General features: G+C 72.0%; 54 protein-coding genes and 1 pseudogene (2 of these 55 only partly in view). 23 read left to right on the top strand and 32 right to left on the bottom strand.

Translation table 11 applies throughout. The annotated features are described in order from the left end of the window. The 5 genes from JYK17_RS01510 to pdxR all read right to left on the bottom strand — a co-directional run. Window positions 1-1224: the 5' portion of a GNAT family N-acetyltransferase gene (locus JYK17_RS01510; protein ID WP_372464887.1), read on the bottom strand. Its footprint begins 105 nt before the window's first position; 1224 of the gene's 1329 nt are visible here — the first part of the coding sequence; it begins with the start codon at window positions 1222-1224; its stop codon lies beyond the left edge, outside the window. Between the two features lie 162 nt (window positions 1225-1386). Further along, window positions 1387-4047 carry a DUF7824 domain-containing protein gene (locus JYK17_RS01505; RefSeq protein ID WP_222809590.1) on the bottom strand — a complete coding sequence of 887 codons (2661 nt, stop codon included), beginning with the start codon at window positions 4045-4047 and terminating at the stop codon, window positions 1387-1389. Continuing rightward, entirely contained in the window at window positions 4044-5450 is a 1407-nt protein-coding gene (locus JYK17_RS01500; protein ID WP_222809589.1) for an SWIM zinc finger family protein, read from the bottom strand. Before JYK17_RS01500 ends, JYK17_RS01505 begins: the two co-directional genes overlap by 4 nt. A 161-nt stretch (window positions 5451-5611) precedes the next feature. Continuing rightward, entirely contained in the window at window positions 5612-7195 is a 1584-nt protein-coding gene (locus JYK17_RS01495) for an alkaline phosphatase D family protein (RefSeq protein WP_222809588.1), read from the bottom strand. A gap of 185 nt (window positions 7196-7380) precedes the next feature. After that, complete coding sequence (pdxR, locus tag JYK17_RS01490) at window positions 7381-8895, bottom strand: MocR-like pyridoxine biosynthesis transcription factor PdxR (RefSeq protein WP_234547501.1); 1515 nt, start codon at window positions 8893-8895, stop codon at window positions 7381-7383. On the opposite strand from pdxR, the pseudogene JYK17_RS01485 reads away from it, so the two are divergent. After that, window positions 8886-9779: pseudogene (locus JYK17_RS01485) on the top strand (EamA family transporter); the annotation flags it as partial. The gene pdxR and the pseudogene JYK17_RS01485 overlap by 10 nt on opposite strands. A 45-nt stretch (window positions 9780-9824) precedes the next feature. On the opposite strand, the gene JYK17_RS01480 reads toward JYK17_RS01485, so the two are convergent. Then, a complete protein-coding gene (locus JYK17_RS01480; RefSeq protein WP_222809587.1) occupies window positions 9825-10673 on the bottom strand; it encodes an alpha/beta fold hydrolase in 849 nt (282 codons plus the stop codon). 92 nt (window positions 10674-10765) lie between these two features. Then, on the bottom strand, window positions 10766-11419 hold the full coding sequence (locus JYK17_RS01475; protein ID WP_222809586.1) for an NADPH-dependent F420 reductase: 654 nt from the start codon (window positions 11417-11419) through the stop codon (window positions 10766-10768). A gap of 111 nt (window positions 11420-11530) precedes the next feature. On the opposite strand from JYK17_RS01475, the gene JYK17_RS01470 reads away from it, so the two are divergent. Together JYK17_RS01470 and JYK17_RS01465 are read left to right on the top strand one after the other, a co-directional pair. Continuing rightward, a complete protein-coding gene (locus JYK17_RS01470) occupies window positions 11531-12415 on the top strand; it encodes an RNA polymerase sigma-70 factor (protein WP_128803758.1) in 885 nt (294 codons plus the stop codon). A gap of 191 nt (window positions 12416-12606) precedes the next feature. Further along, window positions 12607-13368: a GntR family transcriptional regulator gene (locus JYK17_RS01465; RefSeq protein WP_128803759.1), complete on the top strand. Its 762-nt coding sequence runs from the start codon at window positions 12607-12609 to the stop codon at window positions 13366-13368. Window positions 13369-13567: 199 nt separating this feature from the next. On the opposite strand, the gene JYK17_RS01460 is transcribed toward JYK17_RS01465, so the two are convergent. Continuing rightward, window positions 13568-14725: an ROK family protein gene (locus JYK17_RS01460; RefSeq protein WP_108009921.1), complete on the bottom strand. Its 1158-nt coding sequence runs from the start codon at window positions 14723-14725 to the stop codon at window positions 13568-13570. Between the two features lie 261 nt (window positions 14726-14986). Between JYK17_RS01460 and JYK17_RS01455 the strand changes: the two genes are divergently transcribed. Beyond that, on the top strand, window positions 14987-15427 hold the full coding sequence (locus JYK17_RS01455; protein WP_108009919.1) for a hypothetical protein: 441 nt from the start codon (window positions 14987-14989) through the stop codon (window positions 15425-15427). A gap of 46 nt (window positions 15428-15473) precedes the next feature. Here JYK17_RS01455 and mug read toward each other — a convergent pair whose 3' ends face one another. The 10 genes from mug to JYK17_RS01405 all read right to left on the bottom strand — a co-directional run bounded on the left by mug (window position 15474) and on the right by JYK17_RS01405 (window position 26275). Further along, window positions 15474-16019, bottom strand: coding sequence for a G/U mismatch-specific DNA glycosylase (gene mug / locus JYK17_RS01450; protein WP_108010178.1), 546 nt, complete (start codon window positions 16017-16019; stop codon window positions 15474-15476). Beyond that, window positions 16016-17458: an adenylosuccinate lyase gene (gene purB / locus JYK17_RS01445; RefSeq protein WP_128803761.1), complete on the bottom strand. Its 1443-nt coding sequence runs from the start codon at window positions 17456-17458 to the stop codon at window positions 16016-16018. The genes mug and purB overlap by 4 nt, the downstream gene beginning before the upstream one ends. 107 nt (window positions 17459-17565) lie before the next feature. Continuing rightward, complete coding sequence (locus JYK17_RS01440; RefSeq protein WP_108009915.1) at window positions 17566-17910, bottom strand: DUF4326 domain-containing protein; 345 nt, start codon at window positions 17908-17910, stop codon at window positions 17566-17568. A gap of 9 nt (window positions 17911-17919) precedes the next feature. Continuing rightward, entirely contained in the window at window positions 17920-18702 is a 783-nt protein-coding gene (locus JYK17_RS01435; RefSeq protein WP_108009913.1) for an SGNH/GDSL hydrolase family protein, read from the bottom strand. Window positions 18703-18793: 91 nt separating this feature from the next. Then, window positions 18794-19807, bottom strand: coding sequence for a hemolysin family protein (locus JYK17_RS01430; protein WP_108009911.1), 1014 nt, complete (start codon window positions 19805-19807; stop codon window positions 18794-18796). Further along, complete coding sequence (locus JYK17_RS01425) at window positions 19804-21147, bottom strand: hemolysin family protein (protein ID WP_222809585.1); 1344 nt, start codon at window positions 21145-21147, stop codon at window positions 19804-19806. The genes JYK17_RS01430 and JYK17_RS01425 overlap by 4 nt, the downstream gene beginning before the upstream one ends. 195 nt (window positions 21148-21342) lie before the next feature. Further along, window positions 21343-21768 (bottom strand): GNAT family N-acetyltransferase, encoded by a 426-nt coding sequence (locus JYK17_RS01420; protein WP_108010176.1) that lies wholly within the window; start codon window positions 21766-21768, stop codon window positions 21343-21345. A gap of 126 nt (window positions 21769-21894) precedes the next feature. Continuing rightward, window positions 21895-22782 (bottom strand): LLM class F420-dependent oxidoreductase, encoded by an 888-nt coding sequence (locus JYK17_RS01415; RefSeq protein ID WP_128803766.1) that lies wholly within the window; start codon window positions 22780-22782, stop codon window positions 21895-21897. A 45-nt stretch (window positions 22783-22827) separates the two neighbouring features. Beyond that, window positions 22828-25395: an ABC transporter permease gene (locus tag JYK17_RS01410; RefSeq protein WP_222809584.1), complete on the bottom strand. Its 2568-nt coding sequence runs from the start codon at window positions 25393-25395 to the stop codon at window positions 22828-22830. Window positions 25396-25399: 4 nt separating this feature from the next. Next, window positions 25400-26275: an ABC transporter ATP-binding protein gene (locus JYK17_RS01405; RefSeq protein ID WP_222809583.1), complete on the bottom strand. Its 876-nt coding sequence runs from the start codon at window positions 26273-26275 to the stop codon at window positions 25400-25402. A gap of 219 nt (window positions 26276-26494) precedes the next feature. Between JYK17_RS01405 and JYK17_RS01400 the strand changes: the two genes are divergently transcribed. After that, window positions 26495-26737, top strand: a complete 243-nt coding sequence (locus tag JYK17_RS01400; protein WP_108009901.1) for a toxin-antitoxin system HicB family antitoxin — start codon at window positions 26495-26497, stop codon at window positions 26735-26737. A 4-nt stretch (window positions 26738-26741) separates the two neighbouring features. After that, window positions 26742-27119, top strand: coding sequence for a hypothetical protein (locus tag JYK17_RS01395; RefSeq protein WP_037782108.1), 378 nt, complete (start codon window positions 26742-26744; stop codon window positions 27117-27119). A 33-nt stretch (window positions 27120-27152) separates the two neighbouring features. Here JYK17_RS01395 and JYK17_RS01390 read toward each other — a convergent pair whose 3' ends face one another. Continuing rightward, a complete protein-coding gene (locus tag JYK17_RS01390; RefSeq protein WP_128803769.1) occupies window positions 27153-27872 on the bottom strand; it encodes a class I SAM-dependent methyltransferase in 720 nt (239 codons plus the stop codon). A gap of 190 nt (window positions 27873-28062) precedes the next feature. Between JYK17_RS01390 and JYK17_RS01385 the strand changes: the two genes are divergently transcribed. The 6 genes from JYK17_RS01385 to pqqE are packed head-to-tail and all read left to right on the top strand — an operon-like array spanning window position 28063 to window position 32459. Next, window positions 28063-29190 (top strand): PQQ-dependent sugar dehydrogenase, encoded by a 1128-nt coding sequence (locus JYK17_RS01385; RefSeq protein WP_222809582.1) that lies wholly within the window; start codon window positions 28063-28065, stop codon window positions 29188-29190. A gap of 33 nt (window positions 29191-29223) precedes the next feature. Continuing rightward, window positions 29224-29388 carry a pyrroloquinoline quinone precursor peptide PqqA gene (gene pqqA / locus JYK17_RS01380; protein WP_128803770.1) on the top strand — a complete coding sequence of 55 codons (165 nt, stop codon included), beginning with the start codon at window positions 29224-29226 and terminating at the stop codon, window positions 29386-29388. An 8-nt stretch (window positions 29389-29396) separates the two neighbouring features. Then, window positions 29397-30296: a pyrroloquinoline quinone biosynthesis protein PqqB gene (gene pqqB, locus JYK17_RS01375; RefSeq protein ID WP_222809581.1), complete on the top strand. Its 900-nt coding sequence runs from the start codon at window positions 29397-29399 to the stop codon at window positions 30294-30296. Then, window positions 30293-31051 carry a pyrroloquinoline-quinone synthase PqqC gene (gene pqqC / locus JYK17_RS01370; protein WP_222809580.1) on the top strand — a complete coding sequence of 253 codons (759 nt, stop codon included), beginning with the start codon at window positions 30293-30295 and terminating at the stop codon, window positions 31049-31051. The genes pqqB and pqqC overlap by 4 nt, the downstream gene beginning before the upstream one ends. An 11-nt stretch (window positions 31052-31062) precedes the next feature. Continuing rightward, window positions 31063-31320: a pyrroloquinoline quinone biosynthesis peptide chaperone PqqD gene (pqqD, locus tag JYK17_RS01365; protein ID WP_128804585.1), complete on the top strand. Its 258-nt coding sequence runs from the start codon at window positions 31063-31065 to the stop codon at window positions 31318-31320. Then, on the top strand, window positions 31317-32459 hold the full coding sequence (gene pqqE, locus JYK17_RS01360) for a pyrroloquinoline quinone biosynthesis protein PqqE (protein WP_222809579.1): 1143 nt from the start codon (window positions 31317-31319) through the stop codon (window positions 32457-32459). The genes pqqD and pqqE overlap by 4 nt, the downstream gene beginning before the upstream one ends. Before the next feature lie 475 nt (window positions 32460-32934). On the opposite strand, the gene bioD is transcribed toward pqqE, so the two are convergent. From bioD to bioB, 3 genes are read right to left on the bottom strand one after another with little or no spacing between them, the layout of a single operon-like run. Further along, window positions 32935-33651, bottom strand: a complete 717-nt coding sequence (bioD, locus tag JYK17_RS01355; RefSeq protein WP_222809578.1) for a dethiobiotin synthase — start codon at window positions 33649-33651, stop codon at window positions 32935-32937. Window positions 33652-33653: 2 nt separating this feature from the next. Next, window positions 33654-34934 carry an adenosylmethionine--8-amino-7-oxononanoate transaminase gene (locus tag JYK17_RS01350; RefSeq protein ID WP_108009887.1) on the bottom strand — a complete coding sequence of 427 codons (1281 nt, stop codon included), beginning with the start codon at window positions 34932-34934 and terminating at the stop codon, window positions 33654-33656. Then, entirely contained in the window at window positions 34927-36138 is a 1212-nt protein-coding gene (gene bioB, locus JYK17_RS01345) for a biotin synthase BioB (protein WP_222809577.1), read from the bottom strand. The genes JYK17_RS01350 and bioB overlap by 8 nt, the downstream gene beginning before the upstream one ends. 147 nt (window positions 36139-36285) lie before the next feature. Between bioB and JYK17_RS01340 the strand changes: the two genes are divergently transcribed. Beyond that, window positions 36286-37413 (top strand): 8-amino-7-oxononanoate synthase, encoded by a 1128-nt coding sequence (locus JYK17_RS01340; protein ID WP_108009883.1) that lies wholly within the window; start codon window positions 36286-36288, stop codon window positions 37411-37413. A 41-nt stretch (window positions 37414-37454) separates the two neighbouring features. Here JYK17_RS01340 and JYK17_RS01335 read toward each other — a convergent pair whose 3' ends face one another. Continuing rightward, complete coding sequence (locus tag JYK17_RS01335; RefSeq protein ID WP_108009881.1) at window positions 37455-37682, bottom strand: DUF397 domain-containing protein; 228 nt, start codon at window positions 37680-37682, stop codon at window positions 37455-37457. Window positions 37683-37692: 10 nt separating this feature from the next. After that, window positions 37693-38553 carry a helix-turn-helix domain-containing protein gene (locus tag JYK17_RS01330; RefSeq protein ID WP_108009879.1) on the bottom strand — a complete coding sequence of 287 codons (861 nt, stop codon included), beginning with the start codon at window positions 38551-38553 and terminating at the stop codon, window positions 37693-37695. Between the two features lie 213 nt (window positions 38554-38766). Here JYK17_RS01330 and JYK17_RS01325 point away from each other — a divergent pair, with 213 nt between their 5' ends. Further along, complete coding sequence (locus JYK17_RS01325) at window positions 38767-39225, top strand: ATP-binding protein (RefSeq protein ID WP_108009877.1); 459 nt, start codon at window positions 38767-38769, stop codon at window positions 39223-39225. Between the two features lie 105 nt (window positions 39226-39330). Here JYK17_RS01325 and JYK17_RS01320 read toward each other — a convergent pair whose 3' ends face one another. From JYK17_RS01320 to JYK17_RS01310, 3 genes are all read right to left on the bottom strand, one after another. After that, window positions 39331-39804: a C40 family peptidase gene (locus JYK17_RS01320; protein WP_108009875.1), complete on the bottom strand. Its 474-nt coding sequence runs from the start codon at window positions 39802-39804 to the stop codon at window positions 39331-39333. A 553-nt stretch (window positions 39805-40357) separates the two neighbouring features. Beyond that, complete coding sequence (locus tag JYK17_RS01315) at window positions 40358-40666, bottom strand: hypothetical protein (protein WP_108009873.1); 309 nt, start codon at window positions 40664-40666, stop codon at window positions 40358-40360. A gap of 7 nt (window positions 40667-40673) precedes the next feature. Continuing rightward, window positions 40674-41309: an ATP-dependent Clp protease proteolytic subunit gene (locus tag JYK17_RS01310; protein ID WP_108009871.1), complete on the bottom strand. Its 636-nt coding sequence runs from the start codon at window positions 41307-41309 to the stop codon at window positions 40674-40676. Window positions 41310-41394: 85 nt separating this feature from the next. Here JYK17_RS01310 and JYK17_RS01305 point away from each other — a divergent pair, with 85 nt between their 5' ends. After that, a complete protein-coding gene (locus JYK17_RS01305; protein WP_108009869.1) occupies window positions 41395-41682 on the top strand; it encodes a type II toxin-antitoxin system Phd/YefM family antitoxin in 288 nt (95 codons plus the stop codon). 355 nt (window positions 41683-42037) lie between these two features. On the opposite strand, the gene JYK17_RS01300 is transcribed toward JYK17_RS01305, so the two are convergent. Further along, entirely contained in the window at window positions 42038-43051 is a 1014-nt protein-coding gene (locus tag JYK17_RS01300) for a hypothetical protein (protein ID WP_108009867.1), read from the bottom strand. 139 nt (window positions 43052-43190) lie between these two features. On the opposite strand from JYK17_RS01300, the gene JYK17_RS01295 reads away from it, so the two are divergent. The 8 genes from JYK17_RS01295 to JYK17_RS01260 all read left to right on the top strand — a co-directional run bounded on the left by JYK17_RS01295 (window position 43191) and on the right by JYK17_RS01260 (window position 50312). Continuing rightward, a complete protein-coding gene (locus JYK17_RS01295; protein WP_222809576.1) occupies window positions 43191-43829 on the top strand; it encodes a TetR/AcrR family transcriptional regulator in 639 nt (212 codons plus the stop codon). A gap of 110 nt (window positions 43830-43939) precedes the next feature. Next, a complete protein-coding gene (locus tag JYK17_RS01290) occupies window positions 43940-44242 on the top strand; it encodes an urease subunit gamma (protein ID WP_037782101.1) in 303 nt (100 codons plus the stop codon). Between the two features lie 9 nt (window positions 44243-44251). Beyond that, on the top strand, window positions 44252-44563 hold the full coding sequence (locus JYK17_RS01285) for an urease subunit beta (RefSeq protein WP_108009863.1): 312 nt from the start codon (window positions 44252-44254) through the stop codon (window positions 44561-44563). Next, window positions 44556-46277 carry an urease subunit alpha gene (locus JYK17_RS01280; RefSeq protein ID WP_108009861.1) on the top strand — a complete coding sequence of 574 codons (1722 nt, stop codon included), beginning with the start codon at window positions 44556-44558 and terminating at the stop codon, window positions 46275-46277. Before JYK17_RS01285 ends, JYK17_RS01280 begins: the two co-directional genes overlap by 8 nt. A gap of 31 nt (window positions 46278-46308) precedes the next feature. Further along, window positions 46309-46983, top strand: a complete 675-nt coding sequence (locus JYK17_RS01275; protein WP_222809575.1) for an urease accessory protein UreF — start codon at window positions 46309-46311, stop codon at window positions 46981-46983. Window positions 46984-47137: 154 nt separating this feature from the next. Beyond that, a complete protein-coding gene (gene ureG / locus JYK17_RS01270; RefSeq protein WP_108009857.1) occupies window positions 47138-47815 on the top strand; it encodes an urease accessory protein UreG in 678 nt (225 codons plus the stop codon). A gap of 4 nt (window positions 47816-47819) precedes the next feature. Next, entirely contained in the window at window positions 47820-48578 is a 759-nt protein-coding gene (locus JYK17_RS01265; protein WP_222809574.1) for an urease accessory protein UreD, read from the top strand. A 129-nt stretch (window positions 48579-48707) separates the two neighbouring features. Beyond that, window positions 48708-50312, top strand: coding sequence for an alpha/beta hydrolase (locus JYK17_RS01260; protein WP_222809573.1), 1605 nt, complete (start codon window positions 48708-48710; stop codon window positions 50310-50312). A gap of 70 nt (window positions 50313-50382) precedes the next feature. On the opposite strand, the gene JYK17_RS01255 is transcribed toward JYK17_RS01260, so the two are convergent. From JYK17_RS01255 to rocD, 4 genes are all read right to left on the bottom strand, one after another. Continuing rightward, window positions 50383-51114: a lysophospholipid acyltransferase family protein gene (locus JYK17_RS01255; protein ID WP_108009851.1), complete on the bottom strand. Its 732-nt coding sequence runs from the start codon at window positions 51112-51114 to the stop codon at window positions 50383-50385. A gap of 153 nt (window positions 51115-51267) precedes the next feature. Beyond that, window positions 51268-52497, bottom strand: coding sequence for a PP2C family protein-serine/threonine phosphatase (locus JYK17_RS01250; RefSeq protein WP_108009849.1), 1230 nt, complete (start codon window positions 52495-52497; stop codon window positions 51268-51270). A gap of 67 nt (window positions 52498-52564) precedes the next feature. Further along, on the bottom strand, window positions 52565-55015 hold the full coding sequence (locus JYK17_RS01245; protein ID WP_108009847.1) for a SpoIIE family protein phosphatase: 2451 nt from the start codon (window positions 55013-55015) through the stop codon (window positions 52565-52567). Window positions 55016-55210: 195 nt separating this feature from the next. Next, window positions 55211-55725, bottom strand: the end of a protein-coding gene (rocD, locus tag JYK17_RS01240; RefSeq protein ID WP_222809572.1) for an ornithine--oxo-acid transaminase. The gene runs 706 nt beyond the window's last position; the window shows 515 of its 1221 coding nt (coding positions 707-1221); the start codon falls outside the window, past its right edge — the gene reads right to left on this strand; it ends in the stop codon at window positions 55211-55213.

Below are 55725 nucleotides of genomic sequence, written 5' to 3'. Positions count from 1 at the left end.
GGTCCCCTCCTCGACCTGATAGTCGAGGGGGAGCCCCAGGCCCCGCATCGCGGCGACCATCCCGGTGTTGGACGCCTGCGTCACGGCGTACACGCTCGCGCACCCCGCCTCGACGGCCATCCCGACCAGCCGCTCCAGCAGTTCGGAGCCGATGCCGCGCCGCTGCCACTTGTCCTCGACCAGCAGCGCGACCTCCGTCTCGTCCCCGTCCCACAGGAGGTGGCCGAGGCCGACGACGCGCCCCGAGGCGGTCTGCACGGCCAGGGTGCGGCCGAAGCGGGGGCTGAGCAGGTGGTTGAGGTAGCGGTCCGCGTCGCCGACCGGCCCGTGATAGCGCCTGCCGAGCGTGGCCGCCGAGCACCGCTCGTGCATGGCCCTCGCGGCCTCCAGGTCGCGTTCGTCGGCCCGGCGCACGGTGATCTCGTTGCCCTCGGGCAGCGTCAGCACGTCCTGGCTGCGCGGCAGGCGCGGTCCGAGCAGGCCGTCCAGCTCCACCAGGGCCCGTGCACGGGCGAACTCGGTCGGGGTGAACGGCAGATACGGCCGCTCCACGGCGATCACTCCGCCCTCGGGCGCCCGCAGGCGCATCACGGTGTCCTCAAGAACCCCTTCGACGGGGACTCCCATGACGGGGGTCCCATCGACGGGGACGCCCTCCGCCGCCCGGCCGCCGCCACCGCCGACCGGCGCGGCAGGCCGCTGACGGATCGTGCACCGGCCGAGCAACTGCCGCAGCGCGAGCGGCAGTTCCGCCGCGTCCAGCGCCGTGCGCGCGGCCAGGCCCAAGACCCGGGTCGGCGCGTCCACCAGGTCATGGGCGTCGGCTCGCTCCATCCAGGTGTCGGCGCCCCCGGCCCGCGAGATCACCCGGTCGAGGTCGGTCGCCATCAGCTCACCGGGGGCGCGCAGCAGGAACTCGTCCACCGTCCCCTCGGCCAGCGGATGCGTCTGCAGGCTCAGGATGTCGACCCGTCGCTCGGCGAGCGCCGTGCACAGCACGGCCAGCGAGCCAGGTTCGTCCTGCACCGTCGTCCGCATCCGCCACAGCGCGCTGTCCGCGCGCGGCCCGGTCCGCGGCGCCGGCGGCAGCGACCGGGCGCCGGTATCGCCCGTCGGCGGTGCATGACCGTGGCGGCGTGTCCACCACGTGTGGAACCCCTCGGCGGCGGCGCGGACGACCGCCCGCACGGTCCGGGCCTGCTGTGCATGCGTCACTTCAGACATGTCTCGACTCATGCAACTACTGTGAAGGAAGGGTGTTGCGTGATCACGAACGCTCTGTGACCGATGGGTAAAGCGTCCCTATGCTCCTTTTGTCAAACTTTTGACTGTTGCTCCCGCTGCCCTGTTCCTTCCGCGCTCCCGTCGCTCGCGTGCCGCACACCATCAGGCCGCCCGCTCCGGCGCGAGCGCGGTTCGCAGGCGGCGGGCCTGGGACACCAGCCGGGACGAGCCGCGGCGCTGTGCCGCCTGCGCCAGGTGCGGCAGTTCGCCCCGCGCCCCGCAACGCTCGGCGCACTCCGCTGCCACCGCCAGCAGATCACCGAGCCCGCGGGCCGACGCGCTCATGCCGCCCACCGCGATTTCGGCCAGCAGCACGGGCAGGGTGTGCCGCAGCATGCCCCAGATCGTGGCGTTGGCGCCCGTGGCCGCCGCAGTCCGCGCCGACTCCGCGAGCCGCAGCGGCTTGACGGCCCCGCGGCGTATCAACTGCCCCAGATCCGCGCCCAGTCGGGCCGCGTCGAGTTGTCCGCGCGCTGCCAGTGTCAGCAGCGCGTCCACCGCGGCGAGCCGGTCCTCGGGGTGCCGGGCACCGAGACCGTACGCCAGGCACAGATGCACGGCCTCGCCCGCCGCACCTCCCGACTCGGCCAGCAGCGGCAGGAACGCGGCGGCTCCCCGTATGTCGTCGGCGGCCGCGGTGGACACGTCGCGCAGCAGCCGCACGGCCACCAGCTCGCGCCGCTCGGGCAGCAGCGCCAGCCAGTGGCGGCGTAGGTCCTCGGCCCAGTGGTAGCAGTACCAGCGCTGCCCGTAGACGCTCACCGGCCGGCCGAGCGGGCGGAACTCCGCCGGGAAGTCCTCCTGCAGCTCAGGGAGTTCACCGCATTCGAGCAGGATGCGGTCGCCCGAGATCCGCCGCCTGGCAACCGGAAGTTCCGGGCCCTGATGGGTGAGCCGGCGGGCGAGACGCGTGCCCTCTGCCGTGCCGAGCGCCGCCGCACGCCCGGCGGCCGCCTCGGTCGCGGCCCCGTCCTCGCGCCGCACCCGCAGCAGCGCCTGCGCGAAGTCCGCCGAGCCGACACGGGCGCCCAGGCGGCCGTACTCGGCGAGGCGGTCCACCAGTTCGTCCGGCTCCAGCAGGCCCGTGCCCCAGGTGGGCGTCGACAGCAGGAACGGCAGCGGGTCGGTCCGCAGCCGGTAGGCCACCTCCCACAGGCGGGCTTCGAAGGCCCGGGAGAGCGGGCTGTGCACACAGGCCTCGGCCGCCGTGCCCCGCTGGACCGACCTCAGAAGCGTCGCGGTGTGCACACGTCCATGGAGGGCGGCGAGAAGGAGATCGAGCCCGTCGGCGGCGCTGTGCACGCGGTTGCCACGGCCGAAGTGGTCGTCGGCGCGCATGACATGTCCGGGATCAGTGCTGTTCCACCAGCGGCGGGTGACCACGGGCGTGAGCGCTTCGCGGAGAGCGTCACGGTCCCGGTGGGCATGGCGCACGAGGCCGTCCAGTGCCCGCTCGAACGCGGCCACGTCCCCCTCCGATGCCATCAGCGCCCCCACCTCCTCGGTGAGTTCCGCCGCCGACTCCGGGGCGGGCGCGAGCCGGACCGGCTCCGGTGCCGGCGGCAGCATCTCCTCGTAGGCGAAAGGTTCGGGCCCGGCCTGCTCGGCCCCCAGCGTCCGCACCGCCCGGATGCGGAGGGCGGGGATCAACTGGTCGGCAGCCGACGTCAGTTGGGCCCGTACCTCCGCCGACTCGGCCTTCTTCAGATGGCGTTCCACCAGCTTCAGCGCCCGCTCCTGCACCTCGGAGTCCTCGTGACCGAAGGCCTGCGCGACGGCGGGCAGCAGCTCCTCGGCGGTGGAGGCGTCGCGGGTGAGGATCTTCCCGAGCAGGATGAGCTGGGCGCGCACCAGCTTCTTCTCGGGGCGGAACAGCACCGCGTCGGACATCTCCGCCAGCTGCCGCGGCGTCGGCCCGCCGTCCAGGGCGAGGCCGCCCAACACCGACTGGGCGTACGAGGCGACCGGCGAAACCGCGTCGGAGGCGAGGGCCAGCCAGTCGGCGATCCGTGCCCGCTGCTCCTCGGGCGTGAGGGAGAGATCCTTCAACAGGCGCAGAAACGCCCGCTGATCGGCGGCCGAGCCGCCCCGCAGCAGCCGGGCCACGCAGGCGTCGATCATCGCCCCGCGGTCGAGGGTGCCCTCGGCGGCGAGCTGGGTGAGCGCGCCGTACCAGCTGTTGGGGCCGTCGCCCGCCAGCCACCCGAAGAAGCCGCCGATGTCGTCGGTCTCGAAGAGCGCGGCCACGAGCTGCGGCAGATACGGGTCCTGCCGCAGCCGGTTCAGCACCGTCTCCTCGCGCTGCCAGGTCGCGCCGACGTGGCCCAGCCAGCCCCGCACATAGGCATCGGTGGTCGGCACCGGGCAGCCCGACAGCCGCACCAGGCCCGCCATCAGTTCGTACGGCACATCGGCGCTCGCCGGCCGCTCGGCCAGCCGGTGGGTGACGTCGGCGAGCCACTTCGGATCACGGTCGCCCAGGATGCGCAGCAGCAGTGCCGGTGCAATGCCGGACCAGCGCATGTCGGCGGCGGCGATCCAGGCCGCCACGGCCGCCGCGCCCGTCTGGCACGCCACCCCGGCCACATACAGCGGCGGATACGCGCGCCGCGAGGCGGCATCCCAGGGAGCCGCCCGCAGCTCCTTGCGCAGCGCCTTCAACTGCCCGAAGACCGCGCGCCGTTCGGCATCCGTCATCTCGTCGAGCAGGCTCACCGCCTCGGCCGTCCGCCCCGCCCGTACCGCATCCATCAGCGCATTCATCGCACACCCCCGTCGACCCGTGTCCTGCCCTGCTCCACCGCGGTGCCGCCGCGCCGCACCATCCGCACCGCCAGCGCGTGCTTGCACGGCCCCCGGCCGCCGCGGTACTTCGCCCACCACAGGCAGCTGCAGCTGAGCACCCCCGACTCGTCCCGCACCCGGTGCACATGACCGTCCTCCGCCGTCACCGTCCCGAGGGAGCCGTCCAGCGTGACCGCGCCCGCGGCCACCAGCGCCCGGGCCGAACGCAGTCTCGGGTTGTGCCGCTCCACCCGCTCGGCGTCGTAGGGCAGTTCACGGTGGAAGTAGGCCGCCTCCGCCGTGTCGTAGCCCACCCGGCCCGAGGTGCCCAGACGGATCAGGGCGGCGCGGACCCGCTCGGCCGTGAGGCCGGAGGAGGCGGCCAGATCGGACACGTCGATACGCGGCTCCCAGGCGAGCAGCACCGAGATCAGCTCCGCGTCCTCGGCGGCCTCGTCGGTGGCGAGCGCGTCGAGGACACCGCCCTCCCCGGAGAACCCGCGCGAGGCGTCCGGCGACAGCGTGAGCGTCAACCGCATCCCGGGCAGGACGGCCTCCCACGCGCTCGCCGCGGAGGCGGTGCCCGCGGCCGCGGGACCGTAGACCCGCAGCGCCGTCGCGTGCCGCAGGACGCGCTGGAGCGCGATCAGCCGCTCCGGGCCGGGCAGGCACACCGCGCCGGGTACCGGCCGGGTGGTCGGGCGCAGGGTGCCGCCCGCCGGCACCACCCACCGCGGGCCCGTTGCGGCGCCCCGCCCGCCGCCGCGCGGCAGCGAACGCAGGAACCGCACGGCCTCGGCCGCGGGCAGCTCGGCCCGCAGATCGAAGCCGCCCGCGATTACCTGGGCCTCCGCGAACCCCCGCAGCCACCGGTCCGGCAGCGGCACCTTCTTCTCCACGACCGGGCCGTCCAGCGTCGTCACGGCCAACTCCTCGGGCCCGACCCGCAGATGCAGCGGATCGTCGGAGCCGATCCGGGAGAGGGCCTCGCGCAGTGGGTTGTTGACGTCGACGTTCGTCGTGCCGTGGCCCACCTGGCTGCCGTCCAGGCCTGGCTCCAGCACGTCCAGCCGGGCGTACACCCCGCAGCAGCCCGAGAAGGACTCGAAGCGCAGCCGGTCGCCGTTGCCCGTCACCACCGGGTCGAGCGAGGCGCTCAGCTGCCGCTGGTAGTAGCGCGCGGCGGCCACGTCCGCCACGGCGAGCAGTCCCGCGGCGGCCACCTGAGGGGACGTCAGGAAGCCCGCGAAGAAACGGGGATGGTCTTCGGCCCCGCGGGGTGTGGCACCCTGCGAGGTCTCCAGTCCCAGGCGTCGTTCGCCCGCCGAGGACTCCAGCACGGAGGGTCGTCGATAGGCCACGGCCTGCAAAGATCGCGTCATGGAAAAACCGTAGGGCCGACCACTGACAATCCGTTCCGACCTGCAAGAACAGTCGTGCCGGGACGAGTTCGCGGCTCCGGCTCAGACGGGCCGCCGGACGCGCGAAGGCCGCGCACCGGGGGATGACGCCGGTACGCGGCCCACCGGAAAGGGTACGGGAGCTACTGGCCTACGCGGCCCGGCTGCAGCGATTTGGTGAACAGCACCGTGCCGTCGTACTCGCGCAGCCGCACCGTCAGCTCTCCGCTGCCGCCGTCGATGTCGACCTCGCCGAAGAACTGGTAACCCTCGGCCGGCGAGACGTTCGAAGCGGTCGGCGCCTTGACGAACACCCGGTCCGGGCCGAAGGTGCCGTCCAGCGCGTTGGCCGGGAACGAGCCCGCGTTCAGCGGCCCGGACACGAACTCCCAGAACGGCTCGAAGTCCTTGAACGCGGCGCGCGAGGGGTCGTAGTGCTGGGCCGAGGTGTAGTGAACGTCCGCGGTCAGCCACACCGTGCCGGTGATGCGGCGGTGCTTGATGTACCGCAGGAGCTCCGCGATCTGCAGTTCGCGGCCCAGCGGCGCGCCCGGGTCGCCCTGGGCGACGGCCTCGATGTTGGCCTTGCCCTCGTTCGTGTCGGGCACGACGAGGCCGAGCGGCATGTCGGCGGCGATGACCTTCCACACCGCCCGCGACCGCGACAGCTCGCGCTTGAGCCATTCCAGCTGCTCGGCGCCGAGAATGCCCTGCGGGTCGACTGTCTGGTCGTCGGACGAGTTGGCGTTGCGGTACGTGCGCATGTCGAGCACGAAGACGTCGAGCAGCGGGCCGTGGTGGTGGACGCGGTAGATCCGGCCGTCCGGGCGGCCGCTGATGGTCGAGATGGGGAAGTACTCGGAGAAGGCCCGCCGGGAACGCACGGCCAGGTCGTCGAGGCGGGTGCCGGCCGGGTAGGGGGTGCCGGTGGCGATGACCTCGCCCGGGTACCAGTTGTTGCGGACCTCGTGGTCGTCCCACTGGATGACGCCTGGCACCTGCGCGTTGAACCGGCGCAGCGCCTGGTCCAGCAGGTTGTAGCGGAAGTTCCCGCGGAAGTCGTCGAGGGTGACCGCGACGTGCGACTTCGCCTCTGTGGTGACATTGCGGTACAGGCTGCCGTCGGGCAGCGCCTGGGTCGCCGAAAGGGCGCCGTCGGCATAGATGTTGTCGCCGCTGCACAGGAAGAAGTCCGGGTCCGTGCGCGCCATGGCGTCGAAGATCCGGTAGCCGCCGATGGACTCGTTGATGCCCCAGCCCTGGCCCGCCAGGTCGCCGGACCACACGAACTTGACGCCGTCGCGCCGTCTCGCGGGCGCCGTGCGGAACGTGCCGGTCACCGGCTCGCCGGTGCGGCGCGGGTCGTCAGGGTCGGCGAGCAGCACGCGGTAGTGGATCTGCTCGCCCGAGGGCAGACCGTGCAGCCGGGTCGTGCCGGTGAAGTCCGAGTCCGCACCGAGCAGCGGGCCGTGCCAGCGGTGCGGTGCGCGGAACGACTCCGTCGCGGACGTCTCGACGATCATCCGGGCCGGGCGGTCGGAGCGCACCCACACCAGGCCCGAGTCGGCGGTCACGTCTCCTGCCTGCACGCCCCAGTCTGCCTTGGGGCGTCCCGAGAGGGCGAAGGCGGGTGCCGCGCCGAGGGCGGTGGGCACGGTCAGCGCCGCCGAAGCGGCGAGGGTGCCGCGCAGCACGCTGCGGCGGCCCGGGAACAGACGGTGTGACATGGATGCGCCTCCAGGGACGGGATCCGGCCAGTGTGCGATGCCACAACTACTGGTGCGCCGCAGCGCGCACGGAAACCCCAAGTGAACAACTGACCCCGGAGGCAACGGAACCGGCATGCCGGGGAGGGGGCTTCGAAGCGGAAGGAACAAGCCGTACGGCCGCTCCGGCACGGCTCCGGTACCGGTCAGGCCGCCTCCGCGGCACCCGCCATCAGCCGCACGCCCGCCCGGATCCGTGCGGGTGAGAGATGCGCGTACACGAGGACGAGCCGTACGTCCCCGTCGTCGTCGTGTCCGGCACGCGCGTGCGTGTAGTCCGTCAACGGGCGTACGGCGATTCCGGCCGCGGCCATGCGAGCCAGGAAGACGTCCTGCGGGCCGTACCGGCGCGGGAACGCGGCGATGACGTGCAGCCCCGCCGCGATGCCGGCGACCTGCGAGCCCGGGAAGTGCTCCTCCAGGGCGGCCACCAGCGTGTCGCGCCGTTCGCGGTACGCGCGCTGGCAGCGGCGCAGTTGCCGGTCGTAGTCGCCGTGCTCGACGAAGCGGGCGAACAGCGCCTGGTCGAGGGTGGGATGGCCCAGATCCATGGTGCGCTTGCGCTCGATCACCTCGTCGGCCAGCGACTCCGGTATGAGCAGCCAGCCCAGCCTCAGACCCGGCGCGAGCGACTTGCTGACCGAACCGGCGTAGGCCACGTGCTCCGGGTCGAGGCCCTGCAGCGCGCCCACGGGGGCGCGGTCGTAGCGGAAGTCGCCGTCGTAGTCGTCCTCCAGGACCATGCCGTCCACGGAGCGCGCCCACTGGAGCAGTTCAGTGCGGCGGCGCGCGGAGTAGGCGATTCCGGTGGGGAACTGGTGGGAGGGCGTCGTCACCACGGCCCGCACGCCCGACTCCCGGAGCGGTCCTACGACGACTCCCTCGCCGTCCAGCGGCAGCGGCACGGTGGTGACGCCGGCCGAGGCGTACAGGGCGTCGTGCTGAGGGCTTCCGGGATCCTCGACGCCGATGGTGCGCACCCCGCGCGCGTGGAGCACGAATCCGAGCAGGGCCGTCGCCTGCGCCACCCCGGAGACGACGACGATCCGCTCCGGGTCCGCGACCACGCCCCGGCGGCGCGCCAACAGTTCCGCCAGCGCGGTACGCAGCCGTGGCAGCCCGCGCGGATCGGGATACCCGAGGTCGTGGTGGGGCAGCTCCGTCAGGACGGCGCGCTGTGCCGCGGCCCAGGCGGAGCGCGGGAACAGCGACAGGTCCGGCGTGCCCGCCACGAAGTCGGCGCGCGTACCGGGGGAGCGCGGAGCGAGGTCACGCGCGCGTGGCGGCGCGGCGCGCACGGCACCCCCGACCCAGGTGCCCGCGCCTCGCCCGCTGCGCAGATAGCCCTCCGCCGTCAACTGCTCGTACGCCTCGGTGATCAGCCCCCGTGACACCCCGAGGTCGGCGGCGAGGTCGCGGCTCGACGGCAGCCGTGTGCCCGGCGCCAGCCTCCCCGTGCGCACCGCCTCGCGCAGCGCCGCCTGCAGTGACCGTCCACGCGTGCGTGCCGGAGCGGAGACGGCGGGCAGCAACAGCTCCCAGGCGGGGGAGCCGCCCGGCGCATCCGTGCTCCCGGCCGGGTCGGGCGCCCCAGCCCCGTCGTCGGCCCCGTCACGAGCCGCGCCCCGAGCCTCGTGCCGATTGGTCTCCGATGGCGTCATGGAAATGGACCTTAAACCGGACCGCCGCGCTGCCTAGCGTCGCCGCCATGAACGCCACCACCGCGCGCGGGGCCCTGCTCGCCGCGCTCGCCTGTGTCCTCGTCGGCGGGTCCTTCACCGCGAACAGCGTCCTCGGCCACTACCCGTACGCGGGCGGCCAGTTCCTGCGCTACGGCCTGGCCTGTGTGCTGCTCCTGCCCCTGGCCCGGGCAGGTGCGGCCGCCCGGTTGCGGGCGTTCGCGCCCCGCCAGTGGCTGCGCCTCGCGCTGCTCGCCGCCGTCGGCATGGTCGGCTTCAACCTGGCGGTGATCGCGGCCGAGCGCTCCGCCGAACCGGCCGTGCCCGGCGTCTTCGTGGGCTGCGCGCCCGTGGTCGTGGGGGTCGTCGTCCCGCTCCTCGACAGCCGCAGGCCCCAACGCACCGTGCTGTGCGGGGCGTTGCTGGTCGCCTGCGGTGCCTTCACCGTCCAGGGGTGGGGCCGTACGGACGGCACCGGAATCGCCTGGTCCGCCTGCGCGCTGGTCGGCGAGGTCGGCTTCGCCGTGCTCGCCGTGCCCGTCCTGCGGCCACTGGGGCCCCGGCTGCTGTCCGCCACGGTGTGCGGCATCGCGGCGGTCGAGTCCGCGGCGGCCGGGCTGCTCGCAGACGGCTCGGCGTGGCTGCGGCGCCCCGACGCCACCGAGACCGCCGCGCTGCTGTGGCAGGCGGTGGTCGTCACCGTCGTCGGCTTCGTGTGCTGGTACATGGGCATGCAGCGGCTCGGCGCCGAGCGCGCGACGCTCTTCTCCGGCCTCATCCCGGTCGCCGCCGCCTGCACGGCCCCGCTCGCCGGAACGGGCTCCTACGGGGCCGCCCAGGCCCTCGGCAGCGCACTCGTCGGCGCCGGAGTCGCCCTCGGATCCGGTGCGTTGACCCGCGGGCGCGCGTCCTCAGCGGCGCGCGGCGGGGACCCGGCTGCCGTCCAGGATGACGCGGGCGACCAGCGCCGGGTCGTCGTTCATCGGGACGTGCCCGCAGCCGGGCAGCCGCACCAGCCGGGCCCGGGGGATCATCTGCTTGGCGCGTATCCCCTGACGGCGCACGAGCAGCATGTCCCGGGTGCCCCAGGCCACGGTGACCGGGAGGCCGGGGAGGTCGTCGGTGAACTGGACGGTCGTCCCGGCCCGCAGGGTCGCGTCGAAGCCCGTCGCCTGCGCGATGGCCAGCGTCTCGGCGACCACGGCCTCGGGTGAACGGCGGCCGGGGCGGGCGTAGATCGTGCTCGTCAGCATCGTCCGGCCTGCCGCCGAGCGCGACAGCCGCTGCACCAGGGGCAGTGGCAGCCGGCGGGCGATCTGCCGCATCCCGGTCAGCATGCCGAAGGCGTAGCGCCGCTCGGCCTGCGACCAGAACCCGGCCGGGGACAGCGCGGTCACGGACCGTACGAGCTTCTCGCGGCCGAGCTCCAGGGCGATCAGACCGCCGAGCGAGTTGCCCGCCACATGCGGACGCTCCAGCTCCAGCGCCTCGCAGAACGCGCCGAACAGGGCCGTCGTCGTGGGCAGGTCGTAGTCGAGCCCGTCGGGCAGAGCGGGGGAGACCCCGAAGCCGGGCAGGTCCACGGCGATCACGTCGCGTTCGGTCGCCAGGATGTCCACCACCGGGTCCCAGGCCTGCCGGTGATGACCGATGCCGTGCAGCAGGAGCAGCGGTTCGCCGCTGCCCACGCGCGCGTAGGACACGGTCACGGGCTGCGGGCCGCGTGGGGAGGGGACCTTGAAGGAGACGGTGGCGGACATGGGTTGCTCCTCGTGGGGGGCTCGCTGACGGACGCCGTGTAGACAGCTTGTCAGCAATTGCTACCCACGGGTAGCCCCGAGGTGCGCCGACATCAATTCCCGGTGTGGAACTCCAGGTTGAAATGCGTCTTGCCCAGAGTGCGCATGAGGTCCAGCCACAGCGGCAGGAACATCTCGACGCCGCGCGACGAGGCGATGCCGCCCAGGTCGAGCACCCGGTGCGCGGGCCAGCCGAACTCGCCGAGCATGCCGGTGACCTGCTCCTTGGCTCCCGCGTCCTCCCCGCACACGAAGATCTGGTGCTCGCCCGGCACCAGGGAGGGAGCCACCATCACCTCGCAGTTGACGGTGTTGAGCGTCTTCACCACGCGCGCGTGCGGATATGCGCGCTGGATCTGCTCGCCCGTGCTGTCCGACCCGACGGGGTCGAGCCGCACCTGTCCGTCCTCGAACCCGAGGGGGTTGGAGACATCGACGAGGACCTTCCCGTCGAGGTTCGCCGCCCCGGCCGCCTCCAGCGCGGCCAGCGCCACCCGCCCGCCGACCGCAACGACGACGACCTCCGCGGTGGAGGCCGCGTCCTCGAAGGTGCCGGCCCGCGCCCCGGCACCGGCCTCGCGCGCCCACTGCAGGGCCCCCGGATTGTCCTTGGCGCGTGAGCCGAGCGTCACCTCGTGGCCGAGTTCGACCAGCTTGGTGCCGAGCGTCCGGCCCACCACGCCCGTGCCCAGAACCGCGTACCGCATGGCTGCCTCCCGCGTCCGGACCGCCGCCCACCGGCGGATCGTGGGCCATTCTGCACCGGGACACGAGGATTTCTCCTGGACACAACCAGACACATCCCCTGGGATGGACCCGTGACGACCGAAACCGAGACCGACGTATTCGAAGAGCACCGCCCCGTACTGATGGGGGTCGCCTACCGCATGCTCGGGCGGGTGGCCGACGCGGAGGACGTGGTGCAGGAGGCCTGGCTGCGCTGGTCCGGCGGCGACCGCGGCGACGTGCGCGAACCGCGCGCCTATCTGGTGCGCATCACCACCCGCCTCGCCATCGACCGGCTGCGCCAGGTCAAGGCGCGCAACGAGGCCTACGTCGGCCCCTGGCTGCCCGAGCCCTATGCGACCGACTTCGGCGACACCGTCCCGGACGCCGCCGAGCGTGCCGTACTCGCCGACTCCGTCTCACTGGCCGTCATGGTCGTCCTGGAGTCGCTCTCGCCCCTGGAGCGCGCGGTGTTCGTCCTGCGGGAGGCCTTCGGCTACCCGTACGCCGACATCGCCGCCATGCTCGAACGCGGCGAGGCTGCGGTGCGCCAGCTCGCCGGCCGGGCCCGCAAGCACGTCGACGAGCGGCGGTCGCGCTACGAGGTCGATCCCGCACGGCGCCGCGAGCTGACCGAGCGGTTCCTCGCCGCCGCCGGGGAGGGCGACCTGGAAGGGCTCCTGGAACTGCTCGCACCCGACGTGCGGCTCGTGGGCGACAGCGGCGGCAAGTCCAGGGCGCCGCTGCGGGTCCTGGAGAGCGCCGACAAGGTGGGCCGCTTCCTCATCGGGGCCGCGGAGAAGGGTGTGCCGGACCCGACCGTCCGCCTCCTGGAGCTCAACGGAGGCATCGCGATCCTGGTCCTGTCGGCGGGCAAGCCGGACAGCGTCTTCCAGGTGGATGTCTACGAGGGCCGCATCCAGTCGGTCTACATCATGCGCAACCCGGACAAGCTGCAGTCCCTGGCCGCCTCCTAGGTTGCGGCCGTCCCGGCCGCACGAACGCCGTGTGAACGCTGTGCTGCGAGCGCCTCACGGTGTGCGAACAGGTTCCAGGATTGGTCTTGACCAAGGGTTTGGGCCGCCCTATGGTCGCAGATAAGTGCAACAACCTTTAATAAACAAGGGCGCTAAAACGCCGCCGGAACACGGCGATTGCGGAGGACAGGGTGGGGACCACGCAGTTGGAAACAGTGCCGGAACCGAAGTACTGGCACCTCAAGACCGTGCTCAGTGAGGCACTGGACTCCGAGTTCGCCGTGGGCGAGATCCTGCCCAACGAGCGCGACCTCGCCGCCCGCTTCGGCGTCGCCCGCGCCACGCTCCGCCAAGCGCTGGAGCAGCTGGAGCTGGAGGGCAGGCTGCAGCGCAGGCGCGGAGTCGGCACGACTGTCGCCCCGCCGCGCGTGGGTGTCGCCGTCGGCACCGAGCAGCACGCCTGGCCGGGTGTCTCCGGCGACGTCTGGCAGCCCGCGGACTGCGAGCTCACGGCACCGCCCGCCGCGGTCGCCGCGGCGCTGGAGACCGCTCCGGACGAGGCCGTGCACACGGTGCGGCGCTCCCGCGTCTCCCACGGCCAGCCCGTGGCCGCGGAGCTGCTCTACGTCCCGGCGTCGTCGGTGCCCGACCTGTCCGCCATAGACGCGCCGTCCGGACCGGCACGCGCGCGTGCCGTCCTGCGCGAGCTGCACCGCCTGGAGCTGGAGGGCCGCGACAGCGCGGTGGAGCTGGGCTCCGCCCGCGCGGACGACGCCAAGGAACTGGACCGCCTGCCAGGGGCGCCCGTCCTCGTCGTCACCACCCGCTTCCTCGCCGCCGGCCGCACCGCGGCCCTCTCCGTAGCCACCTACCGCGCAGACACCTGCCGACTGACCTTCGGCGACTCCGGAGGCGTGGAGATCCACCAGACCCCCGAACGCCGGGCCTCGTAGCCGACCCGCACCGCCGCGAACACCGCGCCCCGGAGCCATTGCGGGGCACCGCGCGTTACGGGGACCGCTCGATACCGGGCGGCGGGTCAGAGCCTGCCGTCGCCGAGGAGCGGGTCAGCGTCGTGCCGTGGCCGTACGGCGTTCAGAGGCCCCGCCGTCACCGTCCGGCGCTGAGCGCGGCCCCGTCGCCGTCCGGCGCTCAGCGTCGCGCCGTCACCGTTCCCTCCACCGCGAAGAGTTGCTCCTCTACGTGGTCCAGGGCGAGTCGGAGTGCGCCTGTTGCCACGGCGGCCTCGCCGAGAAGGGACAGGGCGACCTTCGGGGGGCGTAGGCAGTACCGTGCCAACTCGCGGCGGAGTGGGTCCAGTACGCCGTCCAGGCCGGCCGCCCAGCCGCCGATGACGACGAGTTCCGGGTCCATGGCCAGGACCAGTGCGGCCACGTCGTGCACGAGTCGCTGGATGAAGCGTTCGACGGCGGCGAGGGCCCGCTGGTCGCCCTCGCGGGCCTGTGCGAAGACCTCGGCGACCGCCTGTTCGTCGAGCGGGTGCAGCGGTTCGTCGGTGGTGGACAGCAGCGTCTCGGGCGTCGCCTCGCGGCCCAGCAGATGCAGCGCCCCGATCTCGCCGGCCGCCCCTCCGTACCCCCGGTGCAGCTGCCCCCCGATCAGCGATCCGGCCCCCGGGCTCAACCCCGCCAGCACGAACACCACGTCGTCGGACTCGGTGGCCGAGCCCTTCCAGTGCTCCGCGACCGCCGCGGCGTTGGCGTCGTTCTCCACCAGCACCGGGCACTTGAAGGACCGGCTCAGTCGCTCGCCGAGGCGCAGCCCCGTCCACTCGGGCAGCGCCGCGCACAGCTTCACCGTGCCGTCGGCCTCGACGATCCCGGGGGAGGCGACCCCCACGGCCCGCAGCGAGCCGCGCGAGACCCCGACCCGGCGCAGCAGCTCGGCCACGGTGGTGCGCAGCCGGTCCAGACGCTCCTCGGCGGGAGCCGACTCGTCGACGTCCTTGGCCGCCGAACCGAGCACCCGTCCGTCGAGATCGGCCAGCAGCGCGGCCACCCGGTGCGACCCGATGTCCAGGCCCAGCAGATGCCCCGCCTCGGCCCGGAACCGGAACCGCCGCGCGGGCCGCCCCTGCCGTCGTACGACGCTCTCGTCGGGTGCCTTCTCGATGACGTAGCCCGCCTCGATGAGTCCTTCGACGACACCCTCGACCGTCGGCCGGGACAGCCCGGTCAGCCGGGTGATCTCGGTGAGTGTCGCCGCGTCCGTGGCACGCAGCGCGTGCAGCACCACCGCGGAGTTGATCCTTCGCAGCAGCGAGGGATCCCCGCCGGTCAGCTGCCCCAAGGTCTCGTCCTCCCAGCTCGTGCGCGTGTTGGGCGGATCGTACTCGGCGCGGCGGAGCCCGGCGAGTGCCAGGGGAGGACCGACTGACCGGCCGGTCCGTCCGGGCCCGGCGCGGCACGCGGGCCGCCGACCCGGTGCGAGGGCAACCCGGCTCGTTCGCGCCCGTCCCCGCGAGCGGAACTCCCCGCTCCGGCAGCCGCGCCACGCCCACCCGACATAACGGCCCGCCAATTGTCAGTGCCACCCGCTTTACTGCATCACATGGACATCGCGAAATGGCTGTCCGTCGTCGAGCAGATGTGCGTCCGGGAGTTCCCCCGGGAGCACGTCAGGACGGACATCGGCACGGACGCGCCGGGATATCTGATAGCCGAGTTAAAGACCAGCGGGGACTTCTACGAGGACGGGGGCAGCGAGCGTGAGGAGACGGAGGCACAGTTCGAGGCCGACCGGGACGGGCTCGGAGCGCTGCTCAGCGAGCGGTGGGGACCGGTGGACGAGTTCAGCCTGAACAGCGTCTTCGAGCGCGCCATGGACGGCGAGGACATCGACGAGCCCTGGCGCTCCCTCAGCAACCACGTGCCCGACGTGCACCTGTGGAAGTGCGAGTCCGGCCGCTGGATCGCCCTCGGGATATCCCAGTGGGACGCCGAACTGCCCTTCCAACTGCTGGCGATAGCCACCGAGGTGGACCCGCACTGACCCCTCAGGACTGATCCCTCAAGGCTGCCCCCTTGAGACTGACCCCTCAGGTCTGCGCCGCCACCCGCAGTCGCGCGAACTCCTCCGCCATGGTCTGCGCCGTCCAATGCGCGTTCAGCCCGCTGGGGTTCGGCAGCACCCACACCCGCGTGTCCCCGATCGTCCGCTCCTGCGGCCCCACGCGGGCCTTGCGGTCGTCGAAGGCCGCCCGGTAGGCCGTGACCCCCACCACGGCCAGCCAACGCGGCCGCAGCTCCGCCACTTTCAGCGCCAGCAGTCGCCCGCCCTCGCGGTACTCCTCCGCGCTCAGCTCGTCCGCCCGCGCGGTCGCGCGCGCCACGACGTTCGTGATGCCGAGCCCGTACGACACCAACTCGCCTTGTTCCGACGGCTTCATGAGCCTCGGCGTGAAGCCGGACAGATGCAGCACCGGCCAGAAGCGGTTGCCGGGGCGCGCGAAGTGATGGCCCGTCGCCGCCGTCATCAGGCCCGGGTTGATGCCGCAGAACAGGACCTGGAGGCCGCCCGCGACCACGTCGGGGACGACGCGGTCGCGGGCCGCCTCCAGTTCTGCCTGGGTGAAGCGGGTCAGAGGATCGCCCCCGGCGCGTAACCCGCGGCCTCCGGGTGCTGCTTGGCGATCTCCTCGATGCGGGCGACGACGACACCGACCTGGTCGGCGGCCGCACCCGTGAAGGACAGCTTGTCGGCCATCAGCGCATCCAGCTGCGCGCGGTCGAGCGGGATGCGGGCGTCCGCGGCGAGCTTGTCGAGGAGTTCGTTGCGCTCGGCACCCTGCTCGCGCATCGCGAGCGCGGAGGCGACCGCGTTCTCCTTGATCGCCTCGTGGGCGACCTCGCGGCCGACACCCGCCCGCACCGCGCCCATCAGCACCTTCGTGGTGGCCAGGAACGGCAGGTAGCGGTCCAGCTCGCGGGCGACCACGGCCGGGAAGGCGCCGAACTCGTCCAGCACCGTCAGGAACGTCTCCAGCAGCCCGTCCAGCGCGAAGAACGCGTCCGGCAGCGCCACCCGGCGCACCACCGAGCAGGACACGTCGCCCTCGTTCCACTGGTCGCCCGCCAGCTCGCCGGTCATCGAGGCGTAGCCGCGCAGGATGACCATGAGGCCGTTGACGCGCTCGCAGGACCGCGTGTTCATCTTGTGCGGCATCGCGGAGGAGCCGACCTGGCCCGGCTTGAAGCCCTCGGTGACCAGCTCGTGCCCGGCCATCAGCCGGATGGTCTTGGCCAGCGACGAGGGCGCCGCCGCCAGCTGCACCAGCGAGGTGACGACCTCGTAGTCCAGGGAGCGCGGGTAGACCTGTCCGACCGAGGTGAACGCCTGCGAGAAGCCGAGGTGCCGGGCGATCCGGTCCTCCAGCTCGGCGAGCTTGCCGGCGTCGCCGCCCAGCAGGTCCAGCATGTCCTGCGCCGTGCCGACCGGGCCCTTGATGCCGCGCAGCGGGTAGCGGCCCAGCAGCTCCTCGACGCGGCCGTACGCCACCAGCAGCTCGTCGGCGGCGGTCGCGAACCGCTTGCCGAGGGTCGTGGCCTGGGCGGCGACGTTGTGCGAGCGGCCGGCCATGACCAGCTCTGCGTACTCGCCCGCCAGCTTGCCCAGCCGCGCCAGCACCGCCACCGTGCGGTCGCGCATCAGCTCCAGCGAGAGCCGGATCTGCAGCTGTTCGACGTTCTCGGTGAGGTCGCGGGAGGTCATCCCCTTGTGCACGTGCTCGTGCCCGGCGAGGGCGTTGAACTCCTCGATCCGCGCCTTCACGTCGTGCCGTGTGACCTTCTCGCGCTCGGCGATGGAGGCCAGGTCGACGGTGTCGAGGACACGCTCGTAGTCGGCGATCGCCTCGTCGGGCACCTCGATGCCGAGGTCCTTCTGGGCCCGCAGCACGGCGAGCCAGAGCTGCCGCTCCAGCTTCACCTTGTGCTCGGGCGACCAGAGCACGGCGAGCTCGGTGGAGGCGTAGCGTCCGGCGAGGACGTTCGGGATGCGGGGCTTGGCGGGCGCAGAAGTCACGTGTACGGATTCTACTGGCGATTCGTGCAGGCCAGCGCCATGCCCCCGTTCGTCGGAAGCTACGAGACCTGCGTCACCGCAGCCCGGAGCCCCCGCCCGGGAGTGGTTCACCCCGGCCCGGAGTCGGCGAGCTCCGCCAGTACGTTCGCGTGGCAGAGCTCCGGCGCGCACCAGCAGGCGAGCGTGCGCCCGCGCAGGTCGGGGACCAGTTCGAGCAGGTCGGGGCGCTCCAGGAGGTAAGCCCGGTACATCGCCATGACCTCGGTGCGGGTGCCGTCGCGGCGGCGCGTAGGGGTGTCGTAGGCGAAGGGGTTGAACAGCGGGTGCCGGGGCAGGTCCCAGCCGCCCATGGTCCAGCGGCGGCCGACGTAGAGGACCTCCTCGGGGGCGCGTTCCAGCCGGGGGCCCCACTCGTGGATGCGGCCCCTGACGTTGGTCACCCGCGTCGGCACGACGATCGCCTACGTCGCCGGGCCCTCGTAGGGCAGCAGTTCGGGGCGCTTGGGCGGCAGGCCGTCGCCGGAGGAGCGGCCGGTCAGGCGGCGGACGATCCATGGCAGCAGATGTTGCCGGGCGAAGCGGACGTCGGCGACCCGGCGGCTGGCCCAGCCCGGGGGCGGCGTCATGGCCATCGGCGTGTGCCAGTCGGCGTCCTCGGGGGCGTAGCCGAGCGTCTGCCAGACCGCCTCGGCGACCCTGCGGTGGCCCTCGGCCGTCAGGTGCAGCCGGTCCACGTCCCACATCCGGGGGTCGCTGAGCGACTCCGCCCCGTACAGGTCGACGACCACCGCGCCGTGCCGCCCGGCCAGCTCGTCGACGACGGTGAACAGCTCCTCCATGCGCGGCCGGAAGCGCTCCAGGACCGGCCCGCGGCGGCCCGGGCTGCGCATCAGCACCAGCTGCTCGCAGGCCGGAGCAAGGCGCTCGACGGCCTCGGTGAGCAGGGCCCGCACGCGCCCCATGTCGCACTTGGGCCGCAGGGTGTCGTTCAGCCCGCCGACCAGCGTGATCACGTCGGGGCGCATGGCCACGGCCACGTCGACCTGCTCGGCGACGATCTGCCCGATCAGCTTGCCGCGCACGGCAAGGTTGGCGTAGCGGAATCCGGGGGTCACCGCGGCCATCCGGGCGGCGAGGAGATCGGCCCAGCCCCGGTAGGAGCCGTCCGGCAGCAGGTCCGACATGCCTTCGGTGAAGGAGTCGCCGAGCGCGACCAGACTGGTGTGAGAGGGGTTCTTCTGCATGGCGAGAGCGATGATAACCGGGGTGCATACCCGTCGGTCGGTCGGCCCGGCGCTCCCGCCGCACCGCTCGCGCCGGGGCGCGTCGCACCGCTCACGCCCGCTGTCCGAACAGCTCCCTCAGCACGTCCTCCATGGTCACCAGGCCGGCCAGCCGACCGTCGTCGCCGAGCACGGCCGCCAGGTGCGTACGGCTGCCGCGCATCGCGGTGAGCACGTCGTCCAGCGGGGTGCCCGCGCGGACGCTCGCGATGGACCGCATGTCCTGCACCCGGAACGGCACATCCCTGCCGGCGGCGTCCAGCGCGTCCTTGACGTGCAGATAGCCGACGATGCGGCGTCCGTCGTCGACCACGGGGAAACGGGAGAAGCCCGACTGCGCCGAGAGCTGCTCCAGTTCCTCCGGAGTGACGCCCACGCGCGCGTAGACGACGCCTTCGAGGGGGAGCACCACGTCGCGCACCGGGCGGCGGCCCAGCTCCAGCGCGTCGTTGAGCCGCTCCCGCGCGCGGTCGTCGATCAGGCCCGCCTCGCCCGAGTCGCGCACGATCCGGGCCAGCTCGGCGTCCGAGAAGGTGGCCGCGACCTCGTCCTTGGCCTCCACCCGCAACAGCTTGAGCAGGGCGCCGGCGAAGGCGTTGACGGTGAAGATGACGGGGCGCAGCGCGCGGGACAGGGCGATCAGGGGCGGGCCGAGCAGCAGCGCGCTGCGCACCGGTTCGGCCAGGGCGACGTTCTTGGGGACCATCTCGCCGAGGAGCATGTGCAGATACGTCGCCAGGGTCAGCGCGATCACGAAGGACACCACGTGCCCCGCGCTCGCGGGCACACCCACGGCGTGGAAGACCGGCTCCAGCAGATGCGCGATGGCGGGTTCCGCGACGATCCCGAGGACCAGCGTGCACAGCGTGATGCCGAGCTGTGCGGCGGCCAGCAGCGCGGACACGTGCTGCAGCCCCCACAGCACGCTCCTGGCGCGCCGGTCGCCCTCCTCGGCGTGCGGTTCGATCTGCGAGCGGCGCACGGAGATCAGCGCGAACTCGCCGGCGACGAAGAAGGCGTTGACGACCAGGGTCGCCAGACCGATCAGCAGCTGTACGGCGGTCATCGGGCGTCCTCCGGCTCGTCCTTCGGGTCGGCGTCGGCCGGCGGGGCGTGCAGCACCACGCGTGCGGCGCGGCGTCCCGAGGCGTCCACGACGTCCAGCTGCCAGCCGGCGACCTGCACGCGGTCGCCCACGGCCGGGATGCGGCCCAGCTCCGCCGCCACGAGGCCGGCCAGCGTCTCGTACGGCCCCTCGGGGGCCCGCAGCCCGACCCGTACGAGCTGGTCCATCCGTGCGGAGCCGTCGGCCGAGAACAGCGCGCGCCCCTCGTCGTCGCGGCCCGCGCCGGCCAGGTCGGGCGTCTCGTGCGGGTCGTGTTCGTCGCGCACCTCGCCGACGACCTCCTCGACGATGTCCTCCAGCGTGGCCACGCCCGCGGTGCCGCCGTACTCGTCGATGACGACGGCCATGGTGCGCCTGCCGGACAGCCGGTCGAGCAGCCGGTCGACGGTGAGGGTCTCCGGGACGAGGAGCGGCTCGCGCATCAGCTCGGAGACCGGTGTGCGGGTGCGGCGCTCGGCCGGTATCGCCACGACGTCCTTGACGTGCGCGGTGCCGACGACGGCGTCGAGCGTGCCGCTGTAGACGGGGAAGCGGGACAGGCCGGTGGCCCGGGTCGCGTTGGCGACGTCCTCGCAGGTCGCCTTGGTGTCGAGGGCGATGACCTGGACGCGCGGTGTCATCACGTTCTCCGCGGTCAGGTCGGCGAGGTTGAGCGTGCGCACGAACAGCTCGGCGGTGTCGGGCTCGAGCGCGCCCTCCTTGGCGGAGTGCCGGGCCAGCGCCGCGAGCTCCTTGGGGCCGCGCGCGGAGGCCAGCTCCTCCGCGGGCTCCAGGCCGAAGCGGCGCACCACATGGTTCGCGGTGCTGTTGAGATGGCTGATGAACGGGCGGAAGGCGGCGCTGAACCAGCGCTGGGCGTTGCCGACCCGCCTGGCCACGGACAGCGGCGAGGAGATCGCCCAGTTCTTGGGCACCAGTTCGCCGACGACCATCAGGAAGAGGGTCGACAGCGCCGTACCCAGCACCAGGGCGAGGGAGCGCGCCGCCGAGTGCGAGATGCCGAGGGACTCCAGCGGGCCCGCGATCAGCTTGGCGACGGAGGGCTCGGCGAGCATGCCGACGACCAGGTTGGTGACCGTGATACCGAGCTGCGCGCCGGAGAGCTGGAACGTGAGGTTCCGTACGGCCTTGAGGGCCCCGGAGGCGCCGCGCTCGCCGCGTTCCGCGGCCCTCTCCAGCTCACTCCGCTCGACCGTCGTCAGGGAGAACTCGGCGGCGACGAAGGCGCCGCAGGCGAGCGACAGCAGGACCGCCACCACCAGCAGGAGCACTTCGGTCATCGCGTCACCTCCGTCCCATCGTCGGCCAGGGCCCAATCGTCGGCCAGGGAGGGGAGGAACGCGCGACGTCGTACGGAGCGCTTACTACGGGGAGGCTCGCCCATGGGCGGACGCTCACACCTTTCATGCCGGACCGGGTGATCCTCGCGGGGAGGACCGTATGGCCCTCCAATGGTAAAGGATGGGCAAAGCGGGTCAGTCGCCGAGCGGCTTGACCCAGCGCCGCCACTGTTCCTGGGGCGCGTACCCCGCCGCGCTCCATGCATGGTGCGCCGTCTCGTTGCGCACCAGCACCATCGCGTCCCCGCGCCGCCCACCGAACCGTACGAACCGCTCCTCCGCGGCCGCGAGCAGCGCCGAGCCGATGCCCTGGCGGCGCCGCTGCGGATGCACCGCCAGCCGGTAGAGATGGCAGCGCCATCCGTCGAAGCCGGCGATCACCGTGCCGACCAGCTCGCCGTCCCGTTCCGCCAGGATCAGGGCTTCGGGGTCCCGCTCGACCAGCCGCTCCACGCCGTCCCGGTCGTCGCTGATGCTGGTGCCCTCGGCGGCCGTCTTCCAGAACGCCAGGACGGTGTCGAGGTCGGCGGGGGTCGCGGCACGTATCCGAAGCTCAGGCATACGGGGATGCTCGGTCATACGCGGAAGCTCAGTCATACGGCGATCCCATCACGCCCGCCCGTCCATCAGGCGGAATTCCAGCATCCGGACGACGTCCCTTCAGCGGCCACCCTGTACGACGTCCCGTCAGCGCCCGCGCAGTTCCGCGACGACCGGTGCGAACTCCTCCATGTACGGCTCCAGGACCGTCAGATACGAGAAGCCGTACCGTTCGCGCTGGGCCCGCACCTGGGCGACGATCTCGGCCACGGTGCCGACCAGCAGGATCGGCAGCCGCAGGGCCTGCTCCACGGTCGTGTCCGGCACCCGCTCCGCCAGGGGCCGGACCGCGGACGCACGGTCGTCGGTCACGGCCACCAGCTGGATGAGCAGGTTGAGTTCGGCCGGTTCCGCGCGCCCCTCGGCCAGCCGCCGGTAGCGGGCCACGCTCTCCTCAAGCTCCGTCGGCGCGACGGGGGAGAGCCGCCCGGTCGCGCTGCCCGGCACCAGACGCGCACCCGTGAACGCCGCGATGTCCGCGTGCTCGGCGGTGAGCCCCATCATCCGCCGGCCGTTGCCGCCGATCATCAGCGGTACGCGCTTCTGCACCGGCTGCGGCAGGTGGTCGGCCGAGCCGAGCAGCCGGTCCAACTCCTCGACGATGCGCCGCAGATGGTCCACGCGCTCGCGCGGCGAGCCGAACGGCAGCCCGGCCGCGTCGTGTTCGGCCTGGACGTAGCCCGTGCCGAGCCCCAGTTCCAGCCGGCCGCCGGTCAGGGCGTCGGTGGTGGCGACCTCGCGGGCCAGCAAAGCCGGGTTCCAGAAGGCCGCGTTGAGCACGAACGTGCCAAGCCGCGGCCGTTCGGTGACCGCGGCCGCGGCGACCAGCGCCGGGAAGGGCGCGACCATGCCGAGATGGTCGGGTACGTGGATCACGTCGTAGCCGAGCTCCTCGGCCCTGCGGCACTTGGCGCGCCACTCCTCGGCGGGCGCGGGGACGGTCAGGCTGACCCCGAAGCGGAACGGGCGCTGCATGAACTCTCCTCACCGGCGAGCGACTTGAGTACGTGCGCGATTCCATCACTCGTGTGCGATGGCCGCCAGCACGTTCATGCGGGACGCACGCAACGCGGGCAGCAGCGCCGCCACGATGCCCACCACGGCCGAGCCGATAACCACCGCGACGATCGTGGTCCACGGGATCGCCAGCGCCTTCAGGCCCTGCAGCGCCAGCACCTGCTGGGTGCACACGCCCCACACCAGACCGAGGGCCAGCCCGAGGACCGCGCCGAAGACGGCGATGACCACCGACTCCAGCCGGATCATCCGGCGCAGCTGGCGCCGGGCGAGTCCGATGGCCCGCAGCAGCCCGATCTCCCGGGTGCGCTCCACGACCGACAGGGCAAGGGTGTTGACGACACCCAGCACGGCGATGATGATCGCCAGCCCGAGCAGCGCGTACACCAGGTAGAGCAGCACGGCGATCTGATCGTGCACCAGCTTCTTGTAGTCGGCCTGGTCGCGCACCTGGACCTGCGGATAGGCGTCCAGCGTGTGGTCCAGGTTCTTGCGCAGCTGGTCGGCATGCGTGCCGGAGGCCGCGTTGACGTACAGCGCGGAGTCCTGCCCGCCGGGGATGTACTTCTCGACGGTCGCGATGCCGAAGAACAGGCCGCCCTTCATGCCGAAGCCGCCGCTGTTGTCCTGGTCGGTGAGCGCGGCGACCCTCATCCGGGTCCGCTGCCCGCCGGGGAACTCGACCGTGAGCGCGCTGCCGACGCGTACGTGGTGGTCCTTGGCGAAGTCGACGTCCATGCCCAGGCTGCCGGGCGCCAGCGCGGCCGCGGTGTTCCCGGCCGCGTAGGTCACGTGCGCCACGTCGTCGACGCCGTCGTCGTAGCCCGCGGCCGTCGTCTCGACCCGTTTGCCGTCCGGGAGCCGTACGGCGACGGGTGCGAACCGCTGCCGTACGACGAGGCCGACGCCCTCGGTGCCGCGCACCTTGTCGGTGACCTCCTTGGAGAACGGCACGAAGTTGTTGTTCTGGATCACGAAGTCGGCGCCCAGCGTCTTGTCGATCTGCTCGTCGAACGACCTGGACATGGAGGCACTGGCCACCGACATGCCGCCGACCAGGGCGAGGCCGACCATCAGGGCGGCGGCGGTGGCGCCGGTACGGCGGGGGTTGCGCAGGGCGTTGCGCTGGCTCATGCGGCCGATCGAGCCGAACACGGCCGGGAAGGCGGCGCCCAGCACACGGATGACCGGCCGGACAAGGAGCGGTCCGGCGATGACGGTCGCGATCAGTGTCAGCACCACGCCCAGGCCCAGGAACGAGGCGGAGGAGGCCGTCTTCGTCGCCGTGGCGCAGCCCACCAGGGAGGCCGCGCCGAGCACGCCGACGACCGCGCCGACGATCGCACGCGTCCTGAGCGGCTTGCCGACCCCGGCGATCTCGGCGTCCGCGAGGGCGGCCATCGGCGAGACGACGGCCGCGCGCCGGGCCGGCAGATACGCCGCCACGAAGGTCACGCCGACACCGACGACGTACGCCGCCACGGGAGTCGTCCAGCCGATGACCATCTCGGTGGTCTTGAGGTTCATCCCGAACGCGCCCATGAGCTTGATCAGCCCGGCCGCGAGCCCGATCCCGACGGCCAGGCCCAGCGTCGAGCCGACCAGGCCGAGCAGGACCGCCTCGGTGAGCACCGACCGCCGCACCTGGCGCCGGTCGGCGCCGAGGGCCCGGAGCAGGCCCAGCTCACGGGTGCGTTGGGCGATCAGCATGGAGAAGGTGTTGACGATCAGGAAGACGCCGACGAGGACGGCGATCCCGGCGAAGCCGAGCATCACGTACTTGATGACGTCGAGGAAGCCGCCGAGGTCCGCCGCGGCCGACTTGGCCTGTTCGCCGGCCGTCTTGATGTCGTACGTACGGGCGCCGACCGAGGCGGCGACCCGGGTCTTGAGCCGCGCGTCGCTCACGCCCTTCGCGGCCATCACCTCGATGCTCGTGGCCTTGGCCGGCGAGCCGAGCAGCTGGGTCGCCGCGGTTTTCGGGTCGAGGAAGACCAGGGCGGCGCCAGGGTTGGTCGTCTTGAAGGTGGCGATGCCGACGATGCGGACCTTGAAGGTGCCCGGCTGGGCGAGCACCGTCAGGGTGTCGCCGATCCTCACATGCTTCTTGCCGGCGGTGTCGGCGTCCAGGAGTGCCTCGCCGCCGCTCCGCGGGGCGTGCCCCGAGGTCAGTGCCACGGGGCTGCGGTCGGTGACGTACCAGTCGGAGGCGATGGTCGGGGCGCCCGTGGTGGGGCCGACCGACTTGTTCCTGCTGTCGACGACGGTGATGTTCTGCACGCTCACGTCCGCGTGCACCGAGGCGACCCCGCCGACCTTCGCCACCCGGCCCGCGAGCGCGGCGGGCACGGTCTGCGCCTCGCCCGTGGGGACCTGCGACTTGAGGTCCTGGCGCGGTTCCACCGTCACATCCGCGGTGGTGGAGGCGAAGAGCCGGTCGAAGGTGCGGGTGACCGTGTCGGAGAAGATCAGGCTGCCGGCGACGAACGCGACGGACAGGACGATCGCCAGGGCGGAAAGCAGCAGGCGCCCCTTGTGCGCGAGAAAACTCCGGAGCGTCGCCTTCAGCACCGGTTCACTCCTGCTCGTTCGTCTCGATCACGCCGTCGGTCCCGCGCTGCTCGCTTGTAGTGACCTGACCTTCGGTCTCGAAGTGCTCGTCCGTCTCGAACTGGCTGCGGATGACGTCGAACCGCTTCATCCGCTCCAGTACGGCCTCCGCCGTCGGCTGCTCCATCTCGTCCACGATGCGCCCGTCCGCGAGGAAGAGCACCAGGTCGGAGTGGGCGGCGGCGCCGGGGTCGTGGCTGACCATGACGACGCTCTGGTTCAGCTGGTCGACGGCCTCCCGCAGGAAGCCGAGGACCTCCAGACCGGCCCGTGAGTCCAGGTTGCCGGTCGGCTCGTCCGCGAAGATCAGCTCCGGCCGTGAGGCCAGCGCACGGGCGCAGGCCACGCGCTGCTGCTGGCCGCCGGACAGCTGCGCGGGCCGGTGCTTGAGCCGGTCGCGCAGCCCGAGCGTGTCGATCACCTGGTCCAGCCACTTCTCGTCGGGCTTCTTGCCCGCGATGTCCATGGGCAGGGTGATGTTCTCGGCCGCGTTCAGCGTGGGGATCAGGTTGAACGACTGGAACATGAACCCGATCCGGTCGCGGCGCAGCCGGGTCAGCTCCCGGTCCTTGAGCCCCGTGATCTCGGTGTCGCCGAGCCACACCTGACCGGCCGAAACCGTGTCGAGCCCGGCCAGGCAGTGCATCAGCGTGGACTTGCCGGAGCCCGAGGGCCCCATCACCGCGGTGAAGCGGCCGCGCGCGATGTCCACGTCCACCGAGTCGAGGGCGAGCACGGTCGTCTCGCCCGAGCCGTACGCCTTCGTCAGGCCCCTGGCGCGGGCCGCGATCCCGTCGGCCGGTGCCCGGCCCGGGGCGTGCTCCGCAGCTGATGTGGACAAGGCTGCCTCCTCGCTCACCTCGACGCGCGCTCGCTCGTCCCGGCCGAGCGTAATGTGAGCCGGCCCACACCCGAAATCCACCGTGAGTGCGGGTCGCCCTCCACCCCAGGTCGGGTCCCCGACACCGGTGTAAGGGGCACTCTCCACCCGGGGGACGAGAAGCCGGCGCGGACCGGCGGGCACTTGCCGATGCTAGCGTCCTGGCGCTAGCTTCTAGGTATGGCGAAGACCCAGCTGAACGTGCGAGTGGACGAGGGCACGGCCCGCGCCGCCCGCGAACGCGCCCTGGCCCGCGGTATGAGCGTCAATCGCTATATAGAGGAGCTGGTCAGACAGGACACCGGCGAGGTGGGCCACACGTTCGTGGAGGCGGCAGCCGACTTCATGAAGCAGTACGAGTCCGTGTTCGCGGAGGAGTTCGACACGGACCGTGCGTCCGGCCGGAGCGAAGGTCGTCGCTGATCCCTTGAGCCACCTCAGCATCGACCTCGCCTGGCTCCTCATGCTCGCCGAACAGAAGACGCCCGGGGACCCCCAGGTCACCGACTGGGGAGCCCTGGTCGCCGCCGTCGCACGTCACGAGGCCGAGATATTCGACGTCCCCGTCTACGACAGCCCGCACGCGCGCGCGGCCGCACTTCTCCAACTCCTCATCCACGTCCCGGCACTGGAACGCTCGAACGCGCTGTTCGCCTCCGCGGTCGCCTACGCCTATCTGGTCGCCAGCGGCCTCAAGGTCGCCACCTCGCCCGTCCAGGTCCGGGAGTTGGCCCGCCTGGTCAAGAGCGGGGAGGCGACGGTGTACGACATCGCGGCGGAACTGCGTCAGTGGACGGTCGCCTAGGGGACCCTTGGTCGGCGGCGTCGCCTAGGACCCCTAGGCCGGCGGCGTCTCCCCGCCCTCCTTGCCCTCCGTGCCCCCCTTGGGCCGCCAAGCCGTGCCAAGCACGCAGTACGAGGTGGGCAGCGTCGGGCCGTGCTCGGGCATCATCACCCGCCGGTACGGGCCGAGTTCGAACCCGGCGGCGCGCAGGGCGGCGATCGGGTCCCGGCCCAGATGGCAGCCGCCGTTGAGCGGTGGCCACAGCGTGCGGTCCAGGGCGCGCTGGGTGAAGTGCATGATCCGTCCGCCGCCGCGGCCGTGCTCGAAGAACCGCACCGCACCGCCCGGCCGCAGCACCCGCCGTGCCTCGGCGAGCGCACGCGGCACGTCCCGCACGCTGCACAGCACCAGCGAGATCACCGCCGCGTCGTAGGCCTCGCTCTTGACCGGCAGCGCCTCCGCCGCGCCCGGTACGACATCGACGGGCACCTCGCTGCGCAGGGCGGCCTCGACGGCCAACTGCCGCAGGCTGTGCTCCGGTTCGATCGCCACGACCTCCGAGACCGTGCGCGGGTAGTGCCCGAAGTTCAGACCGTTGCCCGCGCCGATCTCGATCACCCGGCCGGACAGTCCGGACAGCAGCCGGTCGCGGATCGGGCCCATCCCCATCCGGGTCTCGGCGTTCACGCTGGTCCGGGCGTAGCGGCGGGCGAACAGCGGGCGGTGGACGGGATCCCGGGCCGCCTTCACGGAGCCGGGGGACCGTAGGGACATGGGACCTCCCTCGCCGGACGTGCCTCACTTCGATTGTCCCCCGCGACGGCCCCGCGCACCCCCGCCGCGACGAGGGCCGACCGCCCGCGCCCGCCTCTCACCCCGCTGGCCGCTACGAGTGGCGGGGTGGTCCTCCGTCGTAAAGATTGCTGCACAGCGAGGGGTGGCGCGTACGACGAAGGGTGTTCCCATGACAGATCCACGCCGCTCGGTGCGGCACGCGTACCGATTCGGCATAGCCGCGCTCGCCGCCTTCACCGCGATGCTGGCGGCGAGCATCCCCCAGGCGGCCGCGGTGACGCACACCTCCACGGTCACCGCCGCGAAGGCCGCCGACGGCGGGGAACCGGACGGCGCGAGCACGCTGTCCACGGGATGGCAGACCCCCTGGGGCATCTCGTTCCTCCCGGACGGAAAGTCGGCCCTGATCACCGAGCGGCTGTCCTACCAGGTCTACCACCTCGACCGGAACGGCAAGAAGGACTGGGTCGGCGAGGTGCCGTACACCGTCCCCGAGCCGTACGAGGAGGGCGCCGGAGGGCTGCTGGGTGTCGCCGTGTCGCCGACCTGGGACGGCAAGAAGGACAAGCAGGTGTTCTTCGTCCACACCACGAAGACCGAGACCCGCGTCGTGCGGATGGACTACGACGGCTCGTCGCTCAGCAACTACACCCCCATCCTCACCGGCATCAGGCGCGGCGGCGACCACAACGGCGGCCGGATCGCCTTCGGCCCCGACGGATACCTCTACGTCACCACCGGCGACGGCCTCCAGCCCGAACTCGCGCAGGACATCAACTCGATCAACGGCAAGATCCTGCGGATCACCAGGACCGGCGCACCGGCCCCCGGCAACCCCTTCGGCAACCACATCTACAGCTACGGCCACCGCAATCCGCAGGGACTCGCCTGGGACCGCAACGGACGGCTGTGGTCGGCGGAGATCGGCAACCAGGAACAGGACGAGCTCAATCTGATCAAGCCGGGCGCCAACTACGGCTGGCCCAAGTGCGAGGGCAGCTGCGACACCGCCGGGATGACCAATCCCAAGGCCACCTTCGTCCCGGAGAAGGGCGTACCCGCCCAACTCGCCGTCGTGGACAACGTTTTGTACGTGTCGTCGCTGCGCGGCCAGCGGCTGTGGCGCGTCCCGATCGATGGTGACAGCGACCGCGTCGGCACCATGTCCGACTACTACGCCGGCACCTACGGCCGGCTGCGTGCCATCGCCAAGGTGCCCGGAGCCGACGAACTGTGGCTGGGCACCAGCGACCTCGGCTACGGCAAGGACAAGATCCTGCGCGTGCCCATCAAGTAGGCCCCACCGCACAACCGAAAGGACCCGTGCCCGATGAACCAGACCACGGAACAGCCGAAGCCGGTCGAGTCGGCCCCCAGGACGAACCCCAGGACGGCCCCCAAGTACGAGACGGGCAGGGCGACTTGGCAGACGCCCTCCTACCAGGTCGTCGACACCGCACTCGAGGTCACCGCCTACTCCCTCAACTCCCGCTGAATCGCGCCATGCTGCTGCTGGTACTCGGCACCGCCGCGGGCGGCGGCATCCCTCAGTGGAACTGCGCGTGCTCCGGATGCTCCGGGGCACGCGCGGATCCGCGCCGTCGCCGCCGCCACGCGTCCCTGGCCGTTCGAACCGACGACGGCCGCTGGTACGTCGTCAACGCGACCCCCGACATCGGCGACCAGATCGAGAGCCGCCCCGAACTCCACCCGGGACCCGGCACCCGAGAAACACCCCTCGCCGGAATCGTCCTCACCGACGCCGAACTCGACCACACCCTCGGCCTCGCACGGCTGCGCGAGGCCGACGGCCTCCAGATCATCTCCACGGCCCCGGTCCGCGAGGCACTGCAGGACCGGCTCCACCTCGGCGACGTGCTGGCCCCGTACACCTCCATGACCTGGCGCGAGTTGCCACGGCGCGGCGCCGAACCGCTGGAGCCGGGCACGCCGGGCCTGCGGATCACCGGCATCCCGGTGTCGGGCAAGCGCCCGCGCTACGCCGCCGACGCACCCGACGACGACGCCTGGGTCGTCGCACTGCGGCTCTACGACCCCGGCACCGGCGCGACCGCGCTGTACGCCCCCGCACTGGCCGCCTGGCCGGACTCCTTCGACCGGGCCGCCGCCGAGGCCGACTGCGTCATCGTCGACGGCACCTTCTGGGACGACGAGGAGCCCCGCCGCACGGGCATCTCCGAGCGCACCGCGACCGGCATGGGCCATCTGCCCATCGAAGGCCCGGACGGAACAGCCGAGCGGCTCGCCCGGCTCTCGGCGCGCTGCCTCTACACGCACCTCAACAACACCAATCCCCTCGTCGACCCGGCCGCGCCCCAGCACAAGACGCTCGCCCGGCTGGGCCTCGAGGTGGCGAACGACGGGACGGTGATCGAGCTGTGACGACCACGGCAGCCACAAGGACTACGGCAGGCACAACGACTACGGCCGCGCCGCCCGCGCAGCCTTGGAGCCGCGCGGAGTTCGAGGAACACCTGCGCGCGGTCGGGGAGGAGCGGTACCACGACCGCCACCCCTTCAACCTCCGTATGCACAGCGGCGATCTGAGCCCGGACGAGCTGCGCCGCTGGATCGTCAACCGCTTCCACTACCAGCGCCACATCCCCGTCAAGGACGCCCTGATCCTCGCCAAGCTGGACACCCCGGCGCTGCGCCGCATGTGGCTGCACCGCATCCAGGACCACGACGGCGAGCGGCCGGGCGAGGGCGGCATCGAACGGTGGCTGCGGCTCGGTGAGGCGGCCGGCCTGGACCGCGCGACGCTGCTCGGCGCCGACGCCGTACTGCCGGGCGTACGGCTGGCGGTCGACGGATACGTCAACTTCTGCCGGCTGCACCCGCCCCTGGAGGCCGTCGCCGCATCGCTCACCGAACTGTCCGCACCGGACCTGATGCGCATCCGTATCGACGCCTTCGAACGCCACTACCGGTGGATCGAGCCGGAGGGCCTCGCCTACTTCCGCACCCGTGTCTCCCAGGGGCGGCGCGACAGCCGCGAAGCGCTCGACCTCGTGCTCGGCTGGGCCCGCACCCGTCAGGACCAGGAACGGGCCGTGGCCGCGCTGCGGTTCAAGTGCGACGTGCTGTGGTCGCTGCTCGACGCCGTGGACAGGGCGGGCCCGGAGGAGGAGTCGTGAGCGTGGCCGCGATGGCCGACTGGCGGCCCGTGCCGGCGCCCGCCGTCGTCATGCGGCACGACCGGGCACGCGGCACGGACCTGCTGCTGCTCCCCGAACGCGTTGTCGTGCTCAAGGGCGCGGCCGGAGCGATTGTCGGCCTGTGCGACGGCACCCGCAGCGTGGGCGACATCGTCGGCGAACTGGCCGACCGCTTCCCCGGCGCGCCCGTGGCCGGCGACGTCCCCGCCTTCCTCGACCAACTGCGTACAGAGGGCTGGTTACGATGACGACCGCACCCGACCGCCCCTGGGCCCTGCTCGCCGAACTCACCCACGCCTGCCCGCTGCACTGCGGATACTGCTCCAACCCGCTGGAGCTGACCCGCCGGTCGCGCGAGCTCACCACCCAGCAATGGGCCGAAGTAATGCACCAGGCAGGCGAGTTGGGCGTGGTCCACACCCATCTCTCCGGTGGCGAGCCGCTGTTGCGCCGCGACCTCGCACAGATCGTGACGGCCGCGGAGCAGGCCGGCATCTACACCCAACTGGTCACCAGCGGAGTGGGCTTGGACCGGTCGCGGCTGTCCGAACTGACGGCCGCCGGGCTGCGCAGCGTCCAGCTGTCGGTGCAGCACGCCGACCCGGACGCCTCCGACCGGATCGGCGGACGCAGGTCCTTCGCGGACAAGGAACGCGCCGCCGCGCTCGTCCGGGACGCGGGTCTCCCGCTCGGCCTCAACGTCGTCCTGCACCGCGAGAACCTCGACGCCGTGGACGCCGTGGTCGAACTGGGCCTGGCCTGGGGCGTGGACCGCATCGAACTGGCCAACGCCCAGTTCTACGGCTGGGGCCTGCTCAACCGCGCCGCACTCCTGCCCACCCGCGACCAGCTCACCCGGGCCCGGGACGCCGTCGAGCGCTGGCGCGAGCGGCTCGCGCCGGACGGCCCCGAACTGGTGTGGGTGGTCCCCGACTACTTCGACGGCGAGGCCAAGCCGTGCATGGGCGGCTGGGGCGCCGTCTCGCTCACGGTCACCCCGGACGGCACCGCCCTGCCCTGCCCGGCCGCGGCCTCCCTCCCGGACCTCGACCCACCGAACGTCCGCGACCACCCGCTGTCCTGGATCTGGGACCACTCCACGGCCTTCACCCGCTACCGCGGCACCGCCTGGATGCCCGAGCCCTGCCACAGCTGCTCCCACCGCGACCAGGACTTCGGCGGCTGCCGCTGCCAGTCCTACGCCCTCACAGGAGACCCCTCCCGCACCGACCCGGCGTGCCGTCTCTCCCCGGCCCACGGCCTGATCAGAGCGCTGACGGAAGGGGACGGGGAGGCCAGTGAGGGCACGCAGGGGCGGACGGTGGCGATCAGGCGGCGAGCGCCGGGGCGGGCCGGGGCGACCGGGCACGCGGGTCAGCTGCCCTGACCGACCCGCTCAGCCGCTACGACCCTCCCGTCGCCAGACCTACGCCCTTTCCGGCGCCCCCGGCACCGAATCGGCCTGCCGTTCCTCCCTGGATCACGCCCTGATCAGGGCGCTGGTCGGAGGGACCGCGCGGGGCGTGCAGGGCGGAGAGGGTGCGCAGGGGCGGTCGGACGGTGGCGATCAGGAGGCGGGCACCGGCACGAGCCGGGGTGGCCGTCAGCTGCCCTGACCGGCCCGCTCAGCCGAGTGCCTCCTTCCGCTGCCAGTCCTAAGCCCTCACCGCCACCCACCCCGACTCGCCCTGCCGCCCCTCGCCGGGGCATGTCCTGATCCGGGCGCTGGTCGAAGCGGACGCGTGAGGCGCGGGGGGCGGTGATCACGCAGGGGCGGACGGTGGCGATCAGGCGACGAGCGCCGGGGCGGGCCGGGGCGACCGGGCGCGCCGGGCAGCTGCCCTGACCGACCCGCTCAGCCGCTACGCCCCCTCCCGCCCCCGGAACGCCTCCGCGTCCCAAGTCCCGTCCAGCCGTGGGGCCAGCCAACCCGGTGCCTGTGTGCGGAAGTGGGCGGGGTCCAGGCCCGCCGCGCCCGCAGGTAGGGCGCCCAGCAAGGGGGCCGCGGCGACGTCCGGCAGGTCTGTCAGGTTGCAGCGTGCGGCTAGGTCGGGGGAGGGGGGCCAGCTGCCGATGACCACGCCCAGGAGGTCCAGGTGGCGTGTCCGGAGTTCGCGTGCCGTCAGTTCGGTGTTGTTGAGCGTGCCCAGTCCGGCGGGGGCCACGACCAGTACCGGCGCCCGTAGCAGCTGCGCCGCGTCCGCCAGGGTGCCGCCCGCCGGGTCGAAGCGGACGAGCAGTCCGCCCGCCCCTTCCACCAGGACCAGGTCGTGCTCGGTGGCCAGCTTGGCGGCGGCCTCGGCGACGTCCTGTGGATGGACCGGGGTCATCCCGGCCCGCCGCGCGGCCGTCCCCGGCGCCAACGGCTCAGGGTAGCGGGCGAGTTCGGCCGTCGTGACGGCTCCCGCGAGCCGCGCGACCTCGGCGGCGTCCCCGGGCTCGTCCGGACGTACGCCCGTCTGCGCGGCCTTGAGCACGGCCACCGAACGGCCCGCCGCGAGGGCGGCCGCGGCGACCGCGGCGGTCGTGACCGTCTTGCCGACCTCCGTGCCGGTCCCCGTGATCACCAGGATCCGCATGGTCACCCCTCCCGTGCCGCCGCGCACACCGCGCGGGCGATCCGTGCCAGGTCCGCGTCCCCGGTGACGTACGGCGGCATCGTGTAGATCAGGTCGCGGAAGGGACGTAGCCACACGCCTTCGCGCACGGCGGCCCCGGTCGCGGCCTTCATGTCGACCTCGTGGTCCAGCTGGACGACCCCGATCGCGCCGAGCACGCGCACGTCCCGTACGCCAGGAAGGTCCCGTGCCGGAGCGAGGCCCTCCCGCAGTCCCGCCTCGATCCGCTTGACCTCACCGAGCCAGTCCTGGCCGAGCAGCAGCTCGACGGAGGCGCAGGCGACGGACGCGGCGAGCGGGTTGCCCATGAAGGTCGGGCCGTGGGCCAGCACCGGCACCTCACCCCGCGAGATGCCGTCGGCCACCGCGGACGTGCACAGGGTCGCCGCCATCGTCATGTACCCGCCGGTCAGGGCCTTGCCCACACACATCACGTCCGGCGTCACCACCGCATGGTCCGCCGCGAACAGCGCGCCCGTGCGCCCGAATCCGGTCGCGATCTCGTCGAACACCAGCAGTACGCCGTGCGCGTCGCACGCCTCGCGCAGCACCCGCAGATAGGCGGGGGAGTGGAAGCGCATCCCGCCCGCACCCTGCACCACCGGTTCGACGATCACCGCGGCCAGCTCGTCGGCGCGCTCCGCGATCGCCGAGCGCAGCAGCTCGGCGTACGACTCCTCGTACTCGGCCGGAGGCGCGTCCACGAACACCTGCCGCGGCAGGACCCCGGTCCACAGCTCGTGCATCCCGCCCTCGGGATCGCACACCGACATCGGCTGCCAGGTGTCGCCGTGGTAGCCGCCGCGCCAGGTCAGCAGCCGCTGTTTGCCGGTGCGGCCCAGTGAACGCCAGTACTGCAGGCACATCTTGACGGCGACCTCGACCGACACCGAGCCGGAGTCGGCGAGGAACACGTGCTCCAGCCCGTCCGGCGACATGTCGACAAGGAGCTTTGCCAATCGGACGGCGGGCTCGTGGGTGAGCCCGCCGAACATCACATGGCTCATCCGGCCGAGCTGCTCGCGCGCGGCCTCGTTGAGCACCGGGTGGTTGTAGCCGTGGATCGCCGACCACCACGAGGACATCCCGTCGACGAGTTCGCCCGAGCCGTCCGCCATCCGCAGCCGCACCCCGCTCGCCGACTCGACGACGAGCGGTTCGACGCGGCCGGGCATGGGGCCGTACGGATGCCACACGTGCCGCCGGTCCAGTTCGAGCAGTTCGGGGACGGGCAGGTCAGGCATTGGGCGCAAGGTCCGTTCCGGCACCGCGGCGGCGGACGGCGACCAGGTCGGTCCGCGCCTCGTTGGCGGCGGGCGCCGCGGCAGCGGGAGCGGCCGTACCGCAGACGCCACCACCCTCGTGCGACCCGCACCCGGCGTCCCCGTGCGACCCGCAGCCCGCGTCCGCTTCCCCGTGCGACCCGCACCCGCCCCCCGCCGTGACCCGGTGCTCCGGCAGGGTCAGCTCGTCGGCGCCCTCCACCTCGAAACCGGCGTCGGCGATCATCTCCAGGTCGGTCCTGCCCGCCTGGCCCTCGCTGGTGAGGTAGTCGCCGAGGAAGATCGAGTTGGCCAGGTGCAGGGCGAGCGGCTGCATCGTGCGCAGATGGACCTCACGGCCGCCCGCGATGCGCACCTCGACGTCCGGGCACACGAACCGCACCATCGCCAGGATCCGCAGACAGCGCTGCGGGGTCAGGTGCCACTCCGCGGCCAGCGGGGTGCCCTCCATCGGGATCAGGAAGTTCACCGGCACCGAGTCCGGGTCCAGCTCGCGCAGCGAGAAGACCACGTCCACCAGGTCCTCGTCGCTCTCGCCCATGCCCGCGATCAGACCCGAACAGGCGGACAGCCCGGCCGCGTGCGCCTTGGACACCGTGTCCACCCGATCGGCGTACGTGTGCGTGGTCGTGATGTCCCCGTACGTCGCCTCGGACGTGTTGAGGTTGTGGTTGTAGGCGTCCGCGCCGGCCTCGCGCAGCCGCTCGGCCTGGCCGTCGGAGAGCAGTCCGAGGCAGGCGCACACCTCGACGCCCTCGTTCTCGTCCTTGATCGCCTTGATGGTGCCCGCGACCCGGTCGATGTCACGGTCGGTCGGCCCGCGCCCGGACGCCACCAGGCACACCCGCTTGGCCCCGCCGGCCAGACCCGCGGCGGCGGCCTGCGAGGCCTGCTCGGGCTTGAGCCAGGTGTACTTCAGGATGTCGGCCTTCGAGCCGAGCCGCTGCGAGCAGTACGAGCAGTCCTCGGGACACAGGCCCGACTTCAGGTTGACGAGATAGTTGAGTTTCACCCGTCGGCCGAACCACTTCCGGCGCACCTTCCCGGCCGCGGCCACCACGTCGAGCACGTCGTCGTCGGAAGTGGCGAGTACGGCCAGAGCTTCCTCGCGGGTCGGCAGCTCGCGCCGAAGCCCCTTGTCCACCAGCGTGTTCAGCAGGTCCATGAGAGCCGATCCTGTCCTACGGACCCGCCCGCGGCCAAGGAGAGATGGAACAACAGCGGCACTTCGCTGTGTGTGGATTGCCACATCATGGGGTGCGGACCGTCCGGCTAGTGTCTGTCCACTGCCTACAAAAGCCCCGGAGGAGTCATGGCGTTCGGCTGGATCGACGAACAGGCCGCGCTGCGCCGTCGCGCCAATCTGGTCCGGACCCTGCGCCCGCGCCCGGCCGACTCCCCGCTGCTCGATCTGGCGAGCAACGACTACCTGGGTCTTGCCCGCCACCCGGAGGTCACCGAGGGCGCGGCCCGGGCGGCGCGGACGTGGGGCGGCGGCGCGACCGGCTCCCGGCTCGTCACCGGAACGACCGAGCTGCACGCCGAGCTGGAGCGCGAGCTGGCCGACTTCTGCGGCTTCGAGGCGGCCCTGGTCTTCTCCTCCGGCTACGCCGCCAACCTCGCCGCGGTCGCCACCCTCGCCCCGCACGGCTCGCTGATCGTCTCGGACGCGGGCAACCATGCCTCGCTGATCGACGGCTGCCGACTGGCCCGGGGCGCACGGCAGGTGGTCGGACACGCCGACCCGGACGCCGTGCGCAAGGCGCTGCACACGCACGAGGGCCCGGCCGTGGTGGTGTCGGACACGGTCTTCTCGGTCGACGGCGACGCGGCCCCGCTGACCGAACTGGCGGCCGCCTGCCGGGAGCGCGGCGCGGGTCTGCTGGTGGACGACGCCCACGGCCTCGGCGTCCTCGGCGACGGTGGGCGCGGTGCCGCGCAGGCGGCGGGCCTCGCGGGCGCCGACGATCTCGTCGTGACCGTGACGCTGTCCAAGTCGCTCGGCAGCCAGGGCGGCGCCGTCCTCGGCCCGGCCCGGGTCATCGACCATCTGGTCAACGCCGCCCGGACGTTCATCTTCGACACGGGACTCGCCCCCGCCGCGGCGGGGGCGGCCCTGGCGGCCCTCAGGCTGCTGCGCCGCGAGCCGGAGCGGGCGGCCCGGGCGCGCACGGTGGCCACCGACCTGTACGCACGACTGACCACCGCGGGTCATGAGGCGGTACGCCCGGACGCCGCGGTGGTGTCGGTGCGCGCTCCGTCCCCGGAGCAGGCCGTCAAGTGGGCTGCCGACTGCCGTACGGCAGGTTTGGCCGTGGGTTGTTTCCGTCCCCCTTCCGTGCCCGACGGCATCTCACGGCTGAGGCTGACGGCCCGGGCGGACCTGACCGGGGCAGAGATCGAACGCGCTGTCCTGGTGATCGGCGAGACGCGACCATGAGTCGGCGTGACACGGCCGTGCGCCGCACGATGCAGGACTGATCAGGACGCCAGCGCGGCCGTGAAGTCGGTCCAGCTCCCGGGGGAGAAGAGCAGGGCCGGACCGGCCGGGTCCTTGGAGTCGCGTACGGCGAGCAGTCCGGCCCAGGGGCCCGAGCGCGGCACAGTCGTCTCTACGCAGTTGTTGGCTCCCGTGCTGTAGCTGCTGCGCAGCCATCGCATGGCGGGCAGATCGATACTGGATGGAACGTTCCGAGGCAGTACGGACATGGTGCCTCCCTTACGTGCCGTCACCTATCCCGGCGATGTATTCCAACGAGTCCTCGGGTGAAAGGGCGTGGTACTGAAGGGCGTTGAAGGCCTCGGTATAGGCCTGAAGGTCTTCTTTCCGTTCCAGATAGAGGCTACTCGTCAAGTGGTCGAGAACAACCACGTCCAGATCAGAAGTGCTCGCAAACGAGAAAATTACGAAAGGGCCTGTGACACCGACATGTGCACCGGCGGCGAACGGCAGTACCTGTAGCCGTACTTGGGGAAGTTGCGCCGCCTCCACAAGTCGCTCCAGTTGGCGTGCCATGACGTCGGGGCCGCCGACCTCCCGGTGCAGTACCGCCTCGTCCAGCACCGCGCTGAGCTCCAGCGGCGGATCCGAGCGCAGTACGTCCTGCCGGGCCAGGCGCACCTCGACCAGGGCGTCCAGCCGCTCGTCGTCCAGTCCGCCGACCGCGGCCCGGGTCACCGCCGTTGCGTACTCGGGCGTCTGCAGCAGCCCGGGCACGACCGATGTCTCCAGCGTGCTCATCGCACTCGCCTGGGACTCGAGGCTGATGAAATCGCGGTAGGTCGGCGGTAGTACCCCGCGATAGGCGTGCCACCAGTGATGCCGGCCGCTGCCGTCCTCGGATCCCGCCAACACCATCACCAGCTCCCGCAGTTGGGCGTCGGCCACGGCGTACGCGTCGAGGAGTAACCGCACGTCGGCCGGTTTGACCCCGCTGGCGCCCGTCTCGATCCGGCTCACCTTCGACTGGTGCCAGCCCACCAGCCGGGCCGCCTCACCACTCGTGAGCCCCGCGCTCGTGCGCAACGAACGCAGTTCGGCGCCCAGCTTCCGGCGACGCACCGCGGGACCGTGCTGCATGCGCTACTCCTTACTCCTTCCGAGCCACCCAAATACGGTCTCCCGTCGCAGAGTTCACCGCATCGAGCGACAGATATATGCATATCTTGGTGGATCGCCACCCGTGACGGGCGCGGTAATGGCAGTCTGGCGACGAAGCACCAGTCCGGGACCGTACTCGAACAATCCACTCCGTGTCGGACCCCGGTCCCGTGGGAAAGGGACGACCGCGCCATGGCAGACCATCTGGAAGCATCCGTCACTCTGCCGAGCGAACCGGCATCGGTGTCGGCGGCCCGCGGCTACGTGGTCGAGACGCTGGCCGAGTGGGGGCTTCCGGCGGGCACGGAAACCGCCGAGACCATCCGGCTCATCGTGTCCGAACTCGCCACCAACGCCGTACAGCACACCTTCGGCCAGTCACCCACCTTCACGGTGGACATCGAACTCGACCGTGACGAACAGCTGCGCATCGGTGTCACGGACTCTCACCCCCGTTTCCCCAAACGCCTGCCGGCCGCTGTCCAGCAGGACAACGGCCGTGGCATGGTGATCATCCGCTGGCTGGCGGCCGAATGCGGCGGCAGACTCCGGGTGCGGCCCACCAGAGAGGGCGGCAAGACGGTGTCCATCGAACTTCCCTGGAGCGTACCCGCCGAGCCGGTGGTCGCGGGAGGCCAGCAGGAGCCGTAGACGCGGCAAAGCGGGCGCACCGCACCGGTTCGACGGGCCGGAGCGCCGGGTCGGGCCCCGCGGGGGCGGACGGCCTGTCAGGCGGCCGGCGCCCCCGCGGGAGAGTCAGCTGACCCGGCCGTACCAGACGCTCCTGGTCCAGATCTTCTGCAGTTTCACGACGTCCCCGGTCTTGGGGGCGTGCCAGATCTTTCCCTTCCCGGCGTAGATGCCCACGTGGTAGACGCTGGAGCCCGAGTGGAAGAACACGAGGTCTCCGGCCTTGCGGCTCTTCGCGGAGATGTGGTGGCTCCTGTTGTACTGCTGGGCCGCCGTGCGGGGCAGCTTCTTGCCCGCCTTCTTGAACGAGTACAGGGTGAGCCCGGAGCAGTCGAACCTGCGCGGCCCGGTGGCGCCCCACTTGTACGGGGAGCCTTTCTTGGAGGCAGCAACCTTGAGTGCCTTCGTCGCGGGCGTGGCAGCCGCGGCGTCGGATGCGACACCCGGGACCACGATGGAGCCGCCCACTGCGGCGATAGTCAGCGCCGAGGCCGTACCGGCCCGGGCCATCAGCGACGGGACACGATTGAGCGCAGTCATGCGCAACCCTTCGTCAGCCGCCTGTGAAGGATGACCTGTCGGATTCGGGCTGGCGAAGTTGCCCGGCCGCTGCTGCGGCTTCACCCCAAGGGCTGCTCGATTCGGTCATGGCGTGACCGTTCCGGCGACCCGTCGTGCCTGGGTCCTCCACTCCTGCCGATCCACTCCTGTCGACCGGTCATCCGGGCGGCGGCAGGACTCGGCGTCCGCCCGGATCGCCCCGCCGCTGCGGCGGGGGCTTGTCGTCAGACAGGGATCTTCACCTACCTAAGTCCGAAAATCCCAATGGAAACGGGGGTTTGTGTTGTTACTCACCACTCACCCGTTCGGGTGGACACCCCTGCGTTCGAAGGGGCGTTGAGGATCGCGACGAGCCCCGGACCAGCACCGGAGTGCCTCATTCCGGCCTCGGTCCACGCGTGTTGCGCAACCAGAACCGCCGGAAAAAAAGGAGCCGTGTCTACTCCAAAAGGCGGTACGTCTTTTGGTCCGTTTGAGCCCGGGTCCGGACGCTCCGCCGCCGCGGCGAACGTCCGGACCGGGTGCACGTGCGTCAACTGTCGGACAGCGGCGGCACGGTGACCCTGGCCGAGCGCCGGTCGCCGTCCAGCACGAGCAGCGCCCGGCGCAGGGTCCTGGCGTGCAGCTCGGTCTCGCCGCGCTGGTGCATCGTGGCCAGCGCGTCGCGCAGCGCGGCCGCCTTGCCCACCAGCGCCTGGGCGGCGCGCAGTCCGCGATAGGTGTCGCCGTGCTGCGCCGGGTTGATCCGGCCGAGCAGGTCGACCACGTCGAGGTAACAGTCGATCAACTCGCCCTCGGCGCGCGTGAGGGCGGGCAGCGGCGGGAGTTCGGGCGGCAGCACCGGGCGCTCACCGCCCGGCGGGCGGGGCGAGGGTGGACTTGCGGCTGCTGATGATCCGGTCCACCAGCCCGTATTCCAGCGCCCCTTGGGCGTCCAGGACGTGATCCCGCTCGATGTCGGTGCTCACCTGCTCCTGAGTGCGGCCGGTGTGCCGGGCCAGCATCTCCTCGAACTGGGTGCGCAGCCGGGTCAGTTCGTCGGCCTGGATGGCCAGATCGCTGGCCTGCCCCTGCACCGGCTCGTACAGCGCGGGCTGATGGATCAGCACCCGTGCGCCCGGCAGCGCGAGGCGCTTGCCCGGGGTGCCCGCGGCCAGCAGCACGGCGGCCGACGAGCCGGCCTGACCCATGCAGATCGTCTCCACGTCGCAGCCGACGAACTGCATGGTGTCGTAGATCGCGGACATGGCCGTGAGGGAGCCGCCGGGGGAGTTGATGTAGAGCGAGATGTCGCGGTCCGGGTCCTGGTACTCGAGGTGCATGAACTGCGCCATCACGTCGTTGGCCGAGGTGTCGTCGATCTGCGTGCCGAGGAAGACGATGCGTTCCTCCAGCAGCTTCGAGTACGGATCCATCGTCTTGCTGCCGAAGTTGGTGCGTTCGGTGAACTCGGGCAGGACGTAGCGGGCGGACGGTCGGATCATGGCGCACCCCTTCGTACAGAGCGGTCTCTCGCGGAGCTGTCTCTGTAAAAAATGTACAGGACGTACATGACGTTATGATGGAGGTATGGCCTACGAGATTCCGGTGACGCAAGCCAGGGCTGAGCTCGCCGACCTGATCAACCGGGTGGTGTACGGCAGCGAACGCGTCGTCGTCACCCGCCACGGCAAGCCTCTCGTCGCCCTCGTATCCGCCGCCGACCTGCAGCGACTCGAGGAACTCGACCGCCTCGAACAGCCCACCGAGGACCAGGTGATCAGCGCGGTCTCCACCGTCCGCGAAGCGGCTTCAGCTCCCCGCGAACGGCAACGGTTCGGGATTGCGGCGGAGCATCGGGGGCCGAATCCGTCCTGAGGCGGGGTGAACTCCTCCGGAGCCGGAGCCGGAGCCGGAGCCGGAGCCGGTGACGCGTGACCGGACTTCGGATCGGCAGCCGGCCCTGGGACGTCGGCGATCCGGCGGCCGGGAAAAGCCTTCTGCGGCGCCGTACGACGGTCGGACCCGGCGTCTGTGCCGCGGTCTCCTGACGCGGCGGCCCAGGCACGTGACCGGCCCTCAGGCCTCCGGCCGACTCTGAGGTCGTCGGATCTCCGGCCGCTGCAAGGAACCGACCTGAGGCGCCGGCGCCCGGACCCCTGCCGAGCAAAAGGACCGTGCACCCCCGTCCGCTACAGCGGGGGTGCACGGTCGGTTCGAGGGGGGCCGGTGGTCAGCCGACGGGTGCGAGGTCGCGTTCAGTTGCGGTCCTGGCGGTCTTCGGGCGTCCCTTCAGGGCGCTGCCGAGCAGGACCGCGCCCAGGCCGAGGACGGCCCACCAGGTGAGGGTCAGGGCGGGGCCGGTCGCGGCGGCGCCGTCGAAGAAGGACACCGAGCGCAGCAGTGTCGTGCCCGCGCCCGGCGGGAGCCACTGGCCGATCGTGCCGACCGGCTCGGGCAGCATCTGCGGGGCCGAGGAGGCGCCGGAGAACGGGTTGCCGAACAGCATCACAAGGCCCGACGCGATCCCGATGCCGGCGGGGCCCAGGAGGGCGCCGAGTCCGGCGACCGCACCGCTCACGGCCAGGGTCGCCAGGCCCAGCGCGCCGGCCTCCGTCCACCAGTCGCCCGTGAGCACCCCGAGCCAGCTGTCCGTGATGCCCGCCGCGGCAGCGCCGACCAGGGCGGCGCTCCCCACGAGCGCGATCACCGCACGCACGCCGCGCAGCCCGATCAGGGTGATCACCGCGCCCGCCGCGATCCCGGCCAGGGCGAGCGGCAGCACACCGGCGTTCAGGGCGGCCCCTCGGGGGTCGGTCGCGGGGGCCGCCACCACGTCGTCGGTCCTGACCCGAGTGCCGGTGGCGGCCGCCTGCTTCGTCACCGCCTGCTGGAGCAGCTGCGCCACCACCGGGCTCGCAGCCGACGCGGTCAGCAGCTTCGGGCCATGAGGGGTCGCGACCACCGCGCCGTATACGGTCCGGTCCTCGACGGCGGCCCGGGCGGACGCTTCGTCGGCGTAGTGGTGGATCTCGAACGCGCCCGTGTGCCGCGTCAGTTGCTGCTCCATGGGCGCCGTCGCGGCGGCGGGCCCGGCCACGCCGAGCGGCAGGTCGCGGGGTGCGGTGCGGGCCGCGGGCCAGGCGAAGGCCCACAGGGCGAGCGCGGCGATGGCGGGGACCAGTACGAGGACCACGATCAGTCGGCGGGCGTGCGCCCTTGCGGGGGTAGCGGAGGCGGGGGACATGGGTTCCTCACTCGGGTCTGCTAGCGGAGCTCTCGGAGCGGAGCCTAAAAAGAAGGAGCGTTCGTTTTTATGATGTCACCACCGTGCTGCGGGATACCGCACCTTGTCAAGAAGGAATGTTCGTTTTAAGTTGGGAACCATGGCCCGCGTATCCCAGGAACACCTCGACGCCCGTCGCCGGCAGATCCTCGACGGCGCCGCCGTGTGCTTTGCACGCAACGGCTTCCACGCCACGTCCATGCAGGATGTGCTGAAGGAGGTCGACCTGTCGGCCGGGGCCGTGTACCGCTACTTCAGCGGCAAGGAGGCGCTCATCGCGGCGATCGTCGCCGAGGTGCTCGACCAGGTTCACGAGGGCTTCGAGGAGGGCGCGCGCAGCACCCCGCCCCCGCCGCCCGACGCCCTGGTGACATCGGTCCTCAGCCGCGTCCTCGCCACCAAGGCGTCCGTGACCGTGGACGGGCGGCCCGCGTTCCCGCGGCTGATCGTCCAGGTGTGGACGGAGACTCTGCGCAACGAGGACCTCGCGGTCATCCTGAAGAAGGGCTACGCCGCCGTGCAGGAGACCTGGACGCGGATCGCGGAGGCGTATCAGGACGCCGGGATGATGCGGCCCGACGTGACCCCGGACCATGTGGCGCGCACGATGATGGCCGCCGCGATGGGCTTCCTCGCGCAGCAGGCCCTGTTCGGCCCCGCACCCGTCGACGTGCTTCAGGACGGTCTGCGGGGGCTGATGAGCGCCCGGAGTGAGCACGCGGGATCACAGCTCGGTTAACGTGGCCGAAACCCGGTCCAACTAGCCTCCGATCCACGCCATCAGGGATTTTGCCCCGTGGCCGAGGCGACCGGACCCCGCACGGTCCGGGTGAGGACGGTGAGGTGGACGTGCAACTGACCCCGCACGAACAGGAGAGGCTGCTGATCCATGTCGCGGCCGACGTCGCCGAGAAGCGCCGCGCCCGCGGGCTGAGGCTCAACCACCCCGAAGCGGTCGCGCTCATCACCTCGCACATCCTCGAAGGCGCCCGTGACGGCCGCACCGTCGCCGAACTCATGGCGTCCGGGCGGAAGTTGCTCACCCGCGACGACGTCATGGAGGGCATCCCCGAGATGATCCACGACGTGCAGGTGGAGGCGACCTTCCCGGACGGCACCAAGCTCGTCACCGTCCACGACCCGATCGTCTGAGGTGCCGTGATGATCCCCGGCGAGATCCTGTTCGCGGACGAGCCCGTCGCATACAACGAGGGCCGCGAGGTCACCCGGCTGACCGTCCTCAACGCCGCCGACCGGCCCGTCCAGGTCGGCTCCCACTACCACTTCGCCGAGGCCAACCCCGGTCTGGACTTCGACCGCGCCGCCGCGCGCGGCAAGCGCCTCGACATCCCCGCCGGTACGTCCGTGCGCTTCGAGCCCGGCATCCCCGTAGAGGTGTCGCTCGTCCCGATCGCCGGCGCACGCGTGGTGCACGGGCTGCGCGGGGAGACCGGAGGTGCCCTCGATGCCTGAGATCTCACGTGCCGCGTACGCCGACCTGTACGGCCCCACCACCGGCGACCGCATCCGCCTCGCCGACACCGACCTGCTCGTCGAGATCGAGGAGGACCGCTGCGGCGGACCCCAACTGGCCGGAGACGAGGCGGTGTTCGGCGGCGGCAAGGTGATCCGCGAATCCATGGGCCAGTCGCGTGCCACGCGCGCGGACGGCACCCCGGACACCGTCATCACCGGCGCGGTGATCATCGACCACTGGGGGATCGTCAAGGCCGACGTGGGGCTGCGCGACGGCCGGATCACCGGCATCGGCAAGGCGGGCAACCCCGACACCATGGACGGCGTGCACCCCGACCTGGTGATCGGCCCCGAGACCGAGGTCATCGCGGGCAACGGGCGGATCCTGACCGCCGGGGCCATCGACGCGCACGTCCACTTCATCTGCCCGCAGATCGCCGACGAGGCCCTGTCCGCGGGCGTCACCACGCTGGTGGGCGGCGGCACGGGACCGGCCGAGGGCTCGAAGGCGACCACGGTCACGCCCGGCCCGTGGCACCTCGCTCGGATGCTGGAGGCGATGGAGCAGTACCCGCTCAACATCGGCCTCCTCGGCAAGGGCAACACCGTCTCGCACGAGGCGATGCTCTCCCAGATCCGCGGCGGCGCCCTGGGCCTGAAACTGCACGAGGACTGGGGCTCCACCCCGGCCGTCATCGACGCCTCGCTGACCGTCGCCGAACAGACCGGCATCCAGGTCGCCATCCACACCGACACCCTCAACGAGGCCGGTTTCGTGGGCGACACGCTCGCCGCCATCGCCGGGCGCGGCATCCACGCGTACCACACCGAGGGCGCCGGCGGCGGGCACGCGCCGGACATCATGACCGTCGTCAGCGAGCCGCACGTGCTGCCCAGCTCGACCAACCCGACACGGCCGTTCACCGTCAACACCGCCGAGGAACACCTCGACATGCTGATGGTGTGCCACCACCTCAACCCCGCCGTGCCGGAGGACCTGGCCTTCGCCGAGTCGCGGATCCGGCCGTCCACCATCGGCGCCGAGGACATCCTGCACGACCTGGGCGCCATCTCGATCATCTCCTCCGACTCGCAGGCCATGGGCCGGGTCGGCGAGGTCGTGCTGCGCACCTGGCAGACGGCGCATGTGATGAAGCGGCGACGAGGCGCACTGCCGGGGGACGGACGGGCGGACAACCGGCGGGTGCGGCGCTACGTCGCCAAGTACACGATCAACCCCGCGCTCGCGCAGGGACTCGCCCGTGAGATCGGATCGGTGGAGACCGGCAAGCTCGCCGACCTCGTGCTGTGGGAACCGGCGTTCTTCGGCGTCAAGCCGCAACTCGTCATCAAGGGCGGGCAGATCGCCTACGCGCAGATGGGCGACGCCAACGCCTCGATCCCGACCCCGCAGCCCGTGCTGCCCCGGCCGATGTACGGGGCGATCGGGCGGGCGCCCGCCACGAACTCCGTCAACTTCGTGGCGCCGCTCGCGATCGAGGACGGGCTGCCGGAGCGGCTCTCGCTCGGCAAGCGGTTCACCGCGATCGAGTCGACGCGCGGGGTGACCAAGGCGGACATGAGGGAGAACGACGCGCGGCCGCAGGTGCGGGTCGACCCCGACAGCTTCGCCGTGCACATCGACGGGGAGCTGGTGGAGGCGACGCCTGCTGCCGAACTGCCCATGGCTCAGCGGTACTTCTTGTTCTGAATCTGACGCCGATCGAGGGCGAGGTGATGCGATGTCCAGGGCCGCGCTTCTGGTGCTCGCCGACGGGCGGTTTCCCGCCGGGGGGCATGCGCACTCCGGTGGGGCGGAGGCGGCGGTGAGGGCCGGGCGGATCACCGGGGGCGCGAGCCTGGAGGAGTTCTGCCGGGGGCGGCTGCACACGGCCGGACTGGTCGCCGCGTCGCTCGCTGCCGCCGCCGTACTCGGCGTGCGGGTCGGGGAGTTGGACGCGGCCGCGGATGCCCGGACGCCCTCGCCCGCGCTGCGGGCTGTCGCGCGCAAGCTGGGGCGGCAGCTGATGCGGGCCGCGCGGGCCACCTGGCCGTCGGATGAACTCGACGCCGTGGCACGGGAGTTCCCCAAGGGGGCGCATCAGCCGTTGGTGTTGGGGCTGGCGGCGCGGGCCGCGGGGCTGGGGGCGTTGGACGCGGCGCACTGTGCGGCGTACGAGAGCGTGAGTGGTCCGGCCAGTGCGGTGGTGCGGCTGCTGAGTCTGGATCCGTTCGAGGCGACGGGGGTGCTGGCTCGGCTGGCACCCGAGGTGGATCGCGTCGCGGATCGGGCGGTGGAGGCTGCGCGGGGTGTTGTTGCCGAGGGGGTGGGGGTTTTGCCTGCGGCGTCGGCTCCGTTGCTGGAGATCGGGGCGGAGGGGCATGCCGGGTGGGGGGTGCGGTTGTTCGCCTCCTGAGGGGAGTTCGGCCCCGCCAGGGGGCTCCGCCCCCTGGACCCCCGTCGGCCTGAACGGCCTCGTCCTCAAACGCCGGACGGGCTGAGAGGCCTGGACCCGGCTGAAGACGCGCCGTGGCAAGACATAGCCGTAGCAAGACCTTGGAGCCGCTGCCATGCATCTCGACCACTCTCACGACACCCCCTCCGCCCTCGGCGCCGATGCCCGGCGTCCCGACGGGTCGCGTCGGGCGCTGCGGATCGGGCTCGGTGGGCCCGTCGGGTCCGGGAAGACCGCGACCGTCGCCGCGCTGTGCCGGGCGTTGCGGCAGGAGTTGTCGCTCGCTGTTGTCACCAACGACATCTACACCCGTGAGGACGCCGAATTCCTGCTGAGGGAAGCGGTGTTGCCGCCCGAGAGGATCACCGCCGTGGAGACGGGGGCGTGTCCGCACACGGCGATCCGGGACGACATCTCCGCCAATCTGGAGGCCGTGGAGGACCTGGAGGACGAGGTCGGGCCGCTGGATCTGATCCTGGTGGAGTCCGGTGGGGACAATCTGACGGCGACCTTCTCCAAGGGGCTCGTCGACGCCCAGATCTTTGTGATCGACGTGGCGGGCGGTGACGACATTCCGCGCAAGGGCGGGCCCGGGGTGACGACGGCCGATCTGCTGGTCGTCAACAAGACCGACCTCGCGCCCTACGTCGGGTCGGACCTCGGCCGGATGGCCGCCGACGCCAAGGCGCAGCGGGCCGAACTGCCGGTCGTGTTCCAGTCGTTGCGCACCGGGGACGGTGTGAAGGACGTCGCCGCGTGGGTGCGGGCGCAGCTCGCCGTGTGGACGGCGTGACGGCATGACGACGAGCGGGGTGCGGGCCTTCGCCAGGATGGTCGCCCGGGCCGACGGCAGGGGCGGAACGGCGCTGCCGATCCTGGAGGGTGAGGGGCCGCTCGCGCCGCGGCGGACGCGGGGGAGCGGTGGCGAGGCCCGGGTGATGCTCGTCGGGGCGATGGGCGGGCCGCTCGGCGGGGACGTGTTCGCGGTGCGGGCGGCGGTGGAGAGCGGGGCGCGGCTGCGCGTCGGCTCGGCCGCCGCCACCATCGCGCTACCCGGTCAGTCGAAGGGCGCCGCCCGCTACGACGTACGCCTCGACGTCGCCGACGGGGCCGAACTGCACTGGCTGCCCGAGCAGTTGATCTCGGCGCAGGGCAGTGATCTGTACGTCACGACCAGGGTCGGACTGGGTGCGGGCGCCCGGCTCGTACTGCGGGAGGAACAGGTACTGGGCCGGGCAGGCGAGCAACCCGGCCGGCTGAGCAGCCGTCTTACGGTGTGCGTCGAGGGGCGGACTTTGCTCGACCAGGAGCTGGCCTGCGGGCCCGGCGCGCCGGGCGGCTGGGACGGTCCCGCCGTGCTGGGCGGGCACCGGGCGGTGGGCCAACTTGTCGTCGTACGGCCGGAGTTCGCGTGGGAACCGGTCGCGGCGCGGGTAGTGGGTGAGGGGGCCGCGATCATGCCGCTCGCGGGGCCCGCCGTGCTGGTGAGTGCGGTGGCGGCCGACGCCCTGCGGCTGCGGCGGGTGCTGGACGAGGCGCTGGCCGACCTCGGGTGATCTCCGCTGAGCGGGATGCCCTTCTCCGTTTATCGGATTGGTAAAGAAGGTCAACGACCCCTGTTCTCAGGCAGTTCACAGCCGAAAGGATCCCCCTACCCATCACATGACGCAGGGGGAGGGTCCCACTTGAGGGGAATGCGACCGAACAGGCGGATCACCGCGCTCGGCTCGGCCGGTGCGCTCGTGACCGCCACACTCATAGCCGGCGCCGTCACGGCGCCGACCGCCAGCGCGAACGCGGACTCGCGCCACGGGCAGGACCGCGAGGCCCGCGGCGTCGCCGTCGCGGCCCAGCGGGCCGCCAGGACCGGCATCGACTGGGCGGACTGCCCGGCCGACTGGGCTCTGGCCAAGCCCATCCAGTGCGGCTGGGTCAGCGTGCCGGTCGACTACGCCAAGCCGTACGGCAAGCAGATCAAGCTCGCCGTCGACCGCATCGGCAACACCGGCACGAAGTCCGACCGGCAGGGCTCGCTGGTCTACAACCCGGGCGGACCAGGCGGTTCCGGACTGCGCTTCCCGACCCGGGTCACCACCAAGAACCCGGTCTGGGCGAACGTGGCCAAGGCGTACGACTTCGTGGGCTTCGACCCGCGCGGCGTCGGCCACTCCGCGCCCATCTCCTGCATCGATCCGCAGGAGTACGTGAAGGCGCCGAAGATGGACCCGGTGCCGGACAGCGAGGCCGACAAGCAGGCCCAGCGCAAGCTGGCCCGCGAGTACGCGGACGGCTGTGCCGACCGCACCGGCAAGGCCATGCTGCAGCAGATGACCACGCCCAACACCGTGCGCGACCTGGACGTGATCCGTGCCGCGCTCGGCGAGAAGAAGCTCAACTACCTGGGCGTCTCCTACGGCACCTACATCGGCGCCGTCTACGGCACCATGTTCCCCGGCCATCTGCGCCGGATGATCGTGGACAGCGTGGTCAACCCCTCGCGGGAGAAGATCTGGTACCAGGCCAACCTGGACCAGGACGTCGCCTTCGAGGGCCGCTGGAAGGACTGGGAGGACTGGGTCGCCGCCAACGACGCCGCCTTCCACCTCGGCACCACGCGCGCCGCCGTGCAGGCCAAGTGGCTCGCACTGCGCGCCACCGCCAAGAAGAACCCCATCGGCGGGGTCGTCGGCCCGGCCGAGCTGATCGGCTTCTTCCAGAACGCCCCGTACTACGACTCCTCGTGGGTGCCGGTCGCGACGGTCTTCAGCAAGTACGTCGCCGGCGACACCCAGGCGCTGGTCGACGCCGCCGCCCCCGACCTGTCGGACACCGCGGGCAACATCTCCGCGGAGAACGGCAACGCCGTCTACACGGCCGTCGAGTGCACGGACGCCAAGTGGCCCACCAGCTGGCACAAGTGGGACCGCGACAACACCGAGCTCAACAAGGACTACCCGTTCATGACCTGGGCCAACGCCTGGCTGAACCTGCCGTGCGCCACCTGGCCGGTGAAGCAGCAGAACCCGGTGAACGTCAGGACGGGCAAGGGCCTGCCGCAGGTCCTGATCGTGCAGTCCACGCGTGACGCCGCCACTCCGTACGACGGCGCCGTCGAACTGCACCACCGCTTCAAGGGCTCCCGCCTGATCACCGAGAAGGACGCGGGCTCGCACGGTGTGACCGGTCTGGTCAACCCGTGCATCAACCAGAAGGTGGACGCCTACCTGCTGAACGGCAAGTTGGACGCCAAGGACGTGACCTGCACCCCGCACGCCACGCCCAAGCCGTAACAGGCGGCCGTACGACGGTGAGGGGCGGCCCGGAGCATTCCGGGCCGCCCCTCACTCGTGTCGACGGGTCCTATCCCAGCGGCATCCGGCGGAAGCGGCGCTCCTTCTCGGCGGCGCCGTCCGCCGCGGCCTGCTCGGCCTTCGCGACCGCCGCGTACTGGTCGACGTACTCCTGCTCCGACAGCGTCAGGATCGCGTACATGATCTCGTCGGTGATGGCGCGCAGGATCGCCTTCTCGTTCTCCATGCCGGCGTAGCGGGAGAAGTCCAGGGGCTTGCCGAAGCGGATGACCACGGGGTGGAGGTTCGGGATGACCTTGCCGGGCGGCTGCGCCTCGAAGGTGCCGATCATCGCGCAGGGGATCACCGGGACCTGGGCCTTGAGCGCCATCACCGCGACCCCGACCTTGCCTTTGTAGAGGCGGCCGTCGTGCGAGCGGGTGCCCTCCGGGTAGATGCCGAGCAGCTCGTCCTTGCGCAGCACGCCGAGACCCTCGCGGATCGCCGCCTGGCCCGCCTCCTTGCCGGTGCGGTCGACCGGGATCTGCCCGGCGCTGCGGAAGAAGGCCGCGGTCAGGCGGCCCTTGATGCCGGGACCGGTGAAGTACTCCTTCTTCGCGAGGAAGGTGATGCGGCGCTTGAGGATCGCCGGCATCAGGAAGTGGTCCGAGAACGACAGATGGTTGCCGGCGACGATGGCCGCACCCTCCGCCGGCACATTGTCCAGGCCCTCGATACGCGGCCGGAAGACCAGTCTCAGCAGGGGGCCCAACAACACGTATTTGAGCACGTAGTAGAACAAAGGGGTCGCTCCTCGCTCCGGCGGATCGCCCGTGCCGCCTCGTTCCAGCAGGTCAACCGACGTGTCGTGGGGGTGCCAGTGTAAGTGCAGGCGCAGTCCGCCGGAACACGGCGCACGCCGGGCTCTTGCGCGCCTGGAGCACCCCCTGCCGGCTCACAACTGCACGATGACAAGGGCGGTGTCGTCGGTGGCGCCACCCGGGGGCAGCAGTTCGAGCAGCACCGAGTCGGCGAGGGTCTCGGGGTCCTCGCCGCGGTGCCGCCGCAGGGATTCGGCGAGCCGGGCCAGGCCGGTGTCGATGTCCTCGCGTCGGCGCTCGATCAGGCCGTCGGTGTAGAGGACGAGGATGGCGCCGTCGGCGTATCCGATGCTCGCCTGGGGTCTCGGTACGGGGTCGAACTGGGCGTCCAGCGGCGGGTCGGTGGCCTGGTCGAGGAACTCGACACGGCCGTCGGCGTGGACGAGGACCGGCGGCGGGTGGCCCGCGCTGCTGTAGGTGATGGTGTGCTCGTCGAAGTCGATGAAGGTCGTGACGGCGGTGGCGGACTCGGCGCCGTCGACCACATGCGCGTACCGGCCCAGGACGTTCAGCGCCTCGGCCGGGCCCGCCGCGACGCGGGAGGCCGCGCTCAGGGCGCTGCGCAGCTGTCCCATGATCCCGGCGGCCCGCAGCCCGTGGCCCACCACGTCGCCCACCGCCACCCCGATGCGGTTGCCGCCCACCAGGTCGACCACGTCGTACCAGTCCCCGCACACGTTCAGCGCGCCGACGGCCGGGCGGTAGCGGACCGCGGCGTCGTGGTGGCCGACCTGCCGGCGGGCGGGCAGCATCGCCTCCTGCAGGGCGATGGCCACCTCGCGCTCGCGCGCATGCGCCTCCCGCAGCCGCTCGTTGAGGTCCTGCAGCTCGCGGGCGCGGGTGTACAGCTCGGCCTCAAGACCCCGGGCCCGGCTGCCGGTCGGGGCGCCCCGGGCCTTGATCAGCTCGGTGACCTCCTCGACGCGGTGCACCACCAGCACCACCTCGCCGTCCGGGCCGCGCACCGGGGCGTTGACCGGGCTCCAGTAGCGCTCGGTCCACTCGCCGGGGCGGCGCGGGTCCTCGACGTCGTAGCGCTGCAGTGCCATGGTGTCGCGCTCGCCGGTCTCCAGGACCCGCTTCAGCGAGGCCGCGAGATTGCGCATGCCGGAGGGGGCCGAGTCGTCGGGGTTCTCCGGGAAGACGTCGAAGACATAGCGGCCCACCACCTCCTCGCGGGTACGCCCCGACATCCTCAGGAACTCGGCGTTGGCGTCGGCGTAGACCAGCTCGGGGGTCAGCAGTGCCACCATGGCGGGCAGGCTCTGGAACACCGTCGCGTAGTCGATCGCCTCGTCGTCCATGGCCACCGCCTCACCGCCGGTCTCACGTCATTTTCACACGGTCTGCGAGGTCTGCGCGGCCGAGATGTCAGGCCGGAGACTCCTCCAGGGACTGCTCCGCCCAGATCACCTTTCCCTCGGGTACGAAGCGGGTGCCCCAGCGCCGGCTGAACTGGGAGACCAGCAGCAGCCCGCGGCCGCCCTCGTCGGTGGCGCGTGGATGGCGCAGATGAGGCGCGGTGGCGCCGCCGTCGGACACCTCGCAGATCAGCGCCCGCTCCTTGATCAGGCGCAGCCGGATGGGGCCCGAGGCGTACCGGATGGCGTTGGTGACCAGCTCGCTGACCACGAGCTCGGTGGTGAAGGCCAGTTCGTCCAGGTCCCAGGCGGCCAGCTGCCGCGCGGCCTCCTTGCGGGCGTCGGCGACCACGGCCGGATCGGCGGGCAGGTCCCAGTCCGCGACCTGCTCCGCGCCGAGGAGCCGGGTGCGGGCCATCAGCAGGGCCACGTCGTCGTGCGGGCGGGCCGGGACCAGGGCGTCCACCACGGCACGGCAGCGCAGGTCCAGCGAGGGCTCGACCAGCTCCAGGGCCCGGCGCAGCCGCTCCCGGTCCGCGTCCACGGCCCAGTCGTGGTCCTCGCGGGCCAGCAGCCCGTCGGTGTGCAGCGCGAGGGTGCTGCCCTCCGCGAGGGCCAGCTCCACCGCCTCGAAGGGCGGCCCGCCGGTGCCGAGCGGTGTCCCCTGCGGAAGGTCCACGAAGCTGACGGTGCCGTCGGGCAAAACGACGGCGGGGGCGGGGTGGCCCGCGGCGGCCATCGTGCACTGGCCGTCGACGGGGTCGTAGACGACGTAGACGCAGGCGGACCCGGAGACCTGGACGTCGTCGTCCTCCGCGGCGCCCTCCTCGAGACTGGTCCGCGCCGCCAGGTCGTCCAGGTGCGCGAGCACCTCCTCCGGCGGCAGATCCAGCGCCGCGAGGGTGCGTACGGCGGTGCGCAGCCTGCCCATGGCCGCGGCGGCGTCGATGCCGTGGCCCGGGACCTCGCCCACGACGAGGGCGACCCGGGCGCCGGACAGCGGGATGAGGTCGTACCAGTCGCCGCCGAGTCCGGTCAGCTCGTCGGCCGGCCGGTAGCAGGCGGCCACGTCCACGGCGTTCTGCTCGGGCAGCCGACGGGGCAGCAGGCTGCGCTGCAGCACCAGCGCGGCATCGCGCTCCCGGGTGTAGCGGCGGGCGTTGTCCACGCAGACCGCCGCCCGCGAGACCAGGTCCTCGGCCAGGCTCAGATCGTCGTCGTCGAACGGCTCCTGGCGGCGGCGCCGGAAGAAGGTGGTGACGCCCAGCGTGACGCCCCGGGCGCGGATCGGCACGATCATCACCGAGTGCAGGCCCAGCTCCAGGAAGGTCGCCGCCCGGCCGTCGGTCATGTCGGTGGCCCAGGTCGTGGCGAGCGGGTCGAGCCGCTCCTCGCGCCAGGAGGTGCCCGTGGTCAGACAGCGGATCGGCGGTGACCCGGCGAGATACCGCGCCACCCCGCCGACCTGGACGACGGCCTCCGGGACCCCCGGGTTCACCGACTGCTGCCCGGACCGGCGCAGTGGCACCAGTTCGCTGGAACTGAGCGGCCCGGAGGCGAGTTCCGCGCCGTGCAGCACCGACTCCAGCAGATCCACGGAGACGAAGTCGGCGCAGTCCGGCACCGCTACGTCGGCCAGTTCCTGCGCGGTCTGCACGATGTCGAGGGAACGTCCGATGCGCTCACCGGCCCGGTCCAGCAGGGCGAGGCGCTGCCGCGCGCGGTGCCGGTCGGTGATGTCCACGACCGTGTAGTAGACGCCCATCGGACGGCCCTGCTCGTCCTCGAGCCGGGTGAACGACAGCATGTGCGCGGTCTCCCGGTGCGGCGCCGAGCGCACATGGCCCACCTGCTCGTATCCGAACACCGGCTCCCCGGTCTCCAGTACGTGCCGCATCTGCGACTCCATGCCCGCGGGGTCCAGGCCGGGCTGGATCTCCCCGACCCGCCGCCCCAGGCGCTCGGCGGGCGAGCCGCCGCCGAACTGCTCCAGCGCGGTGTTCGACCACACGCAGCGCAGGGTCGTGTCCACGATCGCTATGCCGACGGGAGAGCCGGTGACCATCTGCTCCAGCACCTCGCGGCTCATGTCCCAGCCCCGCGCATCGGCCATGTCGGAGAGCAGCACCAGCCAGCGGGGGGAGCCGCCCGGCTCCGCGGCCGGAGTGACCCGCGCCATGACCCTGACCTGCCCGCCGCCCTTGCGCCGCACGGTCAGCAGCCCCGACCAGCCGCCGTCCCTGCGGCAGCGCTCGGCCAGCTCCGGAACCCGCGCGGCGTCCTCGGCGGTCAGCAGCCCGGCCACCCTCGTACCCACCACCTCGGAAGCGGCATAGTGCAGCAGGCGCTGGGCATCGCGTGTCCAGCTGATCACCGCACCCTGCGCGTCCAGCAACAAGGGCACGGCATCCGCCACGTCGAACCGCCGCCGGGCGACGTCCTGCTCCTCGTATGTGCCCACGGCCGACCTCTCTGTCGCTGAGAGTGGTCTACCACCTCTTGCCCCAATCTTCACCACTTTGTGCATTGGGGGGAGGGGCTCCCCGGGGGGGTGCCTTTGGCGGACGGCTTGGGGTGGGGGGCTTTGGGGTGTCGGCCGCGTGCAGTCGCCGGGGGGAGCGGGGCGAAACGGGCACCGCCGCCCCCCCCCGCCCAGTTACGCCCCCAGTACCTTCCCCAGCGCCTCCAGCGCCGACCGCAGCTCCTCCGCCGTGATCGTCAGGGGTGGGGCCAGGCGGATGGTGGAGCCGTGGGTGTCCTTGACCAGGACGCCCTCGTGGAGGAGGCGTTCGCCGATTTCGCGGCCGGTGCCGATGGTGGGGTCGATGTCGACGCCTGCCCAGAGGCCGCGGGCGCGGAAGGTCGTCACGCCCTTGCCGGACAGGGCCGCCAGGCCGTCGCGCAGAGTCGCGCCCAGTTCGGCCGCGCGGCGCTGGAACTCGCCCGTTTCCAGGAGTTCGACCACGGCCGTGCCGACCGCGGCGGCCAGTGGGTTGCCGCCGAAGGTGGAGCCGTGTTCGCCCGGACGCAGCACGCCCAGTACGTCGCGGTGGGCGACGACCGCGGAGACCGGGACGATGCCGCCGCCCAGTGCCTTGCCCAGCAGCAACATGTCCGGGACGACGCCCTCGTGCTCGACGGCGAGGGTGCGGCCGGTGCGGCCGAGCCCGG

This window comes from Streptomyces plumbidurans, from assembly GCF_019857225.1.
Classification (GTDB): domain Bacteria; phylum Actinomycetota; class Actinomycetes; order Streptomycetales; family Streptomycetaceae; genus Streptomyces; species Streptomyces plumbidurans.
The sequence above is the reverse complement of the archived record's forward strand: the minus strand, read 5'-3'. Positions and strand labels throughout refer to the sequence as shown.

What these genes read in the sequence shown, in the direction of transcription:
- JYK17_RS01305 (WP_108009869.1), top strand. Translation starts at nt 41,395, where the DNA reads ATGGCCTACGAGATTCCGGTGACGCAAGCCAGGGCTGAGCTCGCCGAC.
- pqqA (WP_128803770.1), top strand. Translation starts at nt 29,224, where the DNA reads ATGAACCAGACCACGGAACAGCCGAAGCCGGTCGAGTCGGCCCCCAGG.
- JYK17_RS01250 (WP_108009849.1), bottom strand. Translation starts at nt 52,497, where the DNA reads ATGGACGACGAGGCGATCGACTACGCGACGGTGTTCCAGAGCCTGCCC.
- JYK17_RS01495 (WP_222809588.1), bottom strand. Translation starts at nt 7,195, where the DNA reads ATGTCACACCGTCTGTTCCCGGGCCGCCGCAGCGTGCTGCGCGGCACC.
- JYK17_RS01325 (WP_108009877.1), top strand. Translation starts at nt 38,767, where the DNA reads ATGGCAGACCATCTGGAAGCATCCGTCACTCTGCCGAGCGAACCGGCA.
- pqqB (WP_222809581.1), top strand. Translation starts at nt 29,397, where the DNA reads ATGCTGCTGCTGGTACTCGGCACCGCCGCGGGCGGCGGCATCCCTCAG.
- JYK17_RS01350 (WP_108009887.1), bottom strand. Translation starts at nt 34,934, where the DNA reads ATGCCTGACCTGCCCGTCCCCGAACTGCTCGAACTGGACCGGCGGCAC.
- bioB (WP_222809577.1), bottom strand. Translation starts at nt 36,138, where the DNA reads ATGGACCTGCTGAACACGCTGGTGGACAAGGGGCTTCGGCGCGAGCTG.
- ureG (WP_108009857.1), top strand. Translation starts at nt 47,138, where the DNA reads ATGCATCTCGACCACTCTCACGACACCCCCTCCGCCCTCGGCGCCGAT.
- JYK17_RS01415 (WP_128803766.1), bottom strand. Translation starts at nt 22,782, where the DNA reads ATGCAGCGCCCGTTCCGCTTCGGGGTCAGCCTGACCGTCCCCGCGCCC.
- JYK17_RS01285 (WP_108009863.1), top strand. Translation starts at nt 44,252, where the DNA reads ATGATCCCCGGCGAGATCCTGTTCGCGGACGAGCCCGTCGCATACAAC.
- JYK17_RS01455 (WP_108009919.1), top strand. Translation starts at nt 14,987, where the DNA reads ATGGACATCGCGAAATGGCTGTCCGTCGTCGAGCAGATGTGCGTCCGG.
- JYK17_RS01500 (WP_222809589.1), bottom strand. Translation starts at nt 5,450, where the DNA reads ATGACGCGATCTTTGCAGGCCGTGGCCTATCGACGACCCTCCGTGCTG.
- JYK17_RS01295 (WP_222809576.1), top strand. Translation starts at nt 43,191, where the DNA reads ATGGCCCGCGTATCCCAGGAACACCTCGACGCCCGTCGCCGGCAGATC.
- JYK17_RS01300 (WP_108009867.1), bottom strand. Translation starts at nt 43,051, where the DNA reads ATGTCCCCCGCCTCCGCTACCCCCGCAAGGGCGCACGCCCGCCGACTG.
- JYK17_RS01425 (WP_222809585.1), bottom strand. Translation starts at nt 21,147, where the DNA reads ATGACCGAAGTGCTCCTGCTGGTGGTGGCGGTCCTGCTGTCGCTCGCC.
- JYK17_RS01280 (WP_108009861.1), top strand. Translation starts at nt 44,556, where the DNA reads ATGCCTGAGATCTCACGTGCCGCGTACGCCGACCTGTACGGCCCCACC.
- JYK17_RS01390 (WP_128803769.1), bottom strand. Translation starts at nt 27,872, where the DNA reads ATGTCCCTACGGTCCCCCGGCTCCGTGAAGGCGGCCCGGGATCCCGTC.
- pdxR (WP_234547501.1), bottom strand. Translation starts at nt 8,895, where the DNA reads ATGACGCCATCGGAGACCAATCGGCACGAGGCTCGGGGCGCGGCTCGT.
- JYK17_RS01340 (WP_108009883.1), top strand. Translation starts at nt 36,286, where the DNA reads ATGGCGTTCGGCTGGATCGACGAACAGGCCGCGCTGCGCCGTCGCGCC.
- JYK17_RS01480 (WP_222809587.1), bottom strand. Translation starts at nt 10,673, where the DNA reads ATGTCCGCCACCGTCTCCTTCAAGGTCCCCTCCCCACGCGGCCCGCAG.
- JYK17_RS01310 (WP_108009871.1), bottom strand. Translation starts at nt 41,309, where the DNA reads ATGATCCGACCGTCCGCCCGCTACGTCCTGCCCGAGTTCACCGAACGC.
- JYK17_RS01335 (WP_108009881.1), bottom strand. Translation starts at nt 37,682, where the DNA reads ATGTCCGTACTGCCTCGGAACGTTCCATCCAGTATCGATCTGCCCGCC.
- pqqD (WP_128804585.1), top strand. Translation starts at nt 31,063, where the DNA reads ATGGCCGACTGGCGGCCCGTGCCGGCGCCCGCCGTCGTCATGCGGCAC.
- JYK17_RS01420 (WP_108010176.1), bottom strand. Translation starts at nt 21,768, where the DNA reads ATGCCTGAGCTTCGGATACGTGCCGCGACCCCCGCCGACCTCGACACC.
- JYK17_RS01505 (WP_222809590.1), bottom strand. Translation starts at nt 4,047, where the DNA reads ATGAATGCGCTGATGGATGCGGTACGGGCGGGGCGGACGGCCGAGGCG.
- JYK17_RS01330 (WP_108009879.1), bottom strand. Translation starts at nt 38,553, where the DNA reads ATGCAGCACGGTCCCGCGGTGCGTCGCCGGAAGCTGGGCGCCGAACTG.
- JYK17_RS01265 (WP_222809574.1), top strand. Translation starts at nt 47,820, where the DNA reads ATGACGACGAGCGGGGTGCGGGCCTTCGCCAGGATGGTCGCCCGGGCC.
- pqqE (WP_222809579.1), top strand. Translation starts at nt 31,317, where the DNA reads ATGACGACCGCACCCGACCGCCCCTGGGCCCTGCTCGCCGAACTCACC.
- JYK17_RS01320 (WP_108009875.1), bottom strand. Translation starts at nt 39,804, where the DNA reads ATGACTGCGCTCAATCGTGTCCCGTCGCTGATGGCCCGGGCCGGTACG.
- JYK17_RS01430 (WP_108009911.1), bottom strand. Translation starts at nt 19,807, where the DNA reads ATGACCGCCGTACAGCTGCTGATCGGTCTGGCGACCCTGGTCGTCAAC.
- bioD (WP_222809578.1), bottom strand. Translation starts at nt 33,651, where the DNA reads ATGCGGATCCTGGTGATCACGGGGACCGGCACGGAGGTCGGCAAGACG.
- JYK17_RS01475 (WP_222809586.1), bottom strand. Translation starts at nt 11,419, where the DNA reads ATGCGGTACGCGGTTCTGGGCACGGGCGTGGTGGGCCGGACGCTCGGC.
- JYK17_RS01275 (WP_222809575.1), top strand. Translation starts at nt 46,309, where the DNA reads ATGTCCAGGGCCGCGCTTCTGGTGCTCGCCGACGGGCGGTTTCCCGCC.
- JYK17_RS01385 (WP_222809582.1), top strand. Translation starts at nt 28,063, where the DNA reads ATGACAGATCCACGCCGCTCGGTGCGGCACGCGTACCGATTCGGCATA.
- JYK17_RS01400 (WP_108009901.1), top strand. Translation starts at nt 26,495, where the DNA reads ATGGCGAAGACCCAGCTGAACGTGCGAGTGGACGAGGGCACGGCCCGC.
- JYK17_RS01435 (WP_108009913.1), bottom strand. Translation starts at nt 18,702, where the DNA reads ATGCAGAAGAACCCCTCTCACACCAGTCTGGTCGCGCTCGGCGACTCC.